At 46.8% G+C, this 57,671-nt stretch carries 52 protein-coding genes (2 of these 52 running past the window's edge); 1 reads left to right on the forward strand and 51 read right to left on the reverse strand.

Features of this window, described 5'->3' with window-relative positions; all coding sequences use genetic code 11:
- The 5 genes from HPY27_RS13110 to HPY27_RS13130 form a co-directional block, all read right to left on the reverse strand.
- Positions 1-1,306, reverse strand: the 5' portion of a protein-coding gene (locus HPY27_RS13110) for an O-antigen ligase family protein (protein ID WP_174225201.1). The gene continues 998 nt to the left of window position 1, outside the view; 1,306 of the gene's 2,304 nt are visible here — the first part of the coding sequence; the start codon lies at positions 1,304-1,306; its stop codon lies off the left edge, out of view.
- Between the two features lie 256 nt (positions 1,307-1,562).
- On the reverse strand, positions 1,563-2,249 hold the full coding sequence (locus tag HPY27_RS13115) for a tetratricopeptide repeat protein (protein WP_174225202.1): 687 nt from the start codon (positions 2,247-2,249) through the stop codon (positions 1,563-1,565).
- A 122-nt stretch (positions 2,250-2,371) separates the two neighbouring features.
- Entirely contained in the window at positions 2,372-4,630 is a 2,259-nt protein-coding gene (locus tag HPY27_RS30600) for a SwmB domain-containing protein (protein ID WP_174225203.1), read from the reverse strand.
- Between the two features lie 123 nt (positions 4,631-4,753).
- Positions 4,754-7,903 (reverse strand): S-layer homology domain-containing protein, encoded by a 3,150-nt coding sequence (locus HPY27_RS13125; protein WP_174225320.1) that lies wholly within the window; start codon positions 7,901-7,903, stop codon positions 4,754-4,756.
- Positions 7,904-8,349: 446 nt separating this feature from the next.
- Entirely contained in the window at positions 8,350-9,558 is a 1,209-nt protein-coding gene (locus HPY27_RS13130) for a TolC family protein (RefSeq protein WP_174225204.1), read from the reverse strand.
- Between the two features lie 272 nt (positions 9,559-9,830).
- Between HPY27_RS13130 and HPY27_RS13135 the strand changes: the two genes are divergently transcribed.
- Positions 9,831-10,490: a YigZ family protein gene (locus HPY27_RS13135; RefSeq protein WP_069850958.1), complete on the forward strand. Its 660-nt coding sequence runs from the start codon at positions 9,831-9,833 to the stop codon at positions 10,488-10,490.
- Between the two features lie 77 nt (positions 10,491-10,567).
- Here HPY27_RS13135 and HPY27_RS13140 read toward each other — a convergent pair whose 3' ends face one another.
- The 46 genes from HPY27_RS13140 to HPY27_RS13365 all read right to left on the reverse strand — a co-directional run.
- Complete coding sequence (locus HPY27_RS13140; RefSeq protein ID WP_174225205.1) at positions 10,568-15,082, reverse strand: S-layer homology domain-containing protein; 4,515 nt, start codon at positions 15,080-15,082, stop codon at positions 10,568-10,570.
- Positions 15,083-15,259: 177 nt separating this feature from the next.
- Positions 15,260-16,360: a glycosyltransferase family 4 protein gene (locus HPY27_RS13145; RefSeq protein WP_174225206.1), complete on the reverse strand. Its 1,101-nt coding sequence runs from the start codon at positions 16,358-16,360 to the stop codon at positions 15,260-15,262.
- A 27-nt stretch (positions 16,361-16,387) separates the two neighbouring features.
- Complete coding sequence (locus HPY27_RS13150) at positions 16,388-17,125, reverse strand: WecB/TagA/CpsF family glycosyltransferase (protein ID WP_017252329.1); 738 nt, start codon at positions 17,123-17,125, stop codon at positions 16,388-16,390.
- Positions 17,126-17,250: 125 nt separating this feature from the next.
- A complete protein-coding gene (gene fabZ, locus HPY27_RS13155) occupies positions 17,251-17,709 on the reverse strand; it encodes a 3-hydroxyacyl-ACP dehydratase FabZ (RefSeq protein WP_017252330.1) in 459 nt (152 codons plus the stop codon).
- Between the two features lie 163 nt (positions 17,710-17,872).
- Positions 17,873-18,394 (reverse strand): CDP-alcohol phosphatidyltransferase family protein, encoded by a 522-nt coding sequence (locus HPY27_RS13160; RefSeq protein WP_017252331.1) that lies wholly within the window; start codon positions 18,392-18,394, stop codon positions 17,873-17,875.
- A gap of 131 nt (positions 18,395-18,525) precedes the next feature.
- On the reverse strand, positions 18,526-18,780 hold the full coding sequence (locus HPY27_RS13165; RefSeq protein ID WP_017252332.1) for a DNA-directed RNA polymerase subunit beta: 255 nt from the start codon (positions 18,778-18,780) through the stop codon (positions 18,526-18,528).
- 34 nt (positions 18,781-18,814) lie between these two features.
- Positions 18,815-19,648, reverse strand: coding sequence for a flagellar hook-basal body protein (locus tag HPY27_RS13170; RefSeq protein WP_069850971.1), 834 nt, complete (start codon positions 19,646-19,648; stop codon positions 18,815-18,817).
- A 15-nt stretch (positions 19,649-19,663) separates the two neighbouring features.
- Positions 19,664-20,632 carry a flagellar hook-basal body protein gene (locus HPY27_RS13175; RefSeq protein ID WP_173623342.1) on the reverse strand — a complete coding sequence of 323 codons (969 nt, stop codon included), beginning with the start codon at positions 20,630-20,632 and terminating at the stop codon, positions 19,664-19,666.
- A 7-nt stretch (positions 20,633-20,639) separates the two neighbouring features.
- Complete coding sequence (mreB, locus tag HPY27_RS13180; RefSeq protein ID WP_017252335.1) at positions 20,640-21,656, reverse strand: rod shape-determining protein; 1,017 nt, start codon at positions 21,654-21,656, stop codon at positions 20,640-20,642.
- A gap of 81 nt (positions 21,657-21,737) precedes the next feature.
- On the reverse strand, positions 21,738-22,022 hold the full coding sequence (spoIIID, locus tag HPY27_RS13185; protein ID WP_003388385.1) for a sporulation transcriptional regulator SpoIIID: 285 nt from the start codon (positions 22,020-22,022) through the stop codon (positions 21,738-21,740).
- Between the two features lie 180 nt (positions 22,023-22,202).
- Positions 22,203-22,931 (reverse strand): M23 family metallopeptidase, encoded by a 729-nt coding sequence (locus HPY27_RS13190; protein WP_174225207.1) that lies wholly within the window; start codon positions 22,929-22,931, stop codon positions 22,203-22,205.
- An 87-nt stretch (positions 22,932-23,018) separates the two neighbouring features.
- Entirely contained in the window at positions 23,019-24,035 is a 1,017-nt protein-coding gene (gene spoIID / locus HPY27_RS13195) for a stage II sporulation protein D (protein WP_017252337.1), read from the reverse strand.
- 172 nt (positions 24,036-24,207) lie between these two features.
- Positions 24,208-25,533: a UDP-N-acetylglucosamine 1-carboxyvinyltransferase gene (gene murA, locus HPY27_RS13200; protein WP_017252338.1), complete on the reverse strand. Its 1,326-nt coding sequence runs from the start codon at positions 25,531-25,533 to the stop codon at positions 24,208-24,210.
- An 18-nt stretch (positions 25,534-25,551) separates the two neighbouring features.
- Positions 25,552-26,295, reverse strand: coding sequence for a YwmB family TATA-box binding protein (locus HPY27_RS13205; RefSeq protein ID WP_017252339.1), 744 nt, complete (start codon positions 26,293-26,295; stop codon positions 25,552-25,554).
- 97 nt (positions 26,296-26,392) lie between these two features.
- Positions 26,393-26,623 carry a DUF1146 family protein gene (locus tag HPY27_RS13210; RefSeq protein ID WP_017252340.1) on the reverse strand — a complete coding sequence of 77 codons (231 nt, stop codon included), beginning with the start codon at positions 26,621-26,623 and terminating at the stop codon, positions 26,393-26,395.
- A gap of 104 nt (positions 26,624-26,727) precedes the next feature.
- The gene (gene nuoN / locus HPY27_RS13215) at positions 26,728-28,260 is read right to left on the reverse strand and encodes an NADH-quinone oxidoreductase subunit NuoN (protein ID WP_174225208.1); all 1,533 of its coding nucleotides are present in this window, start codon (positions 28,258-28,260) and stop codon (positions 26,728-26,730) included.
- A gap of 3 nt (positions 28,261-28,263) precedes the next feature.
- Positions 28,264-29,796 (reverse strand): complex I subunit 4 family protein, encoded by a 1,533-nt coding sequence (locus HPY27_RS13220; protein WP_017252342.1) that lies wholly within the window; start codon positions 29,794-29,796, stop codon positions 28,264-28,266.
- Positions 29,789-31,702, reverse strand: a complete 1,914-nt coding sequence (gene nuoL, locus HPY27_RS13225; protein ID WP_173623338.1) for an NADH-quinone oxidoreductase subunit L — start codon at positions 31,700-31,702, stop codon at positions 29,789-29,791. The genes HPY27_RS13220 and nuoL overlap by 8 nt, the downstream gene beginning before the upstream one ends.
- Positions 31,703-31,729: 27 nt before the next feature.
- Positions 31,730-32,041, reverse strand: coding sequence for an NADH-quinone oxidoreductase subunit NuoK (nuoK, locus tag HPY27_RS13230; protein ID WP_007722089.1), 312 nt, complete (start codon positions 32,039-32,041; stop codon positions 31,730-31,732).
- Positions 32,038-32,547, reverse strand: a complete 510-nt coding sequence (locus HPY27_RS13235) for an NADH-quinone oxidoreductase subunit J (protein WP_017252344.1) — start codon at positions 32,545-32,547, stop codon at positions 32,038-32,040. Before HPY27_RS13235 ends, nuoK begins: the two co-directional genes overlap by 4 nt.
- A 1-nt stretch (position 32,548) precedes the next feature.
- Positions 32,549-32,962, reverse strand: a complete 414-nt coding sequence (gene nuoI / locus HPY27_RS13240) for an NADH-quinone oxidoreductase subunit NuoI (protein WP_007722093.1) — start codon at positions 32,960-32,962, stop codon at positions 32,549-32,551.
- 135 nt (positions 32,963-33,097) lie between these two features.
- On the reverse strand, positions 33,098-34,108 hold the full coding sequence (nuoH, locus tag HPY27_RS13245; RefSeq protein ID WP_017252345.1) for an NADH-quinone oxidoreductase subunit NuoH: 1,011 nt from the start codon (positions 34,106-34,108) through the stop codon (positions 33,098-33,100).
- Positions 34,105-35,253, reverse strand: a complete 1,149-nt coding sequence (locus HPY27_RS13250) for an NADH-quinone oxidoreductase subunit D (protein ID WP_017252346.1) — start codon at positions 35,251-35,253, stop codon at positions 34,105-34,107. The genes nuoH and HPY27_RS13250 overlap by 4 nt, the downstream gene beginning before the upstream one ends.
- A gap of 3 nt (positions 35,254-35,256) precedes the next feature.
- Positions 35,257-36,501, reverse strand: coding sequence for an NADH-quinone oxidoreductase subunit C (locus tag HPY27_RS13255; RefSeq protein WP_483296512.1), 1,245 nt, complete (start codon positions 36,499-36,501; stop codon positions 35,257-35,259).
- A gap of 188 nt (positions 36,502-36,689) precedes the next feature.
- A complete protein-coding gene (locus HPY27_RS13260) occupies positions 36,690-37,208 on the reverse strand; it encodes a NuoB/complex I 20 kDa subunit family protein (RefSeq protein ID WP_007725455.1) in 519 nt (172 codons plus the stop codon).
- Entirely contained in the window at positions 37,199-37,570 is a 372-nt protein-coding gene (locus HPY27_RS13265; protein ID WP_007725457.1) for an NADH-quinone oxidoreductase subunit A, read from the reverse strand. Before HPY27_RS13265 ends, HPY27_RS13260 begins: the two co-directional genes overlap by 10 nt.
- Positions 37,571-37,873: 303 nt before the next feature.
- The gene (locus tag HPY27_RS13270; RefSeq protein ID WP_174225210.1) at positions 37,874-38,614 is read right to left on the reverse strand and encodes a DUF6042 family protein; all 741 of its coding nucleotides are present in this window, start codon (positions 38,612-38,614) and stop codon (positions 37,874-37,876) included.
- A 221-nt stretch (positions 38,615-38,835) separates the two neighbouring features.
- Positions 38,836-39,234, reverse strand: a complete 399-nt coding sequence (locus HPY27_RS13275) for a F0F1 ATP synthase subunit epsilon (RefSeq protein WP_017252349.1) — start codon at positions 39,232-39,234, stop codon at positions 38,836-38,838.
- A 27-nt stretch (positions 39,235-39,261) separates the two neighbouring features.
- Entirely contained in the window at positions 39,262-40,671 is a 1,410-nt protein-coding gene (gene atpD, locus HPY27_RS13280) for a F0F1 ATP synthase subunit beta (protein WP_007725462.1), read from the reverse strand.
- Between the two features lie 48 nt (positions 40,672-40,719).
- The gene (gene atpG, locus HPY27_RS13285; protein WP_069850991.1) at positions 40,720-41,583 is read right to left on the reverse strand and encodes an ATP synthase F1 subunit gamma; all 864 of its coding nucleotides are present in this window, start codon (positions 41,581-41,583) and stop codon (positions 40,720-40,722) included.
- Between the two features lie 74 nt (positions 41,584-41,657).
- Positions 41,658-43,169, reverse strand: a complete 1,512-nt coding sequence (gene atpA / locus HPY27_RS13290; RefSeq protein WP_017252351.1) for a F0F1 ATP synthase subunit alpha — start codon at positions 43,167-43,169, stop codon at positions 41,658-41,660.
- A gap of 43 nt (positions 43,170-43,212) precedes the next feature.
- On the reverse strand, positions 43,213-43,740 hold the full coding sequence (locus HPY27_RS13295; protein WP_017252352.1) for a F0F1 ATP synthase subunit delta: 528 nt from the start codon (positions 43,738-43,740) through the stop codon (positions 43,213-43,215).
- Positions 43,737-44,240: a F0F1 ATP synthase subunit B gene (gene atpF, locus HPY27_RS13300; protein ID WP_017252353.1), complete on the reverse strand. Its 504-nt coding sequence runs from the start codon at positions 44,238-44,240 to the stop codon at positions 43,737-43,739. Before atpF ends, HPY27_RS13295 begins: the two co-directional genes overlap by 4 nt.
- Before the next feature lie 174 nt (positions 44,241-44,414).
- Positions 44,415-44,645 (reverse strand): F0F1 ATP synthase subunit C, encoded by a 231-nt coding sequence (gene atpE / locus HPY27_RS13305; RefSeq protein WP_017252354.1) that lies wholly within the window; start codon positions 44,643-44,645, stop codon positions 44,415-44,417.
- Positions 44,646-44,688: 43 nt separating this feature from the next.
- On the reverse strand, positions 44,689-45,483 hold the full coding sequence (gene atpB, locus HPY27_RS13310) for a F0F1 ATP synthase subunit A (RefSeq protein WP_017252355.1): 795 nt from the start codon (positions 45,481-45,483) through the stop codon (positions 44,689-44,691).
- Positions 45,484-45,596: 113 nt separating this feature from the next.
- A complete protein-coding gene (locus tag HPY27_RS13315; RefSeq protein ID WP_017252356.1) occupies positions 45,597-45,965 on the reverse strand; it encodes an ATP synthase subunit I in 369 nt (122 codons plus the stop codon).
- A 13-nt stretch (positions 45,966-45,978) separates the two neighbouring features.
- Positions 45,979-46,152 carry an AtpZ/AtpI family protein gene (locus HPY27_RS13320; RefSeq protein ID WP_017252357.1) on the reverse strand — a complete coding sequence of 58 codons (174 nt, stop codon included), beginning with the start codon at positions 46,150-46,152 and terminating at the stop codon, positions 45,979-45,981.
- 165 nt (positions 46,153-46,317) lie between these two features.
- The gene (locus HPY27_RS13325; RefSeq protein WP_017252358.1) at positions 46,318-47,508 is read right to left on the reverse strand and encodes an acetyl-CoA C-acetyltransferase; all 1,191 of its coding nucleotides are present in this window, start codon (positions 47,506-47,508) and stop codon (positions 46,318-46,320) included.
- Between the two features lie 147 nt (positions 47,509-47,655).
- Entirely contained in the window at positions 47,656-49,644 is a 1,989-nt protein-coding gene (locus HPY27_RS13330) for an AraC family transcriptional regulator (protein WP_174225211.1), read from the reverse strand.
- A gap of 99 nt (positions 49,645-49,743) precedes the next feature.
- Positions 49,744-50,562, reverse strand: a complete 819-nt coding sequence (bioC, locus tag HPY27_RS13335) for a malonyl-ACP O-methyltransferase BioC (protein WP_017252360.1) — start codon at positions 50,560-50,562, stop codon at positions 49,744-49,746.
- Positions 50,531-51,268, reverse strand: a complete 738-nt coding sequence (locus tag HPY27_RS13340; protein ID WP_174225212.1) for an alpha/beta fold hydrolase — start codon at positions 51,266-51,268, stop codon at positions 50,531-50,533. The genes bioC and HPY27_RS13340 overlap by 32 nt, the downstream gene beginning before the upstream one ends.
- Positions 51,265-52,464 (reverse strand): 8-amino-7-oxononanoate synthase, encoded by a 1,200-nt coding sequence (gene bioF, locus HPY27_RS13345; protein ID WP_174225213.1) that lies wholly within the window; start codon positions 52,462-52,464, stop codon positions 51,265-51,267. Before bioF ends, HPY27_RS13340 begins: the two co-directional genes overlap by 4 nt.
- Positions 52,465-52,479: 15 nt before the next feature.
- Complete coding sequence (gene bioB, locus HPY27_RS13350; RefSeq protein WP_174225214.1) at positions 52,480-53,475, reverse strand: biotin synthase BioB; 996 nt, start codon at positions 53,473-53,475, stop codon at positions 52,480-52,482.
- 20 nt (positions 53,476-53,495) lie between these two features.
- Positions 53,496-54,215: a dethiobiotin synthase gene (gene bioD / locus HPY27_RS13355; RefSeq protein ID WP_174225215.1), complete on the reverse strand. Its 720-nt coding sequence runs from the start codon at positions 54,213-54,215 to the stop codon at positions 53,496-53,498.
- 5 nt (positions 54,216-54,220) lie between these two features.
- Positions 54,221-55,603, reverse strand: a complete 1,383-nt coding sequence (gene bioA / locus HPY27_RS13360; RefSeq protein ID WP_174225216.1) for an adenosylmethionine--8-amino-7-oxononanoate transaminase — start codon at positions 55,601-55,603, stop codon at positions 54,221-54,223.
- A 128-nt stretch (positions 55,604-55,731) separates the two neighbouring features.
- Positions 55,732-57,671 carry the 3' portion of a phosphodiester glycosidase family protein gene (locus HPY27_RS13365; protein ID WP_174225217.1) on the reverse strand. Its footprint extends 1,225 nt past the window's final position, so only the last 1,940 of its 3,165 coding nucleotides appear in the window; its start codon lies off the right edge, out of view — the gene reads right to left on this strand; the stop codon is at positions 55,732-55,734.

A 57,671-nucleotide genomic window follows, 5' to 3' on the forward strand; every position in this document is an offset into this window, starting at 1 on the left:
TTAGTACCTGCTCTTCTTTTTCATTTTCTTTATAAATCCGTAGAGAAACTTGGTAAACCAAGAATGCAAATACCAAGAAAAAGATGATTAATCCTAACCAACCGGTACTTAACAAGACTTCCAAATAGCCGTTATGAATCTCATTATTAAAATACGGCAATTCTTGATGTCTAGGATAGAGAATCTTCCATCCCTCACCACCAACTCCTAATAGAGGTGCCTCACTACTGAGCTTGAATGCATCTTGATATACATTCGTTCTCCCTAACAAGCTGGCAGTTTCCCTATTAATATCCGATACCCGATCCTGTAAACTGCTTGGCAATTGCTGATATACCAGTCCACCGCTCTTTATATCTAATACCAATAATACTCCTATAATAATGATGGCACCTGGAAAAAGGAACCTTGCAAACTTTTTATCTCCAAAGCTAGTGAAAAACGATTTTCTATCCAATACTGCTCTGATTAATAAAATCAACATTAGCACCACAAAAGTAGAAACAAAGAAAGAAAGCATGCCCGGATTAACTGAGCCTTGCCCCACCTGCATAGTAATTTGTCGAAATACAATGAATGAAGCAGCACCTGAAAGGGCTGAGTATATTATGTATGTAATCTGTTCCTTGCCTTTCAGTAACAAAAGTCCGATAAACCATGCCAACGGAAAAACAAGTAGAGATCCACGAGAGTAAGAATGTAATAAGCCTACACCGTATGCGACCAAAGGTAAGCTATACAGTATAGTAGACCAGATAGGGAGGTTCTTCTTCGTCAAAACTACCAGTGCATAAAGCCAGAAAGCACATATAACCGTGGCGAAAGTATTGGCATATTGGAAAGTGCCAGTTAAACGTTCAGCAAGCATAAGGTCCTTGAATTCAACCCATCCCCACATACCAAAAATGGCAAAGAAGGAAATCCATATCCCAGACAATTGAAACACTATCGAAAATACTTGCTCTAGTTTCTTTGATTCGTCTGCTTGTTTTGTCCAAACTAACATGACAAACATGGAAGAATAGGCTAACCATCGAAAGATGTTGTCAAACGCTCCACTTGGTGTCGCTGCATTAGTCAATGATAATAGATACGTCAATGGTATTAAAAACACAACTAAATATGGCAGCATAGCCTGCTGTGGCTTCTTAATAAAAATCCTAACTGCATTCACTATAAAAAGCACTGCCAGAATTACTTCTATTAAATAAAAATCTGTATCAAAAAATAATCCCCGTAGATACGGAGTATAAATAAATAGTACACAAAGAACACATACGCTTATTAGACTTAATACACGTCCCATTACAACCTCCGAACTAAAAATGATCGAGTCAAAATAATTTCTATTCTTCTACCTGAAAGTAATCAACGAGTACTTTGTGAAAAGACATATTCATTTTATCACACCCATTTCCTAATTGACACGATTTGACACGACCATAAAATAAACAGATATCTAGCTATTTGGACCTAACTTTATTACCTAGTAAAAAAAAGAGGCAAAACTGCAAGTAGACCGGTACAAAAAGTCCTTGCAATTTAAACCTCGTTGAAATCAATTACTTTTTAGATTCAAGCTCTTTAACAACATTAGCTACTTCAACTTTGGTGTTTAATCCTTCAGGAGCAAGTTCCAGATACTTTTTCATATTTGTTACCGCTTCTTGTTTTTTGTTTAATTGCATATACCCAAATCCGATAAAACGGTACGCTTCAAAATACTTAGGGTCACTTGAAATCTCTGATAAGACTTTTATCGATTCTTCAAATTGATTTTGAACAAAGTAGATTTGTCCGAGTTTAAATTTAAGATCTGCAAAATCTGGCTTTACTTGAAGGCCTTTGTTAGCAGTAAGAAGCGCATTGTCAAAATCCTGATTATACATTTGAATTGCTACAATATTGTTATAGCCTTCAATCATGTCTGGTGACTTTGTAACTGCATTTTGATAATAACTCAGTGCTTTACTGAGATCATTTTGTTTCCGAGAGATATTACCCAGGTAGTACTCATAGACACCATTTGAAGCGTCAAGCTTTACACATTCCTCAAATGCTGACTTTGCTTCATCCATTTTTCCAGAGTTGTAAAGAGCTAATGCAGCATCAAATTTTTCCTTACCAGGATTTGAAGTTTCAGACTTATTTTCTTGAGCTATAGGTGCAGGTGCTTCGGTTTCCTTTGCACATCCAGAAATAACAACTAAAGACAATAGGAATACAGCCACTAAATATACGTACTTCATGAACGTTAGGTCCTCCATATTCTAGAAAATACTGAGATACCATTCTATATTAGCACATTCCTATAAATTAGTTGCTGAAAACAAAAAAAAAGAGCCTAGTAATAGGCTCTTTTTAATGCTCATTAGTTAGCAGTGATTGGTGTAGTGTTAACTTTGAGCGTGTTGCCTTGAACATCTTTAGTGTTCAGGTCAGACTTGTAAGTAGCAACAGTTACAGTTTGTGTAGTGTTGTACTCAGGCAGAGTCAAAGTGACTTTTTTGTTGTCACCAGACACAGGTCCAATGTATGTTGCGTCAACAACAGTTCCGTTTACTTTTACAACGAAGTCGTCCAAATGAGCAGCGTCATTTGCAACTACAACATCTTCACTGAAAGTCAGTACCAAGGAAGTAGAAGACTCTTTCTTAGCAGAAACGAGTGTTGGGTCTACGTTGTCAGTGAAGCCATTAACAACGATGTCTTTGCTAGCTGCGTTCAGCTTGCTGCCATCTGCAGCAACTACGCTATCAGCGATGGACAGCAACGCACCACCGGTAGAAGCAATTGTCTCGTCTTGCAGTTCGATTTTAACAATTTGCTTGTTAGTATCGAAGTAGATCGCATTAGCTTTGATCGCTTGACCGTTGAGTTTGTAGTTAGAAGCAACAGCTGCAGCTGCAGCCATGTCTTTACCAAAGTTGATGGTAATTACATTGTTAGCTACAGAAATAGCAGAAGTCAAATCGATCTCGCCTTGAGCAGAACCGGACTTAACAATGCTTACAGAAGCAGCAGCGTTAGGATTTTGACCAAGGTCTTTCACAGCCCCTGCTCCGAAATCGATTGTGTAAGTACCAGCGTCGATAACACCAGCTGCTGTTTCAACGGAATTAGCATCTACTTCAACGATAGTATTCTTACCGTTAGCATCAGCTACTACGTTAGCAGAAGTGATCGATTTTTTCACGCCATCTTTGTCTTTCAAGACAATCTTAGTAGCGTCTACAGTTGTGGTCAATTCTTCAGAGAATTGAACTTGGAACACTTCGTTAGCTGGTCCAGTCGCTGCTTTGTTAACTACTTTACTGAAGCGGTTAACGATTGTAGGAGCTGCACCATCTTTAGACAGAGTCACAGTGGAAGTGAACTCGTTACCAAACATGTTGTTGTTCAGCGCTTTAAAGCCGTTAACTGTTACAGTCAGATTAGTAGTGGTTTCAGTATCACCATATACTTTTACTTGACCGTTGTCAGCTACAGTTACATAGTACTCATCATCCGTACCAGCACCGTCTACAGGTGCGAGGGTAGAAATCAAAGCATAGCCGTTCTTCTTAACAGAAACAGCATTCGGTACAGATACTTCTTTATCGAATACTACTTTGAATCTGTACTCACCAGCAGCTTCTACTTTCGTTACAGTAGGAGCAGCTGCATCGACAGTAACTTCAAATGTTTTTGTCAGGTAAGATGCATTGTTAGGTGTAGGAGCTTGAATGTCCTTCACGTTAGCAAATGCAATAGTGTGTTGACCAGCAGTCAAGCCAGTAGCAGCACCTGTGAGCGTAATTTCTTTAACCGCAGGGTTAGTAGAAGGAACGTTCACGTTTTTGTTATCAATTGTGATCAATCCGATAGAACCTACATACTCATCGAAGGAAACAACTACGTCATTACCTTTAACTTGTACAGACTTAACAACTGGAGCAGCAGTATCTACGAAGGAGAATGTTTTCGTCTCATCCTTCTCCAAACCGCTCAGGTTTTTGTTCAGAACTGTCTTTTTAACAGTTACGGAAACATAGTCACCAGTTTTGAGTGGGTTTGTCAAAGCGATAACTGCTTTCGTTTTATCAGTGCTATCAACAGTTGTAGTAAAAGCAGTTACTACGGAGTTGTTGACTTTCACTTCATAGTTGGATTCGTCTTCAGCAGTTACTGTATCCAACTCGTCGTCGAAATCAACAACGATTTCTTTCGCGTTCAGAGCATCTACAGCATCAACTTTCAGTTCGCCCGCAGGACCTGGAACTGCATCTTTGCGAGGGTCGTAAGTTGCACCGTTAGAACCATCGAGGTTAGATTTCGTATAAACGCCTTCGAAATCAGTCTCTTTCAGGTCTCTCTTAACTTTGCTGAACTCACCGTTCATGATTTCGCGGAGGCTTGCACCTTTACCGTCGAAGTCAACGTAGATCAGTTTGTCGAAAGCAGTTACTTTCATGTCAGCTGCAAATTTTGTTTTACCTGCATCTGTCAGGTTGAACAGGTCACGCAATTCATAGTATCTGTCTACATCTCCACCCAAATAAACACCAGATTTTGGTGCTGCAAAAGCGGAAGAAGCCATGCTAGCAACTACTGTAGCAGAAAGGATGGAAAGAGCTACTTTTTTATTCACGTACTACCCCTCCGTAAGTTTGATAGGAAGTCTCTATTTTTTGTGAGTGAGTATGTAATGAACAGCGGAGAGAGGTGACTCCCTCCGCTGTTCGACTCACGTAAAAGACTTTAACTCACAAAATTATTTTTTGAAAGTTACGTTTGCTTTGTCAGTGTCGCCTTTTTCACTTGTTACAGTGATTACACCAGTAGTAGCATCTGTTTTGTCAGTAGAGAATTCGAATACGATTTCTCCGTTGCTTACTTTACCAGTGAAGGTTTCGCCGCCAACTTTGATAACTGCGTTATCAATCTCGGATTCTTTACCGGATTTGATTTCTACAGTTACAGAGTAAGAGTTTACTGGACCGATAGCGAACTGTTTACCAGTTGCGGAGTCAGCAATAGCATCCCATTTACCTGGGTTTGGAGTATCGCCTTTTTCTTGTTTCAAGAACGCTTCCGCTTCATCTTCCCAACCTTCTTTATCTACTTCATCTTCGTCGGAAATGATCAATACGTAGTCGTACTTGTTACCAGAAACGTCGGAGCTATCGATAGCAACGATGTAGTCGCCTTTGCTCACGCCGTCTACGCCTTCCAGATCATCGAAGATGTCCAGGAATGCAGTAGAAGATTTAGTGGAGATAGTGGATTTTTTGTCATCAGCATCTTTAACGGTGATGGTGTTGCCATCTACGTTAGATACCAGACCCACTTTGATTTTGTCGATGCTAGCATCTTTCCACTCGTCTTTGTCAGCGATCTTAGCGAGCATTTTCTCGTCGGAATCTTCGAGGTTGTTGTTAACTACTTCAACAACATCGTCCACAACTACTTCATCGTTAGTATCCAATTGGAATGCGATGAAGTCGCCGCGTTTGATACCACGATCGTCTTTCAGATCTTCGGAATCTTTGTCCAATGGGTAAGTTTTCAATTCGACTTTGTCACCGGTTTTAGTGAGAACTTGGATAGTGTCATCTCCACCGGATCTTCCGTAATCCCAAACCATACCGTATTGGGCATCGCCACCCAAACCGTCACCTTCAACTACGAAGATTGCTTCAACTTCATCTTTATTTTCGTCAACTGTGTAGTATACAGTCAGATCGTCTTCGTCTGCGATGTTTTTGAACTTCGTAGCTTTAGCGTTTTTCAGTTCAGGACGTTTGTTAGCGTCTTTGATCTCGCCAGTCATGTCGAAGATCGCAGTATCATCATTTACTTCGTAGTCGTCAACCATTTCATCGTCTTCGTCAGCAAGTTTGTTCCAGTCAGTTCCAGAAGAACGAATCAGATCTGTTTTCAGGATACGAACTTTTTCTGCTTTACCTTCTTTGTCAAGTTCAACTTCAAGCAGAACGTTGCTGTCGTCTTTCTTAGGTTGGAGAAGCTCTTCCAGTTCGCTCTCGTTACCGTTTTTGTCGAAGTTTTTGCCGTTTACATCATAGATGTCTTTAGCTTCCAACTCAACATTCACTTTTTTGCCTTTTTGAGTCAATACAGTGAATTGCCATTTGTCTTTACCATAGTCATTGTAAGCTGCACGAGTAACGATTGCTTTTTGTTTGCGATCGTCGATTGGATCCTTAGTAGTTACGTGACGAACACGACCAGAAGCATCCAGGTACAGTTTTACTGTTTCACCGTCAAGATCTTTGATCAGATCCCAGTTGGATCCATCAGTATCTTCAACGTCTTTGTTTCCGTTATCGGAGTAAGTAGCACCTTTGTAGATACGGTATGTTTTGTCTCCAACAGTCAGACGGTAGTCGTTGCTGTTACGCATAACAACTTTGTCTACTTTACCTTCTACAATCGTGTCAGTAGCGAAGATCAGGAACTTGTCTTCGTCACCTTCTGGATAGTAAACGCTGTAAACCATGTTTTCTTTCAGATCGCTGAATTTAGCTGGTTTACCATTGAGGAATACGAGGAAGTCTTTACCTTCATCTTTGTTTTCCAGCTCATTGAACTTGTCGTTGTCAATGTTCGTGATCTTTTTCTTTTCAACATCGACTTTGCTGATCACTTCAGAACCATACTTGCGACCTTCGTCAGTTTGGTTCATAGTTTGATCGTCGATTACGTGCATGTAAGCAATTTCGTTGTTGTCATCCAGAACAACTTTCACACCAAAAGTGAAGCCATCGCCATCTTTGATGATTTCTTTCAAACCGTCAACTGCATCAGTGTAACGTTTGAAGTTGTAAGTAACAACAGTGTCTTTGTTCAGACGGTAGGATTTCTCGCTAGCATCCAAAATCAGTTTCAGATCTTTCAGATCGGAGTTGCTCAGATCTTTAGCATCGGAGAACTTTTTGCCTTTCAGTTCCCATTCGCTCACACGGTCCATGATAACTTCTTCGTCTGTGGAACCTTCCATCCAAACGATTACGTCTTCACGGTCGTCTTTGATCCACACTTGTACGTGTTGACCAGCGAATTCGTTAGAGTTGATACCGTCAGCTACTTTGTAAGTAGTGTTGCCGATACCAGCATTTTTACCATTCAAAGTTACTTCGTTAGCTTTGATTTTGCCCAAACCGATAGCAGGTACGTTTGTTACCAGTGGCAAGTCATCGCCGTCACGGCCAGCTTCTTGAGCCCATTCCATGTCACGAACAGTAACTTTCAGGTACTTAGTCAAGAGGTTTTCGTTTGTTACCTCATAAGTAGCTTCAGTACCGTATCCTTTACGCTCCATCAGGTCTACACGAAGAGCGTTGTCGAGCATTTTGAAGATGTCGCCACGAACTGCTGCATTGTTAGGAGAAGTGATGCTTCTAGCAATGTTCAGCTCGGAAGCTTTGGAGATCATGCTGTTAGGCCATACACCTTTAACTGCTGGCTCATAACCCAGTGCACGAACGATCATAGTTACTGCTTCAGCATAAGTAACTTGGTTTTGTGGTTTGAAAGATTTGTCCGGGAAACCTTTTACGATCTCTTCGCCGGAAGCTACGTTTACGAAACCAGCAAACCAATCAGAAGATTTAACGTCAGTGTAAGTATTGCTGAATTGTGCCAATTTCGCACCTTGCTCCAGTCCGCGAGCGCGAACGATCAGAGTAGCGAACTCTGCACGAGTGATAGTTTTGTCTACACCGTATTCGCCGTTGCCATAACCTGCTACCAGGCCAAGAGCTTCCAGACGTTTTACGGTTTTTTCCATTTCAGCGTCCATTTTAGGAGCTGTAGTTGTTGCTGCTTCTTCTGCTGCGAAAGCCATTGGAGCAACAGTAAGTGCGAGTGCACTAGCCAATACACTGTTAACGACCTTTTTCATAACCTTGTGTTCTCCTCCTCTAGTATAAACAAATTGTTCTTGGGGAATATTTGATGTTAATCTATCTTTCTTTTTAAAGCCCGAATCCTGCAAGCGCGTGTCACCTCCTTTCGCAGGAAAGCCTCGCTTTTTGTGTTAAAAATCTCTAGTATATTCAGTATTGTGTAAAATGCAACAATCACTAGTGTAACACAACTGCTAGAATTCGTGAATCTTTTTTACACAATTCCCCGTTTTTCGTGTGACATCCTATTAAACGCCTGAGCGAATCAAAAGTTGCGGCGCCTTCGAAAAAAAATTAAAGTTTTTTCGTGGTTCGTTATTCACCTGTCCATTATGTACGAAGTGACATCCGCCACAATCCGTATTATAGGGGACATATGGCGGGCTGTCACGACTGAACCTTTTTCCAATTGGATTCGAAAGCTTACAAATCTTGTTTTCAGTTAGTTACCCAGAGCTGTTTCAAAAGCTACAACAGCCAGGTTGTATGACAATACAGCCTTTTGGTACTCGTTCTCGCTAGTAGACAACGCTTCTTCGGACTGGATAACCTCCAAAGTAGTTGCGAGCCCATTTTCAAAGCGCAGATTTTTCAGGCGATAGCTCTCCGCAGCAGAATCCTTTGCAGACTTACGGAACTCAATCCCTTCTCTTGCCGCATTCAGGTTGAGATATGCTTCTGTTACATCTTTGATAACAACACGCTTTTGCTCATCGATAGCAAGCTTGGCTTTTTCCACATTATTGCGCGCCTGTTGACCTTGAAGAGTAGATACAGCCAAATACTCATCGATCAGCTTCACGTTCAGTTCAGCCAGCTTGAGCTCTTCTTCTGCTCTCGTAATTTCTACCCGGTTGGAGAGTGCCTGCTCCTTGGCTTGCTCGTTCGTCAGCTTAATAGGGGCCGTTTGCTTATTCGATGTGACGAGCTTCCATTCTTTATTTAAATCTACTCCGAGGAAGTCATTTAGATCCATAAGGGCAATTTCCACAGCGTTTTCTGCAGACTTCAATTGTGCTTTTGCCGCTGCTACTCCCATCTCTGCTTCCAAAACATCTGTTTTTGCATTCGTTCCCACATCGAATGCAGCCTTTGCTACCTTCAGCTGTGCTTCTGAACGCGCCAAGCTTTGTTTCTTCAAGTTCAAATCATCTTGAGCAAAAATCAGCTTGTAATAGACATCTTGTGCCCCTAGCTTTGTTTTTGCTTCAGCTGATTTTACGTACAGTGCATTGAGCTTTTTGTTCACTTTCCCATTCTCGTTTGTCACATATTTGCGTTGTGCATCTTCCAGCGTTTCAATCGTACTGCTTGGCATTTCAGAGTTACTTACATAAGTAAGTGACTGATTAATGTCTGCATTTTTTGCATCCAGACGTGTCTCATTAAGCTTAGCATTTGACTTCAGAGCCTGTTCAACGGCTTTTTCCAAAGTCAGCTCCTCACTTGCAGCAGCCTCAGTAGTAGACTGGCTCCCTGTACCGGTTTGTGTTGTTGTTTTATCATTTGATGCTTGTACAGTCGTAGGTGCCTTTGTTTGATCGGAGCCTGTATTCGCAGATGCCGTCAAGCTTCCTGCGCCTAGTGCTGTTGTTAATACTGCCGCCAAACTGATGGACATCCATTTCTTTTTCGAATATGGAAAATTCACTGAATTCCACTCCTTTATTTTATATTGAGCATAAAATTATTAACCACATTAAATATGTGGTTTGTCCCAAGATCACTATATCACAGAGTTATACTTCTCACACGCAAAATTATGCCATACCAGCATTTTCATAAGGGAATCATAGATAGCTCCTCCCTTTCCTTTTTTATTCCAGAAGCACCACATAGAGTACTACGATTATGTGTCAAAAACATTTCAGTGTTCGCCAACATTTCTTTTGCATGCTATCCTTTTCTTGAGGTGATTGTACGATGCTTACGCAATACAAAACTATCGCTGGCTACGGTGAGGACTATATCGTTATTGAACGCTCCCGTTTTATCGGATATGCCAAGCGGGTTACAACCGAAGAAGAAGCGACAGCGTTTATCGCGATGATAAAAAAGAAGCACTGGGATGCTACCCATAACTGTTCCGCTTTTGTCATTGGCGAAAACGATCAAATTCAGCGATCAAGTGATGACGGGGAGCCCAGCGGTACAGCTGGCAAACCGATTCTCGAGTGTATCAAGAAAAACGGTGTTAAGGATACGGTCGTCGTCGTCACTCGCTATTTCGGCGGAATCAAGCTTGGGGCTGGTGGACTCGTTCGGGCTTACACAGCAGGAACGGTTACTGCACTTAAGGCTGCGAAGATCGTGGTGCATACCCTGCATCAAACGATTTCTGTCAGCGTCGACTACACGTGGTGGGGCAAGGTAGAGAACGAACTACGTCTAGGCGAACATCGCGTGAGTGGTACGGATTTCACAGACAAGGTTACCGCGCATGTATTGATTCCTGAGGGCGAACAGGATGAGTTCGTCGCGCGAATGGTCGATTTGACGAATGGACAAGCTCAGATCGTGCTCGGAGAAAAGGAATATGTGGAGGTTCCGGTGGACGCGGTTGGAGATGTGGAAGAAGAGTAATTTCTCAACGAAAAAAGCTGAAGAGGCGGATGACCTCTTCAGCTTTTCTTCTATTATATATAGCGAAATATATTCACTTACTGCTTAGGCAGTTTTTTGAGTTGGACCATCACACGTACTGTGATAACAGCCATCTCTGCACGAGTCAAATTATGAGTAGGCTTGAAGCTGTAGGTTGGCTTTTTCACGGATGGGTCATTGACTTCACCGTTCATCAGCTTACCTTTGCTGACAGCCAGCACAGATGGAGCTGCATAGTAACTCACATCTTTCGCATCTGTAAACATTTTATTCAATGCCACTTTGGATGCATCGAGCGTAGCCAATTTCATGTTGAGCGCACGCGCAATCATGATTGTTGCTTCTTCACGCGTCAGTGAATCATCTGGGCGGAAGTAGCCTGGCTGTTTTCCACGAATAATCCCAGCGCGAGCAGCCGTCTCGATGTACTTGTACTCATAATCCCACGAATTCCGATTAGGACGGACATCCGTGAAGGTAGGCTCTAAAGGATCACGTTCATTGCTATCCTTATATGGACCTGCGTTAATTGGCAGTGCCAACGCTTTTACCAGCATCGTTGCAAATTCGCCGCGTGTCATGTCACGGTTTGCACCAAAACTGCTTCCACTGTATGCTGGCATAATGCCTTTTGCATACAATGTCTCAATCGCATCACGGGCAAAATCATGGGAAACGACATCATCGTATGATTCTCTTGTTTTCATGACCATGTAATATCCAAAACCATGAAACGGTACCTGTATGCTCTTCTTACCAGTATCCACTACGCCACTAATGTTTTTCCATTCGTCACCATTGTGATAGAAAACAGTTAGAATGTTATTCGCTGCGTTTACGATGGAAGGATCGTATTTGATGGAAAGAGTACCGCGAAGGCTTGGGACAAGATTATCTTGCCAACGGCTCTTGAAGTCTTCCGCATCGCCTTCATCATGGTATGGATCACGTCCACCCGGTGCTTCGGTATCACCTGCATCAACATAATACAGCGGACTTGCATAGTTAAAGTTGGCTTCCAATACCAGTCGTTCTTCCAAATTATCCTCGTCGATGCTTACTTGTCCTGTTGTACGGTCTGCCATACCGAAATAAAGCGGTACATCGACAAAAATATCTCCGTTTGGATTCTTCACTTCTTGACCTGCACGACTGTCATCTGGTGACAGCAACACGGTACCTTTCGGGAACTTCAGTTCGAACTTCTTATCAAATACACTGAAAGTGGTTTTCTTTCCTAACACATCACGATATTCTGCACCATTTACAGACGAGCCCGCATTGTAAATTTTGATTTCGTCCTTATAGGTACTATCCCCTACCACGACAGAGAATTTCACTGTGTTTAGACCTTTTTTAAGTGCAACTGTAGAAGTAAACACATAGTAAGTCTCTGGGATAGTTTTCCCTTGGTCATCATCGTAATAGAAGTCAGGGTTAGTTGTATTCGTTACTTTTGCTTCTGTTTTACCGAACAAAACTTTGTCCGCATTTTCTGCAAACACTTTTACAACTGCACTATTGCTATTCACGATGATGTATGGGTCATTTTCTTTTGCTTTTACTGGAGAAAGAACTTCCCAGCTGGAATATTTCTGATCGATGTTGATGTCATAGCGAATGACAGTACCATTGTCATCTTCTGCTACGATCGTATAGACCGTTGACCCACCCTTTTTCAGAGTCATAGGGAAAAGAGCCAGTTTCTGTTCCTGTTCTTTGGCATCGGTCACAGCATCTTGTACTTCTTCAACCAGATCACCGTATTTCTTCGTAGTCAACTTCCCTTCAAATCGGGAACGAGACTTTGAATCAATATTTTGCTCATCGAACAGGTCTTCCAAATCGTTATTCACAGCTGCTTCCAGACGTGTTTTTACATATTCCTGATTCGTCGTATCTTGATCCCAATCTCCACTCTTGTAGCGGAAATCATTGATTCGCTTACCGTTCTTCTCGATATACACATGTGTTGCATCATTTACGGTAAAGCTCAAGCTGTTCAAGAAGTTGGCACCTGTTTTATAGGTTTCATCTCCAGATTTTTTCGTCAGCTCTTCTGTTTTGCCATTGGAAATAATCTCTAGCTTCACATCCTCAATAGATGGCGTCTTGGATGTGTTGTAGGAAACGTTATAGGTGAATACTGTTTGTGGATCGTCTTTCAAGGTGACTTTCAGGACGTTGTTGCCTTTTTTGTAATTGAGTAGTTCGCCTTTCGCGATAAGGAATGTACCCTTGTTTGTATCTATATTGGTAATGTTGATTTTTGTGCCGTTTAACGTTGCCTCAATGTTATCTGACTTCAATACATAATTGTACACTTTCCCGTCAAGGTTCCGGATATCGTTCTCGCTCTTCACTTGATATCCGTCTTCAAAGCTACGAACCTGTCCAGTCGCATCTACATAAGTGATTTGCGCATATGGAGTAATACGAGTATCCAGTGTATAGGTTGCAGATGTCGTCGCTGTTCCATTATTATATCCAATCACCAATTTACCTTGACCCTGCGGCAACTTTCTCAGAGTAAGTGTAAATCCATCAGCCACAGCCTGGATCACATAGTCAGTCCCTCGAATCAGTGCTTGTCCATTATAAGTTATGGTGATAGTGGTATCCGGGCTAGTGATATTTTGGGTTACTACCTTCAACTCCAATGGTGAAGTTACAATTGTATTTGCAGCCGTTGGAGACAAGACCTGTGAGTTTGCCAAATTAATCACTTGGGCAATATTCGGCTTCGTACTGTCCAAATACTTGAATTCGTACTCGAAATTCGCAACATTAATAAAACCAGATGGAGACGTTACAGTATTATCTGATGCCTTTGACAGGTATTGATAGCTCAACGATACTTTGTACGTTTTGCCGTCCTGGAAACTTCCTGCAGGCACCGTCGCCATTTTTACCGCATATTCCGTAAATCCGCTTTGCGGGTTGCCAATCGGCGTGAAGGTTACCCCATCGGCACTCTTGTATTCTTTTTTCGTACCGCCTTCAGAAATCGTTACCTTGAATTCCTGGAACTGCTGCTCACCAGTAATATTTACAAATTTCAACAATGCCGAGCCATTCAGCTCCATCGTTGGGGAAACAGATGTACCTGTTACCGTCGCTTGCTGGTTAGGCTGAAGCGGTACTCCACCCAACGTTACTTTGTAAAACTGATCAGAGCTTCCGGCTGATGTAGTGGTTACCAACAGCTTACGTACAAATGTCCCTACCTCTTTATTTTGGTTAAAGACTCTGATTTCCAAGGTATTTTCGCCAAGCTGTGATGGTACACTCAACCCAAAGGAACCCGTACGGTTCACCTGTGTTTTGACCACGTCACCTGTCCGCAGGTTTTTCACTTCAACGGTATCTGCATTGAGTGCTTTTCCGTCCATATTCAAATTCAGACGGTTGAGCGATGGAACCGTAACATAAGTCGGACTCGAAGTGACATTCGGATCGTTCAATGGTGTATCATTCACTCTCAAATCACTAACGAGTGGTGTGTTGTTGTATTGAACATAGAACTGGTAGTGTTCCTTCGTTACATTTCCTACTCTTTCGTAGAAAGCGATCTGATTCAGACCAGGCTTCAAGCTGATATTGCTAAATGTAAAAGTGCTACCATTAATCGACGGCGCAGTATTTTTCAAGTCTTGAATGGAATCACCGTTGTTTGTAATCAGCTTCAATCGCAAGCTGTTACCTGTTACACCACTGCCATACGTACCAACCAGGGTGATTGTGGAGTCGCCATAAATCACCGGGTTATAGGCTGTCGTTCCACCCGAAAAGTTCGTAATGGAAATTGGGCTATTAAGCGAGTTGTACTCGTAATAAATAACGTCACGCTCACCTGTATTTGGAGCATACAGTTGAACTGCATTCAGGCCAGGAGATAAATCGATATCTGGCAAGGTACCTCCAGGACCCGTTACAGTACGAACAGTCACACCATTTACTTGGACTTCAACAGCTTGTGTTTTATCAACTGCAGTTGAGACATTATATTTATATTTCAGTGTAGATATTGTTCGGTTTGTGACCTTGATCGGATCACTTTGATGCTCGCCTTGTTGTAAGCTATTTTCGAATAGTAGTAGGCCTGCTCCGGGAATAGCAGGGCTTGGTGTGTATTGAAAGTAGATCTCTGTTGTATCATTTGTTGTATCAACTGTTACTTTTGGCCTTACCGTAACTCTTGTTACTGCTCCACTGCTGTTTAATTGAAAATCTGGCAGTGTAATTTTTTCGTTTACGAACAACTGATTATTAGCAAGCGGAACTCCATCAATAAATACATCCACGCCTTGAGCATTTTTGGAGGTATCTTTGTATGCAAGCTCCACTCCATATATCAATTTCGATTTGGTCTTGAGTGGGGTACTGTACGCATAACCGTTACCGCTACCAGTCGCAAGATAGTCAGTTGGCGTCTTGATACCAGCCCCAGTATTCCAGTTGGAACCAAGTGCCGCAAAAGCAGGTACGGCAGGCAAAACACCTGTAACAATCAGCATCATCGTCAGGCACATCGCCAGCCAGCGACGGAATTGTTGATAGGACTTGTTCATTTTTTCACCTCTCCATATTATTCTGAATTGCTTATATGTCCCGCTCCAAAAAAGATCGGGCAGTATACTTCTCCCCTATCTTTATCGGACAATTCCCTTCTGTACTTAAGTGTTTCCCCCTAAATTTTGGTGAAAAAAAGCCCCAGCATCAAAATGATGCCAGGGCTTTTCGTATTTTTAATTCGTCCGACGCTGTTGTTCGGCTTGCTTAATTTTGATCCGTCTATACGTATTAATCAACGGACGATGGCGACGGCTAACGAGTCCAACGATCTCCGTTCCGAGATGAATAACGATTAGCAGTGCGACCATGACAATAATCGTGGTCCACTTCGTCGTCTTCGTCAACAGAATAGCCATCGTCCCGAAGAAAATGCTGATCGAGTAAATCGTGAGTACAGTCGAACGATGGGATAGACCCATGTTGAGCAAACAGTGATGCAAATGCCCTTTGTCTGGGCTCGAAATCGGCTTTTTGTTCACGATTCTGCGCACGATGGCGAAGAACGTATCCCAAAGCGGTACACCCAGCACAACGATGGGGATGATAAAGGAAACGAACAACGCTTCTTTAAAGCCCATGATCGACAGAGCAGCCAGGTTGAAGCCCAAGAAAAGCGAACCGGTGTCGCCCATGAACAGACGGGCCGGATGAAAGTTAAAGTAGAGAAAACCCAGGATCGCTCCGAGGAGCACGAAACTGTAGGTCGCTACCTTGTAATCGTCCATCAACAAGGCCATAACGCCCATTGTCCCTGCAGCAATTGCTGATACACCGGCCGACAGCCCATCGAGACCGTCAATCAAGTTCACCGCGTTCGTTACACCGACAATCCAAAACATCGTGATCGGAATCGCGAGCCAGAAGAGCCAGCCACTGCTGAAATCAATGCTTCCGCTATACGGCAGATTCACGACGCCGATCTTCAAGCCAAAAGGAATGACGACAATCGCTGTTGCGACTAGCTGTCCGAGCAGCTTCCACTTCGGTGAGAGCTGGTATTTGTCATCGAGCATACCGACGACCATCACGATCGTGCTTCCGATGAAGATTCCCAACATTTCCGATAGGCTTGTATACGGGACAAATAGGAAGAACGCAACCAGATAACCGATATAAATAGCCAAGCCACCCATACGTGGCATGATTCTCGTGTGTACCTTGCGCTGGTTCGGGGCATCCACTGCGCCTACTTTTACAGCCAGGTTTTTTACATACGGTGTTGCAATAAACGATATGATCAGCGAAGTCAGAAATCCGAGGATTAGTGTAGACATCGACTGTTCTCCTCTCTACGGATGCATCTAGGAACGGCTACTCCATTTTTCTTTCAGTACGGTTAGAACAAACCGAGGAATAGCCAGTTGACGCTTCCAGCGGGAAGGCTCGGAAGCAAGTCGATAAAACCATTCCAAATGCAGTTTTTGCCAGATCTCGGGAGCGCGCTTCACTTTCCCGGAAATGACGTCAAAGCTTCCGCCTACCCCCATCATCAGGGAGGCATTTAACTGATCGCGATACTTCGCCATCCATTCATCTTGTCTGGGCGCACCCAGTGCGACAAACAGGAGCTGCGGTTTCGCTTCGGCAATTTCTTGTACAATTTGAGTTTCTTCCTCTGGACGAAAATAACCATCTCGACATCCGACGATTCGGGCGTTCGGATAACGAGCACTCAGTTTGTCTTTTGCCAAATGAATGACATCCGGCTTGGCGCCGAGTAAATACACGCCCCACTGATGTTGATCGGCTTTGGCCATGAGCGCTTCCAGCAGTTCCACACCCGTAACGCGCTCATAAATCGGCTGATTCGTCCATTTAGCAGCGTACACGATCCCAATTCCATCTGGAACGACATAGGCTTGTTCTACAATAGAACGGAAAGCGCGATTCTCTCTCGCTACCATGACGATTTCCGGATTGGCAGTCACCACGTGGGTCTTTTGACCGTTTTGTATACGCTCTGTTATATGATCGATAGTCTCACGGAAGCCGCGAGTCGTAAATGGCACATCTAATATCGTTGCGACCTGTTTGGTCATTTCTTCACCTTCAAGTGCTTGTTATTAAATCAATGTTTAAAAAGACGACTTTTTAAACTACCTTATTCATGCATAGAGATGCCCATTAGCCATTCTACCCGAAAAGAAAGGCACATTCAAGATGATCATGAATGTGCCTTATTTCCTGCCGTTAGGGCAAACATCAATCCACCCTCTGCTACTACTTTCCCATTTACCAATGCTTTTCCATGCCCTTTGCCGACGGTACCACGCACACGAGTAAGCTCAACCTCAAGTACCAGCGTATCTCCCGGCTTCACCTGATCTTTGAAACGGAATTCATCAATACCTGCAAACAGTCCGATTTTTCCTTGATGTTCCTCCATGCTGAGCATCGCTACTGCCCCAACCTGTGCCAACGCTTCCACAATAAGGACACCAGGCATGACTGGATAACCAGGAAAATGGCCTTGGAAAAACGGTTCATTAACCGTGACATTTTTAATTCCAACTGCTCTTTTTCCTAACTCCAGCTCTTCGATTTTATCTATCAGCAAAAACGGGTAACGATGCGGGATGATTTCCTGAATTTGCATAATATCCAAAGGCGCTTTGATTTCCATTATGTATCGCTCCATTTCCATACTTAACTAGACTTGTCTATGCATGAATACCCTTTGACCAAGAAAACAATATACATAACTCCCGCCCCAGTTGAACTGACAAGCGGGGTTAAGATAAAAGGGGCACTTCCTCCCAAAAAGCGGGAAGTGCTCTTTTTCACCCTTACACGCGGTTCAATAGTCGAGCCTTTGCCAGATAAATCGCGCTCGCAATAAATGAGAACGCTATAACAGACCAAAGTATCGCTTCACTGTACTCATAGCGATACATTACCAGCGGAATGACAACATACAAAAGGACAGTTGTCAGCTTGCCGTAGGCGTTTGCCGGGACGGTTTTTTTCCCGCGGAAGTGGTAAACAGCTCCTGTTACTATCATTGCCAGATCGCGCACAAAGAAAAACAGGGCAGCCCATATACTGATTCGATCTGTCAAAAATAATGAGGCGATGACCGCCAGCATCATTAATTTATCTGCCAGAGGATCTAACATCATTCCGATGGTGGTCACAAGCTTATGCTTCCGCGCGATGTACCCATCCGCAATATCGGTCACTCCCGCCAAAATCAAAATGCCTAAAGCGATTTCAACATGATACGGAAACACCGAAAAAAAGACATACAGGTACAAAGGGATGAGCACGATGCGAAAGATCGTAAGCAAATTAGGAAGATTCACGGACATCCCTCCGTATTCAAATCGTCACTTCCTTTTTCAACCACTCGCCCTATTATACTCTGTGGACAAACACCACAACAAGTCCTCGAAAAAATAGGAGCCCCAACCATAGGGTTCGGGCTTGTCCAGCTTCGTTTTTACGTATCTTCAAACATTAAATCCCACATATGTTTGTAGGTTCCCAGATCGAATACGTCAGACATTGGCTGCTTTCCAACCCCACCGTATCCGATCATCAGACCGATGACCAGTGAGAAAAACAGCAGGAGTGGGACCAGCACCATCTTGGCAACTCTCAGCCGCCAATTTTTGCCGCTCCGTTCCCGCTCTTTTCCTTTTGACTTAACCTCTTCGGTCTGACGCGGGAAACGTTTGCTCTTCCCTTGTTCCATGCTCCTCTCCTCCGTCATGCTGAAATTATATGGGTTATCTGCTTCTCAGTTGGTTAGCAATGCCCATCATTTGATCACTGATGCCGACTGCACGTGAGTTCAATTGATACGCACGCTGAATGTTCACCAGTTGGGACATTTCCTCTGTCATGCTTACATTCGAGCCTTCCAATGCTCCTTGTCGAAGTGTAGCATCACCTGTAATAAGGGCATTCGTGTATTTGGTAGTTGGATTTGCACCGGAATCTAACTCAGCATCAAACAGATTCTGACCGACTTGCTGCAGCTGATCAGGATTGTCTACTTTCCAAAGACCGATATTGCCGTAAGACACTCCATTTGCAGTAAGTGCTCCCTCGGCAGTAATTTGAATATTGGTGACTGGCTCTGGCAATACAATATTTACGCCGTTTTCGTCTGTTAAAATGTGACCAGAGGTAGTGTGTAATACATAACCTTGTTCATCATCATCGAATGAGACCTTGAAAGAGCCATCGCGTGTCAATCGATTTTCCTCTTGAATGACATTGCCAGTAGCGTCCTTGATCTTGTGAGTGACAAGAAAATACCCGTTTCCCTCAACCAACACATCTGTTGGCACATCAGTAACTTTCACACTACCTTGACCGAGATCCAGCTTGGTCATGCCAAGACGGGCACCGCTTCCGATCCGAATCCCCACCGATGTATTCCGATTTTGATTGTCTGCTGCCGGCTGTTCATTCATCGAATCGGAGAGAAGCTCGGAAAACGATGCGACCCGGCGTTTGTACCCGATTGTATCAATATTCGCCAGATTGTTGGCTGTATTGTCCAACGCTTGCTGGATACCGCGCATAGCTGATGTGGAAATATTAAGCGACTGCATCTTTCCTACCTCCTATTATCCGTTAACACGACCGATTTCATTAGCAGCCTTATCCAACGTACCATCAATCGTTGTAATGACCCGTTGGTTCGCTTCATAAGCGCGAAGAACACTCATCATGTTCGTCATGGTTTGACCAGGGTCTACATTGGAGCGCTCACGCCAACCTTGCTGCATACCGTATCGACCTGAAATCGTAGGTGTAGCATACGTACCTGCAGCAAGAGCTGCTTGATCGTTCGCTTCAGCAACATCAATCGCTTCGACGTCCATGTCGCCTTCCCAACGGAATACATTGGTTCCCTCACGAACCAGCATCAAGGGATTGGTTACTACAGCCAGTCCCAAACGAGGATGCGCTGCCAAAGATTGATATTCATTCGTGTTCGGGTCTTTGTACAACAATTCGCCAGCTTCGTTGATCTTCAAATCTTGTCCAGCATTAATTCCACTAACTGGGTCATTAACTCGAATCGCCTGATTTTGATTGTCCAAAACATAGTACCCATCAGCCGTTACCAAGTAGCCTTCCCCATTCACGCTCCAGTTACCGTTTCGCGTGTAGCGAATATCCTCTTCTTGAGCTGGCTGCGTCAAATCCTCAATCCGCGCCACACTGTAAAACAACCGTCGCTCATTCCCATCCGGATCTGGCTGAATATTGTCCATCAACGCAAGATCATACGGATTGCGTGTCTCTTCAATATCCCCCTGCGCAAAATTCGGTAGCGCCTCCGACATGTATACCCCTGTGTGCAAACGCCCGATAATGGCAGGCTGTCCAGGCATAGTAGGGATGCCCGGAACATCCAGTCCTTCCTTATCATTCATGCGGGAGAGCAATTGCTCCGGAAATGCACGCATGACACCCACGTCCTGTTTGAACCCGGGTGTATTGATATTTGCTAAATTGTTCGCCAGCGATTCTTGCCTGTTCTGCAAAGCCAGCATGCCAGATGCAGACGTATACAAGCCTCTGATCACTTAAATCTTACCCCCTGAATAATCGCTTATTCGAGTGAGCCGGCATCTTGTCCAAATAGTCCAGCATCATTCCTGTTCCTTTTGCAACGCACATCATTGGCTCCTCCGCTACCAGCACAGGAACCTTCAGCTCCTCTGCCAGAATCTCGTCAATACCGTGCAATAATGCGCCGCCACCGGTCAGGAAAACACCCTTATCAATTATATCGGCAGAAAGCTCCGGAGGTGTTCGTTCTAAAACAGATTTTGAGGCTTGTACAATCGCACTCACCGACTCAGCCAGGGCTTCCTGGACTTCAGTGGAGCGGATGGTAATCGTTTGCGGCAAGCCGCTTACCATATCTCGACCCCGAATGTCCATTTCGTCCTGGCGTCCGCCGGATACGGTTCCAATCTGAACCTTGATATCTTCAGCCGTACGCTCACCAATCAGCAATTTGTATTTATTTTTTATGTAACGCATAATAGCCACATCGAATGTATCGCCTGCTATTTTAATGGAGGAAGACGTGACAATATCGCCCATCGACAATACCGCTACATCGGTCGTTCCCCCACCGATATCCACTACCATATTACCGGACGGCTGAAAAATGTCCATACCTGCCCCAACTGCGGCAACTTTCGGTTCTTCTTCGATAAATACTTCTCTTGCTCCACCGCTGCGCTCAGCTGCTTCGCGAATTGCTTTTTGCTCAACAGACGTGATGTTGGTCGGGCAGCAAATCAAAATACGCGGACGGGCAAACATGCTCTTTCCACCAATTTTGTTCAAGAAGTGCTTCAGCATAGCCTCTGTGATTTCAAAATCCGCGATAACCCCTTCTCGCAAAGGTCGGATCGCTACGATATTTCCTGGGGTACGGCCTACCATGCGATAAGCTTCATTTCCCACGGCCAAAACTTTTCTGGTTTTACTATCTATTGCCACGACAGATGGTTCGTCTAGGACAATTCCCTTGCCTTTTACAAAAACCAAGACATTGGCCGTGCCCAAGTCGATTCCGATATCTTTGCCAAACATGAAAGGTCCTCCCTGATTACCAGTTACATTTCTACCTAATATCATAGGCTCTTCTACGTGAGAGGACAAGGAAATTCTTTCTTACACACTCTCCTCCTGTTCTACTCGTACTTTTTTACTACGCCGTTTGTACTTTATTTTGGTCGCTTCGCCTCCCCGAAGATGTCTGATGGCTTTGTGATATTCCAAAATTTCCTTTACCTGGTTCGCCAACTCTGGATTTATCTCAGGCAGCCGCTCAGTCAAGTCCTTGTGCACAGTACTTTTCGAAACACCGAACTCTTTAGCGATCATCCGAACCGTATTTCTTGTCTCTACAATATATCGGCCGATTTTGATGGTCCGCTCTTTGATGTAGTCGTGCACATTACTCGCCTCCTTGTATCTACATTGTCTGATACAATATATGGGTGCGTAGGGACACATATTCTACGTTTCCAAGCCTGACAAGCCAGCACGGCCGCATCTTTTTTCAACAGTTTGTACCACACGCAAAAAAACACCCGCAATTGTTGTATTTTGCAGGTGTTTTTCTAAATTCATTGGTTATTGATTTTTTACTTCCGTGTCAGCCTGAATCAAGTATTGCTCTGGATTGACAGGCTTGTTATCGATGCGAACTTCAAAGTGAAGATGTGCGCCAGCGTCTTTTTCAAAGGTGTTGCGCCCAGCAGACCCGATTACTTGACCTTGTGTCACTTCATCGCCTGGTTTGACTGTTACACTTTCCAGACTTTGATATACCGTAATCATTTTGTCTGCGTGCTCAATCTCAATCTCGTTGCCGACAAGTGGATCGTTCACCACTTTTACTACTTTACCCGCAAGAGCTGCGATGACATCAAAGCTCTTACCGTCCGTAGATACGAGGTCAATACCTGTGTGTGGGTAGAAGGTATTGTCGAAGCTCACCAATGCTTTTTGCTGATTGTCCTTGGACGCTTTCTCATCGTAGTAGTTCATGCCCACATTGTACTGCACGCCTTTTCCTACTGGCCAAGCGAGTGGTTGTACGCCACTTGTAGCAGGTACCGCTTCTTCGTTTTGCGGTGTAGTCGTCTCAGGAGCTGCAGGAGTTGTCACTGCCACGCCATCTCCGCTATTCGTCATTTTGGATACCGTGTCCATGACATTGCCCTGATACCACATCACAAAAGCGAGAATGATTGCTGCGGTGCCGATGTAGATTGCAGGAAACGCCCATTTCTTGCCCAAAACTTTTTTCCAAGAACTTGCCTTCTTGAATGGAATTGGTTGATTTTTTTGATCTTCCATTTTATTCATCACCTCATCCCTCAGTATCGCCAGAATTTTGACGTATAAACCTGAGAGAGTAGGGAAAAGTAAAAATTTGCTTTTCTTTTAAGCTGGGATCACTCTTGAATACACTTGCAGACTAATTCCTTGATAGAAGTGCTTGACGATTTGCTCCGCGCTTTTCCCGCTTTTGGCCATTCCATTTGCTCCCCACTGGCTCATGCCGACACCATGACCGTACCCTTTGGTCGTAATGAAAACCTGATTGCCGCGCAAGTCCAACGTAAAGGAAGAAGAATTCAAATTGAGCTTTTCACGAAACTCTCTACCTGTAAACTCCTTGCCGCCAATGCTGATGGTTCCTACGCGATTTCCGGTTGTACGCGATTCGATCCGATACCAGGAACCATTGGTAGAAGCCTCCTGCGTGAGCTTGACGCCCAAATTCTTTTCTAGCTCCACAGTAGACATGACGACCGTTTCCTCATAGCGAGGAGATTGAATATCCCAAGGACTCGCAACGCTCTTCAAATAAGGAATGGGCTTTTCCCAATATTCATCCGAGTTTTCTGTAAAACCATTACTTGTGGAAAAAAACGTCGCGTCAATGGGCTCGTTCTGGTAGGTCAGGATAATCCCTGCTGTCGCCATAACTGCCTGCTGAATACGTTTGTTTTTCCATTCGTACTGATCTCCCCAACGCTCACGCCGCTGGTGCTCATCCATATAAACTTGATGCTGCACCGTATCCAAGACCTGACCACCTGATGGCACATCATCAAATTTGCCCTCTTTTACTCGTCGCACGATATAGGTCCTGGCCGCCAACGCCTGAGCTTTTAAAGCCTCCAGCTCGAACTCAGCTGGCATTTCCGCCGCTACGACTCCGGTAATATACGTTTCTAGCGGCAATGTTTCCACAGCTTTTTTTTCTGTACGGTACACCTTTACTGGCATAGAAGAAGCCGATTCCTTCATCGCCGGTATGGCAGGCTCCGTGACGGCCACAGTCGGCTGACTGACAGGGCCTATTTCTGGTGAAAACCAAAAGACCAGAGCAGCAGGCATCAGGACGAGCAAGATCGGCAAAGCGATAAACCACATGAGTAGATAGCGTTTCATGCAAGAGATCCTCCCCGTTACATACTAGACACGAAAAGTCTGAATAACCTACTAAAGTCTATGTTTGGTAACAGAGCGGTAGAACGAGAGAATGAGAGAGTCGAGAGAACAAAAAAAAGACCCCCTGCATACGCAGAGAATCTTTCGTTTTGCCATATGGTTGACGCATTTATCAAGCAAAATTAGGAGAGAAGCTTACTTTGATGGTTTCAGAAACTGCTTTTTCACGAGCCTTTTCTTCTGGAACCATACGTTCTACATCTGCGCCCAAAGCCAGCAGCTTTTCGGTAAAGTTCACATAGCCACGGTCAATATGGTGCAGGGCAGAAACCTCAGTCTCACCCTCCGATACGAGCCCAGCCAGTACAAGTGCTGCACCCGCACGCAGGTCAGTTGCTGCTACCTTGCTGCCTGTCAGCTTAGAACCACCTTCGACGATGGCACTGCGGCCTTCGATCTTGATGTTCGCATTCATGCGACGGAACTCTTCCACGTGCATGAAGCGGTTCTCAAATACTGTTTCGGTCACGATGCTCGTTCCTTCCGAAACAAGCAAAAGCGCCATCATTTGCGACTGCATATCTGTCGGGAAGCCAGGGTATGGCAGCGTTTTGAGGTCAACTGCTTTCAGTGCGCCTGTGCGGCGTACACGAATGCCGTTTTCTTGCTCCTCAATGTCCACGCCCATTTCACGAAGCTTGGCGGTCACGGATTTGAGATGATCGCAAATCGCACCTTCCACAAAGACATCCCCGCCAGTAATTGCTGCAGCAACCATGAAAGTTCCTGCTTCAATGCGGTCAGGAATGACACAATGTGTGCAGCCCTTCAGCTTTTCCACGCCTTCGATGCGGATCGAGCCTGTACCCGCTCCGCGGATTTTTGCTCCCATTCTGTTCAGGAAGTTCGCCAAATCAACGATCTCCGGCTCTTCTGCCGCATTTTCGATCAATGTGGTTCCCTCTGCCAAAGCAGCGGCCATCATAATATTTTCTGTTGCACCGACGCTAGCAATATCCAGGTAGATTTTCGCACCCTTCAATCGTCCTTCTACCGTCGCTTCAATAAACCCTTGTCCGATTTCGATCTTGGCTCCCATAGCCTCAAACCCTTTAAGGTGCTGGTCGATCGGGCGCGTACCAATGGCACATCCACCCGGGAGAGCGACACGAGCTTGTCCTTTTCTGGCTAAAAGCGGCCCCATCACGAGGAAAGATGCGCGCATTTTGCGGACCAGTTCATAGGACGCTTCTACACTCGTAAGCTTGGAAGCATCGATTGTCAGCACTTCATGATCATATGTAAGGGAGATTCCCATCGATTTCAAAAGGTCGCATATCGTCATGACATCGTCGAGAGCTGGTACGTCAGAGATGACACAAGTCCCTTCTTCTGCCAGGATAGATGCTGCAATAATAGGGAGTACGGCATTTTTGGCGCCAGATACTTTTACATTTCCAGACAATGCCTTACCACCACGGACAATAATTTTATCCAATGTGTACCCCTCCGCGTGCTAATATTCCACAGTGATGATTGGTGTACCTACAGTAATCCATGTTCCAGAATGGCTGTCACGATGCGTAGCCACCTGTAGATTCATCTTTTGACCGTTTAACGCGATGAATGATTCCCACATAGGGGTATACCCTGAAATGCTGACAACCGTCTCATCTTGCAAACGTTCTAATTCTGTCGCCTGGAGAGTACCAAAAATCGACAATATTTTACCCTCCTGTTGGTCAACACCCATCTTAACATTGTACAATCCGCGAATACAAGTGCTAATTTGCGGAATAAAGTCGGCGCTTTGCAGGGCATTCGTGAAGGTTTCCTGTACTTGTCCAATATATAGTAGGGAATCACGGTTTCCAGATAACTGAAGTACTAGATATACAGAAAATGCTCCATTTTTAGGAACTGCTGTCACCTCGTAGCTCAGATCCACGCCGTTTTGTGTGTATGTAGTCCTATATGCAAGTATGTTGTGCTTACGCGATTGTTCGCTTGGGGAAAACGGAATCTCAAGTTGTTGTGCCCATTTCGTCGCCAACTCTTTTACTTGTTCAGAACGCAGGCCTTCTCCCATCGCCGTACGCATACGTACCTGAACCGATACACCCGTTGCGCCCGTATCTTCTAGTACTTTCATCATTTCTGTCACAACCGGCTTTTCTTCCTTTGCTTGTGCAGGCATCCAATACACGGCCCCCATCACGAGCAATAGAGCCAGCACGCACCAACCAGACCATTTCCCCATTGATATCCTCTCCCTATGCTTACATGTATCTCTTTGTACTTCTCATTTTGTACATGTAGCTGGGTGGATATACCAGCGAATCGTCGTCTTTGGGTATTTAGTTGAACAAATTCCCGAATGTCAGGGACCAGCCCAAGTAATCAAGGAAAAAGCGGGATAGTTCATATCCAATCACAATGGAAAGAAAAATTTGCAACAGCTTCGCCTGAACGCCATTTGGTTTTTTCAAAATCTTATCAAAGCGAAAGGATTGCAACGCCCACCAAGCGAGCCCAATAAACGCAATCGATAAAACGATACTCAACAAGCCATATACTTCTTGTGGCATGCTCGTTACCTCCTCATTGCCTATCCGAGAATCATAGAAAAAGGGACGGCCCGATTACGAGCCATCCCTTCTATTGTACCTGAAGTGCTATTCAGTTACGAGTATCACTGAGAGCTGGGAGAGAGCATGTTCCCAAAATCAAAGGACGGATTGAAATGAATTTGGATATAGTCGGTGACCAGACCCGGGAAAGCACCGAAGAATACGGTAGCGATTGCCATGATGAGAATAAACGTCCAAATGCCTTTTGGCACGACCATTGGTGCTTCGGTTGTCCCAGGACGCATGTACATCTGACGAATAATCCCAAAGTAGTAGTAGTAGGAAATGACGCTGGTGATGATCATAATCGCCGCCAGCCAGTAGTTTTCTACCACTAATGTACCCATGAACAGATAGAACTTCCCGAAGAAGCCAACCGTAATCGGGATACCTGCCAAGGACAAGAGGAAGATGCTCATCGCAACCGCCATAACTGGTGAGCGATGATACAATCCGGCGAATCCTTTCAAATCCTCTGTCTCTTGCTCACGAGATACAACCATAATCACAGCGAAAGCACCAAAGCTAACCAGCAAGTAACCGAACAGATAGAAGATCACTTCGCTGAAAAAGAGAGAAGTCGGTGGTACAAACGGCACGAGCAAATAGCCCGCTTGTGCAATGCCTGAATAAGCCATCATACGCTTGACGTTTGTCTGCCTGAGCGACATCGTATTCCCGATAATCATCGAGGCCGCTGCCATTATCCCTAGATAGAGGCTTCCCTCTTCGAAAAAGAACCGTCCTGATCCCGTTCCATTGGAAACGTTGAAAAACGAGATCATCATTACTCGAAAAATCAGCGCGAACCCTGCTGCTTTTGACACAACTGCCAGGAAAGCAGTGACCGGGGTAGGAGCACCTTGATAGACATCTGGCGCCCACATGTGGTTAGGCGCTGCAGATATTTTGAATGCAAGACCTACTGCGAGAAACGCAAACGCCGTATAGACGAGGAACTGATAGCCCGCCATTCCCGCTTCTGCCAATCGGAATGAGATTTCATAAATATGTGTAGTTCCCGTGAGACCGTACACGTACGACATCCCAAACAGGAGCACAGCCGTGGCAATACTTCCCGAAACGACGTATTTGAACGCCGACTCGTTGGAAAGCCGCGATTTTTTTCGCAATCCGACCAGTACATAGGACGAGAGAGACAATAGCTCCAGTCCCACAAACAAGGTAATCAAGTCAGCCGACGAAGCCATGACCATAGCCCCGAGAAGCCCGGTCAGCAGCAAATAGTAATACTCGCCTCTGTGCTGGATTTCCCCTGATTTCAGATAGGACAGCGAGATGAGAATGGCAAAAGCTGTACCTGCCAGGAAAATCAGCTTGAACGCATTGCCGTAATCGTCGATTCGGATCATGTCGATCATGTAGCTGTATGGCTTATCGAGAGCATTCATATTGATGATCACAAAGATCGCCGCTATGACCGTTGCCAGGAAGGATAGCCAACCAATGACCTGCTTGCCTAGGCGTTTGCCCGCAAAAAGATCCAGCAGTGATAAAAAGGTAGCAAAGCCCAGAATGATAAACTCGGGCAGAAGGTAGCTCCAGTCATATGAGAAAATATCTTTAACCTCCATGGATTACCCTCCTATTCCCGTTACGATAGGTACGATCGTTTTCAGCGCCTGCTGCATCGGATTCCCCAGAACTGCTGGATAAACCCCAATGAGAATAATACATCCCAATAGGACTACCATCGGAATGACTTCCATCGGCTGTGCATCAGCAAGTCCTGTACATCTACCTGGAGTAGGGCCAAAAGTCGTTTTCAAGATCGCTCTGAGTAAATAAACTGCGGTGAGGACAATCCCAATCGCTCCCACTGCTGCCATTACTGGCAAACGACCAAACAGACCGAGGAAGGCAAAGAACTCACTAATGAATCCGGACATGCCCGGAAGTCCGAGTGAAGCCATCCCGCCTGCCAACAACACACCGCTGACAAACGGCATGGACTTGGCTAAACCGCCCAAATCGTCGAGCATCGATGTCTGCGTCCGATCCCAAATGACACCGATCAAGAAGAAGAGCAGTGCTGAGATAAAGCCGTGGGATACCACCTGGAACATCGCTCCCTGAAACCCGATCGTGTTCATCGATGCGAAACCGAGCAAGACGATACCCATATGGCTGATACTGGAGTAAGCCAGCACCATTTTTAAATCCTTTTGTACGAAGGCCAGCACAGCTCCATACAAAATGTTGATAATCCCCAAAACTGCCATCCACGTAGAGAAATCATAGGCCTGCTCTGGGAAGAAGCCGATTCCCATCCGCAAAAGACCGTATGCCCCCATCTTCAGCAAAATACCGGAGTGAATCATGACGATAGAAGGTGGAGCCTGTACGTGTACGCGTAGCATCCACGTGTGGAACGGAAATACGGGCAGCTTGATCGCAAAAGCGATAAATAGCGCTAGGAAGATGCCAAAACGCATTTCCGGCGTAAGGATTTCGGTTATCGGATGCCCTGGTGTCGTCAGGATCGCCGTGATTTCATCCATATTGAGCGTCCGCATGATGACAAAGATCACGATGAAAGCTAGCAGCATAATCCCTGAACCGATTCCGTTATACAAAAGGAATTTATTCGCTGCTTGTTCGCGCTCCCCATATCCCCAAATCCCGATGAGGAAGTACATCGGTACGAGTGTCAGCTCGAAGAAAATGAAGAACAGAAACAGATTGTCTGCAGCAAAGACTCCCAACATGCCGATCAACAACAGGTGAAACAGGATAAAATACTCCTTCTGCCTCTTCTTGATCTGCCACGAAGCAATTGCTGCGAGGGTACCGATAATCGCCGTCAGCAAAATCAATGGCATCGAAATACCATCCACACCGAGTTCATAGTTGATCTCAAAAGCAAAGACGGTGCCTGCCTGAGCCATTCCAATCGGAATCGAAATCCAATTGTGCTTTTCTACGAACTGCAGATTAGCTGTCTCGTAATCAAACATGCCGAACATCCAACCTGCCAAGATAAGTGCCGGCAACGTTCCAAAAATCCCGACCTGCTTGATCACACCTGCATGTCGACTGGGGATAAAGGCCATGACGAGAATCGCCAGCAGCGGAGAGAACACCAGTGATGACAAAAGGATATTACCCAAAGAGTCCACCTCCCCTAGCCGTCAAACTGATGGCGATGATCAAGAGTAACAGACCGAATATGACCATTGCCCCATAGGACTGAATCTGCCCACTTTGTACTCTTGCGTGCAAAGATCCGATTCCTTGGGTGATTTTTGCTGTCAATCCAACCAAACCATCCACAATATACTTATCAAATACATCCAGGACAAATCCAAGCCAGCCTAATGGACGAACAATGACGTTGTGATACAGCTCATCGATGTAGTACTTCTTGTATGAGAGCTGATAGAGCCACGGCATTGTTTTTGGAATAGTGTCCGAGGAGATTGATTTCTTGCCGTACATCAGGTACGCCAGCACGACTCCAAAAATGGAGATCAACAGTGCCACAATCTGTAACCAAGATGGTGCATGCTCACTGCCTTCCCCAAAAATGCTCGTGATTGCCATCCCTGTGTTCGTTGATAACAACCAATCGGAGAGTAATGGCGCGTACGGTGTATTCACAAAGCCCGCAACAACCGCAAGTAATGCCAAGACCAAGAGCGGACCTGTCATGACACTTGGAGATTCGTGCGCTTCGTGCTTGCCACGTGCCTTCCCTGCGAATGTTAGGAAGAACAGACGGAACATATAGAATGCGGTAAAGAATGCCGCTAGCAGCGCGATGAACAGTAAATCGTAGCGTTGCGCTCCGTAAACAGCTCCCAGAATCGCTTCTTTTGACCAGAAACCAGCGAACGGAAAGATCCCCGCAATCGCCAAGCAACCGATCAAGAAAGTCAAAGCGGTAATCGGCATCTTTTTCCACAAGCCACCCATTTCGAATACATCCTGCGTATGTACGGCATGGATGACACTACCTGCTCCAAGGAAGAGCAGTGCTTTGAAAAAGGCGTGCGTCATCAAATGAAAGGAACCTGCTACATAACCAGCAGCACCAGCTACACCCAATGCCAGCATCATGTACCCGAGCTGACTGACTGTGGAATAAGCCAAGACACGCTTGATATCCCGTTGGGTCAGGCCGATGGAAGCTGCAAATATGGCAGTGAATCCTCCTACATACGCCACAACTGTCAAAGCCGTATCCGATGCGATAAACAGCGGATAGGTAGCAGCGACCAAATAAACACCAGCCGCGACCATCGTTGCCGCGTGAATTAATGCAGACACAGGTGTTGGACCTTCCATGGCATCAGGCAACCACGTATGAAGTGGAAATTGACCTGATTTTCCCATGGCCCCAACGAAAATGAGGATCGCCGTGAGTGTAATCATCCATGGTTCCAGTCGTCCGAGTGCGATACTCTCAAAAATCGCCCCGTACTCGAAACTTCCGGTCCACCAGAACAACAGACATATCCCGATGAATAGAGCAAGATCCCCGATGCGGGTAACGATAAAAGCCTTTTTGGCAGCCGCTTTTGCTTCTGTCTTGAAGTAGTAGTAGCCAACGAGCAGGAAGGAGCATACCCCGACCAGCTCCCAGAAAATATATACTTGCAACAAATTTGGCGAGATTACTAATCCCAGCATGGAGAACGTGAACAGCGCCAGGTATTGATAGAACACTGGAAATCGTTCATCCCCATGCATGTAGCCTTTGGAATAAATTTGGACCAACAGACTGACTAATGTCACAATGACGAGCATCATGGCATTCAGCGGATTCACTTCGAATCCCATGTTGATCACGATATCGCCAATATGCAGCCAATCTATCACATAATGGTAATCGGTTCCCCCACCCTGGAATCTCTCCCAGAAGATGAGCACTGCGATTCCAAAAGAAACAGCCGTCAGGGTAATGCCCACTATGGCCGCTCCTTCTTTCAATTGGCGACCAAATGAGACGATCACGATGAAAGCAAGAAGCGGAAACAGAGGGATCAGCCAGGCATATTGCATTAGAGTATCCATCTTTGTCCTCCTTTTCAGGTTTCCCTCTTATCGTTTCATTTGGTCCATTTCATCAACATTCACGGTCTCCTTGTTGCGATACAGCGCAATCAGAATCGCTAGCCCTACGGCAACCTCGGCAGCTGCAACCGTCATCGTGAACAAGGTAAAGATTTGTCCCGTCACGGATGGATACAGTCCGAATTTGGAAAAGGCGACCAGGTTAATATTTACAGCATTCAGCATCAGCTCAATTGATAACAAGACGACGACTGCATTTCGCTTCGTCAATGCACCGTACAAACCTACACAAAAGAGAATCAGAGCGACCATTAAGTAGGAGGAAATGCTTACTGTCATTCGTTATCCCCCTCCTTTTTCGCCATGACGATCGCACCGACCAATGCGACCAACAATAGAACAGACAACAGCTCAAATGGTATGACGAATTTGGTGAATACTTCGATACCGATTTCTTTTGCATTGTTTACTGGAGCCTCTGCAGGTGGCGGTGGCGCAGGCCACGGTGTATTTTGCACACCCCAGAATAATAGTCCGAACAGAACGATTACAAAGAGCAGGATAAAACGGTTTTTCCATGTCCGACCTGTTCCCTCATCGTTCGCATCGTGCTTGGTCAGCATGATTCCAAAGAGCATCAAAATGGAGATTGCCCCTGAATAAACTAGAATTTGTGCGACCCCGACGAACTCCGCTCCCAGCAAAACAAACAGACCTGCAATGCTGATAAACGTAACGCCCAATGAGATGACCATGTGGACGACGCGCGTAAAGCTGATCATAAACACCGCGCCACCGATCGTCAGAAGGGACAGGATAAAAAAGGCTACGAATTCACCTGTCATACTAATTCTCCTCCCTGACGTTCGTATTGTTGTCGTCCAGCCATTTCAAGTTCTTGTACAATTCGTCCCGGCTATAGGCAGCCAGTTCGAAGTTGTTTGTCATCACAATCGCTTCAGTGGGACAAACCTCTGTACACAGATCGCATAAAATGCACAGCTCAAAATTGATATCATACGTATCGATAATCTTTCCTTTTTTCTCCGGATCAGGATGGGGCTTCCCTGTCAGTTGAATACACTCCGTCGGACAAATGCGTGCGCATTGGTTACAGACGATGCATTTTTCAGGAGAAAAGTGCTGAATACCGCGAAAGCGAGGCGGCATTGGAAAGGGCACATCCGGATAGAAGTGGGTTACTTTTTTCTCCGTGAGCTTTTTAAATGTATACCCCAGGCCTTTGGCCAGTCCTAGCATGTGTGTCACCCCTCAGGATTTGAGAACTTGGCTGCACCACGTTTTTGACGAAAGCTAGCTTTTGGCGAAGCAAGCCTATGGCGAAGCCTGCGCTATGAAAACAGTGGAACGTAGTTGTTTTCGATCAAGTCGCTACTAGAACATGCCATTTTGGTAAGAAACCACTACAGCTGTGAGCAGGATGTTGAACAATGCCACGGGCAACAGCACTTTCCAGGCAAACGACATCAGTTGATCGACACGTAAGCGCGGCATCGTGGCGCGAATCCAAAACTGGAGGAAGACGTAAATTGAAAATTTAAGGATAAACCAAACGATTCCCGGAATGAAGTCCAGCGATGGATGAATCGGCAACCATCCACCAAAAAAGAGAATCGTGATCAAGGCACCCATCCCGAACATGTACACATACTCCGCCAGCATGAACATCGCAAAACGGAAACCGGAGTACTCGACGTGGTAACCGCCAACGAGCTCCGACTCTGCTTCTGGCAAGTCAAACGGCGTACGATTCAGCTCAGCCTGAGCAGCAATGATAAAAACAGCAAATCCGATAAACTGCGGAACAATATTCCAGACATCCCGCTGCGCCTCGACAATATCCTTGAGATTCATGCTGCCCGTCAATAGGACGATACCCACCACGGACATGACCAGCGGTACTTCATAGCTGATCATCTGCGCAGCGGAGCGGAGACCCCCGATCAGCGAGTACTTGTTATTCGAGGCCCAGCCAGCCGTGATCACGCCTAATACGGTGATCCCAGACAAGGCGATATAGTACAAGAGCCCTATTCCCAAATCAGCGAACTGAATGCTGTCCGAAAAAGGCATGACCGCCAACACGGCGAAAGCAGGGGCATAGGCCAATATTGGTGCTAGAGTGAACAACGCTTTGTCAGCGTGCTGCGGACGAATATCTTCCTTTAATAGCAGCTTGGCAACATCCGCAACCGTCTGGAGAAGTCCCAATGGTCCTACTCGATTCGGCCCGATGCGCAGCTGCATCCACCCAATCACTTTACGCTCAAAGTAAATGGCGTACGTAACGAATCCCAGCACGACTGCAAGCAGTAAAACTGCCGCTACGATAAACCAAAGCGTAGTCCCCCATGAGGGTGCTTGCTGCAAGAGAGTATTCATCAACAGTCAACCTCCCCGAGCACGATGTCGATACTGCCCAGGATGGCAACCATGTTCGAGAGGTTTTCCCCCTGCAACAGCTTAGGCAGAATTTGCAGATTGGTAAACGAAGGTCGTCTGAACTTCAATCTCCACGGCTTATCCTTGCCTTGACTGGCAATGTAACAGCCAATCTCCCCCCGCGGTGACTCGATGCGCACATAGGTCTCCCCAGCAGGCGGACGAATCACACGTGGTACTTTGCCCATGACTTCGCCTTCACTCGGAAATTGCTCCAATGCCTGCTCAAGAATTCGCAAGGATTGTTCAATTTCAGCCATGCGCAGATGATAGCGCGCCATGCAATCTCCCTCAGTCGCTGTCGGCACATCAAATTCAAAACGATCGTAAATGCAATACGGTTCGTCCTTGCGCAGGTCCCATTTGACACCTGTCGAGCGGAGCATGACACCTGATAGCGAGTAATCCAATGCCGTTTTTGTATCGAACTTTCCTATCCCTATGAGGCGGTTGATAAAAATCTCATTCCCTGTCACCAGTTGGTGGTAGTTATTCAATTCTTTCTTCATGTACTGGACAAATTCTTTGGCTTTGTCGATCCAGCCTGGAGGTGCATCCCATTTCACTCCGCCTACGCGCATGTAGTTAAAGGTCATCCGCGCCCCGCATAGCTCATTAAACAAATCCAGGATCGTCTCTCGATCACGGAATGCATAAAGGAAGGGCCCCATCGCACCAATGTCCAAAAGAAACGTTCCCCACCAAACCAAATGGCTAGCCACCCGGTTCAGTTCCATCGCGATCAATCGCAAAAACTGAGCGCGCTCTGGAATCTCCAACCCCATCATCGTTTCTACTGCGTGGCAGAGAACGTAGTTGTTGGTCATGGCGGACACGTAGTCCATACGGTCTGTATAAGGAATAATTTGTGTATAGGTCAAGTTTTCTGCCAGCTTCTCTGTACCTCGATGCAAGTAGCCCATCACCGGAATCGCTTCTTTAATGGTTTCCCCATCGATTTTTACTACCAAGCGAAATACTCCGTGTGTACTCGGATGCTGTGGACCTACGTTTAATAACATCTCTTCCGTACGAAGTCCTGTTTCAGAAGAGGTATCAACATGAGTCGTGAGGATGTTATGGTTCATCTGCTAAACCTCCTCGTCGTATTGCACATAATCTTTGCGCAGCGGATACCCAACCCAATCATCCGGCAACAGGATTCGACGTAAATCCTTATGTCCCGGGAAATGAATACCCAAAAGGTCAAAAGTCTCTCTTTCATTCCAATTTGCGCCATGCCAGAGGTCCATTACAGAAGGAACTTTTGACTCTTCTCTGCTCGTTTTGACCTTTACTGCCAAGCTTTGGCGATTTTTGTAGGAATAAAAGTGGTAGTATACCTCCAGGCGATCCTCATAATCGACACCGTGAAGATCGGACAGGTACTCAAAGCTCAATTGCTCGTCATCTCTTAAATATTGGGCAACTTGATGCCAACGTTCGTTTTGAATGGTGAGAGTTGGAACTTCCTTTCCCAGCTCGTTAATATACGAAGCCTCGATGACTTCCTGTCCAAATGCTTCGGAAATTCTCGAAACGTATTTATCAAGATAGGGCTGGTTTTTGGAAGGTGCTTTCGGCGCTTCCTCTGCCGGGGCCTCATCACCAGTCGCTTGCGCTGTTTTTGCCTTCGCTGCTGCGGCGGCTGCTGCTTTGGCTTTTGCGGCAGCGGCTGCCTTTGCCTTGGCGTCGTCATCACCGGATTCATCGCCGCCTGCTTCACGTGCGGCTTTTGCCTTTGCAGCGGCCGCTGCGGCAGCCTTGGCTTTTGCGGCTGCTGCTGCCTTCGCCTTGGCATCCGCCTCTGGAGCTGAATCAGCTGTATCGGCTCCATTTTCCGCGGCTTCCTTTGCTTCCTTCGCTGCTTTTGCCTTGGCTAGCGCTTCTGCGGCAGCTGCTTTCTTGGCTGCGGCTTTTTCTTCAGGCGTCATTTCAGACACTGGCTTTGCTGGTGGCGAAGCAGCTTCTGCCTGTTCCTTCGCTGCTTTTGCCTTGGCTAGTGCTTCTGCGGCAGCTGCCTTCTTAGCTGCGGCTTTTTCTTCAGGCGTCATTTCAGACACTGGCTTTGCTGGTGGCGAAGCTGCTTCTGCCTGTTCCTTCGCTGCTTTTGCCTTGGCTAGTGCTTCTGCGGCAGCTGCCTTCTTGGCTGCGGCTTTTTCTTCAGGCGTCATTTCAGACACTGGCTTTGCTGGTGTAACAACTGCTTCTGATTGTTGCTCGGCAACTGGAGTTTCCGCTTCCGCAGCTTCTTTTGCTTCCTTCGCCGCTTTTGCCTTGGCAATCGCTTCTGCCGCTGCTGCTTTCTTGGCTGCGGCCTTTTCTTCAGGCGTCATTTCAGACACAGCTTTTGCATCCGGAGCAGAGACTTCCTCTTGTGGCTCTTGAGATGGCTCCACTTGGCTCGCCTCTTGGGAAGCCTGGGCTTCCTGTTCTCTTAATTTTCGCAAAGCTTCTGCCTTGGCACGGGCTTCAGCCGCTGCCGCTGCCTTTTCCTCCGGCGTCGGCTTGCGTTTCTCATCGCTCATAGATTGGTCACCTGCTTCCCAGTCTTCGCTTCGTAACGGATTTTTTCTTGAAGCTTATTAATTCCGTAGATCAAAGCGGCAGGGTTAGGCGGACAACCTGGAATATATACGTCGACAGGCACAATCTGGTCTACACCTTTTACCACGCTGTACGAGCGCACATACGGACCTCCCGCTGTCGCACAGGAGCCCATGGCAATCACCCACTTTGGTTCAGGCATTTGATCATACAGCCTGCGCAGCAGTGGGGCCATCTTTTTCGTGACGGTTCCGGCTACGATCATGACATCAGATTGTCTTGGGGATGCTCGAAAAATAACGCCAAACCGGTCGAGGTCATAACGAGCCCCACCCGTTCCCATCATTTCGATCGCGCAACAGGCCAAGCCAAAGGTTAATGGCCACAACGAGTTGCTGCGAACCCATCCCTTCACCGTTTCCAATGTCGTGAACATGACGTTGCGATTCAATTCCTCTTGCAATTCAGGCGCAATGCTCGTCAGATCTAGTTCCATTCCAGCACCTTCTTTCTCCACGCGTAAATCAATCCTACGATGAGCAAGGATATAAAGATGACCATCTCGACTAAGGCAAAGAGCCCCAGTTCTTTGTAAGCGACGGCCCACGGATACAGAAAGAGTGTTTCTACATCAAAGATGACAAACATGAGGGCAAAGATGTAATACTTCACGTTGAAACGCACCCAACTGTCACCAACAGGAATGTTACCGCTTTCATAAGTAGTTTGCTTCTCCCGTGTCGGTTTCTTTGGACGAAGTAATGGACCAACAAAACTGACTGTAGCCACGGGCAACAGCACACCAAGAATCAAAAAGATCGCGACAATCACATAATTGTTGGTATAGATGTCACTCACCCACGTTCCCTCCGCTCTTGAGAAAGGTATGAATCGTCTTGCGCTGTCCTCCAGAAGAAGTCGTGACTCCCTCAAAAGGGTACTGCTCGCAGCATCAAAGGTGTAGGTATGAACGCTGTCGCTAAATGATACTGCTAGAAAAAAATACCTTTATCATTATAGCAAATTGCCAATAGGGTGTCTAACGAAAGCCTTCCTTTTGTGCCATATAAAGGGAAAAAACTCGGAGATTTCTCCCCGAGTTTTTCCAGCATAGTATGATGACCAAACGAATATGTCCGTCTGATCCTCTTATTCTCTTAATTATTGAACGTTGTTTGAAAATTGCTGTCCGAGGAAGTCCTCGTAAATGCGCTCCCATACAATCGCAAAGTTCATCTTATCGTCTTCTGGGATCTCCAGCATATTTTCAATCGCTTCTTCCATATATGGAGTCAGCTTGATCAGAACCTCTGCCAGCATCTGATCATTGGTGTTCAGCAATTGCTTCATTTCTGCTTTGGACATGCTGAACGTATTTTCTTCTTGTTCGTGCAGCTTCATCACGAGGCGGCTAAACATCGGATGTACCAATGCTTCCAGTTTAACATGAGCCAATGCAAGAGATTCTGCTTCGCTCAGCTTGAACAACTCAGATGCGTCTGGGAATGGATAAACCGGTACATCCCAAGCATCTCCATTATCGATTACCAGACCCCACTTCACGAAAAGCTCAATCGCTTCGTCAAGAGATGTCGGATATGCATAATCGGAACGGCTAACGAACGCTTTGAATCTGTTCAAGAGGTTTACATAGCCTTTAAAATCCTCTTCAGACTTAAAGCCTTCTTTAACAGGCTCGGTGAATGTGCCTTTCAATGCTTCGAACTCGTCCAGAGCTTTTTTCATTTCTTCTTTTGACTCATGCTTCGTTACTACATAGCACATTGCCTGGAAGAGAACTTTCATTTCATGAGATAGCACGCTTGTCCAGCCATTAGCCGCAAAGCTGCTAGGAATCACTACGCCATCTTGATTGTGGCGGATATCGCGAACGGTTTGCATCAATTACACTCTCCTTTAATCCCAATAGCCAATGCCGCTTTTTCCCGCTGTTTTTCATGCTAACGTAGCTCGTCGGCAGGGCATTAGGTCTATTATACACAGAAACATTAGGCAATTACCAACTGGAAATATCATGCCCGATTACCATGGCTCATCATTCATCACCTGATAACCGAAAAATCCCCGCAGCCACATGGGCGCGGGGATATCAAGCTTACGCTTTACTTCGCTACGTCGAGACGTGCCATCGCACGTTGCAGCGCGCGTTCTGCACGCTTGACGTCGAGCTCGGCATATTTCTCAGCCAAACGCTTTTCAGCACGCTCTTTCGCTGCCTTCGCGCGTTCAACATCGATGTCTCCCGGCAATTCAGCCGTTTCAGCAAGGATGGTTACTTTATCGCCGCGCACTTCCATGAAGCCGCCGCTTACAGCCATCTTTACTTCTTTATCGCCTTCTGTCTTAATCCGAACTGGCGCTGTTTTCAGCGGGGTTACCAACGGCACGTGGTTCGGCATAATACCGATTTCCCCTTGCAAGCCGCGAGCAATCACCATTTCAGCCTGACCGCTGTAGACAACTCGTTCAGGAGTTACGACTTCAACTGTCATCTTACTCACTTACTCGTCTCCCCTTTCCAGGGTGTCTTACGCCATTTTCTTCGCTTTTTCTACCGCTTCTTCAATTGTACCTACGTACAGGAACGCGCCCTCTGGCAGGTGGTCATGCTTACCTTCGAGGATTTCCTTGAAGCTGCGAACGGTTTCTTTCAATGGCACGTATTGGCCTGGGTTACCAGTGAACTGCTCGGCAACGTGGAAGGACTGGGACAAGAAACGTTGAATGCGGCGAGCGCGTCCAACTACTTGCTTGTCGTCGTCGCTCAACTCGTCCATACCGAGAATCGCGATGATATCTTGCAGTTCTTTGTAACGTTGCAGGATTTTTTGAACGCTACGAGCCACATCATAGTGTTCTTGTCCTACTACATCAGGAGCCAGAGCACGGGAAGTGGATGCGAGTGGATCTACCGCAGGGAAGATACCCAACTCAGCGATGGAACGCTCCAAGTTCGTTGTAGCGTCCAAGTGAGCAAACGTAGTAGCAGGAGCCGGGTCAGTGTAGTCATCCGCTGGTACGTAGATCGCTTGAATGGACGTTACGGAACCTTTTTTCGTGGAAGTAATACGCTCTTGCAGCTGACCCATTTCGGTAGCCAGTGTTGGCTGGTAACCTACCGCAGATGGCATACGGCCCAAGAGAGCAGAAACTTCGGAACCCGCTTGAGTAAAGCGGAAGATGTTATCAACAAAGAGAAGAACGTCGCGGCCTTCTTCATCACGGAAGTATTCCGCCATAGTCAGACCAGTCAACGCTACACGAAGACGTGCACCAGGCGGTTCGTTCATCTGACCGAATACCATCGCGGTTTTCGGCAGAACGCCTGCGTCTTTCATCTCGTGGTACAGGTCGTTACCTTCACGGGTACGCTCACCTACACCAGCGAATACGGAAATACCACCGTGCTCTTGCGCGATGTTGTTGATCAGCTCTTGAATAGTAACGGTTTTACCTACACCCGCACCACCAAACAGACCGATCTTACCACCCTTGATGTACGGAGCCAAGAGGTCAATAACTTTGATACCTGTTTCCAGGATCTCAACAGTCGTTGCTTGGTCTACGAACTCAGGAGCTTTACGGTGAATTGGGTCACGACGATCTACTTGACCGAGTTCTTGCAGGTCGATCGGCTCACCCAATACGTTGAATACGCGTCCGAGGGTAATTGCACCCACTGGAACGGAGATAGCTGCACCAGTATCAACTGCTTCCATACCACGAACCAAACCGTCAGTGGAAGACATTGCAACGGTACGAACCAAGTTATCGCCCAAATGAGTAGCAACCTCAACAGTCAAGTTGATGTCGCGCTCACCAGCGCTTTGTGCTTTATGTTGAATCTTGATCGCATTGTAAATGGCAGGCAGGTGTCCGCGGTCGAACTCGACGTCAACAACCGGACCCATTACCTGAACCACGCGTCCATTCGCCATCTTACTTCTTCCCTCCTGTAAAGCTAAATTGGGAGCTATTCGCTGCCACTAAGCCTGTGCGTTTGCACCTGCAACGATCTCGGAAATCTCTTGTGTAATGGCTGCCTGACGAGCACGGTTGTAGCTCAACGTTAAACGGTTGATCATATCCGTAGCATTGTCTGTCGCACTGCCCATTGCAGTCATACGGGAACCTTCTTCAGAAGCTTTTGCTTCGAGGAGTGCACTGTAAACCAGTGTTTCCGCATATTTCGGCAACAGATCAGCCAATACTTCTTCCGAGGACGGCTCATACTCGTAATTCAATTCGCGCGCATTGTTGCTCTCGGGAGCTTCCAATGGCAGCAATTGTTTTACGGTAGGTATTTGCGAAATTGCACTTTGGAACTTGTTGTAGCACAGGTACAGTTCGTCAATCTGCTCGTTCTCGAACATTTGGACTGCTGCACCGGCAATTTTCTTGATATCAGCAAAGGCTGGGCTGGCTGGCAGACCTGTCACTTCCTCCAAAAGAGGGTAGTTCCGTTTGCTGAAGAAGTCACGACCTTTGCGGCCAATCACAAAAATACCATACTCATCCTTGGACTTGTGCTTCTCGTTAATGGTATTTACCACTCTACGGAGAATGTTGGCATTGTAACCCCCAGCAAGTCCACGGTCGGAAGTGATGACAATATAACCAGTCTTTTTCACCGGACGATTTTGCAACATTGGATGTTTGGAACCAGAGTTCCCACTCGCGATGCTTGCGATCACTTCTTGGATCTTGTCAGCATACGGGCGTGCCGCCTCAGCTTTATCCTGGTTACGGCGAAGCTTTGCAGCCGCCACCATTTTCATCGCTTTCGTGATTTGGCGCATATCCTTTTTACTTTTGATACTGCGTCGAATCTCACGTATTCCTTTAGCCACTCGTTTTCACCACCTTGAGGACGCATGCACGGGCAAATGGCCCGGCATGCATCTGATGTCTATCAGGTTAACGATTAGCGAGTTACCGAAAAGCCTTTTTTGAACTCTTCGATCGCTGCGTTGAATTCTTTTTCATCTGGAAGGTCTTTCGTTGTGCGGATGTGCTCCAACAGTTGCGGTTTGTTGGAATCCAAGAAAGACAACATCTCTTTCTCAAAGCGGCGCACATCTGCTACTGGAATGTCATCCAGGAAACCTCTTGTAGCGCTATAGATAGAAGCAACTTGCTTCTCAACAGACATTGGATCGAACTGACCTTGTTTCATGATTTCCATCAAGCGCTCACCACGGGTCAGACGAGCTTGGGTCGCTTTGTCCAGATCGGAACCGAACTGAGCAAACGCAGCCAACTCACGGTATTGAGCCAACTCAAGCTTGAGTGGACCTGCTACCTTTTTCATCGCCTTGATTTGCGCGGAACCACCTACACGGGATACAGAAAGACCAGTGTTAACCGCTGGACGTTGACCTGCGTTGAACAAGTCTGTCTCGAGGAAGATCTGACCGTCCGTGATGGAGATCACGTTGGTTGGAATGTATGCGGAAATGTCACCCGCTTGGGTTTCGATGAATGGCAGAGCCGTAATGGAACCAGCGCCCAGATCATCAGACAGTTTCGCAGCGCGCTCCAGCAAGCGGGAGTGCAAGTAGAATACGTCACCAGGATATGCTTCACGGCCTGGAGGACGGCGGAGCAAGAGGGACATTTCGCGGTATGCAGCAGCCTGTTTGGACAGGTCATCGTATACGCACAGAACGTGTCCGCCTTTGTACATGAAGTACTCAGCCATTGTTACACCAGTATAAGGAGACAGGTACAACATTGGAGCTGGGTCAGACGCAGTAGCAGAAACGATGATGGTGTAATCTAGAGCACCTGCTTTACGCAGTGTTTCTACGATGTTTGCAACGGTGGATTGCTTTTGACCGATTGCAACGTAGATACAAATCATGTCTTTACCTTTTTGGTTGATGATCGTGTCGAGCGCCACTGCTGTTTTACCAGTTTGGCGGTCACCAATGATCAACTCACGCTGTCCACGACCAACTGGGATCATCGCGTCAATCGCTTTGATACCTGTTTGGAGTGGCTCGTGTACGGATTTACGCGCCATAACGCCAGGAGCTGGGCTCTCGATTGGGCGGAAACCGTCATTTGCGATAGGGCCTTGACCATCGATAGGTTGACCCAGTGGGTTTACAACGCGGCCGAGCAGCGCTTCCCCTACTGGAACTTCCATAACGCGGCCGGTACGTTTTACAGTATCGCCTTCCTTAATGTCGCGGAAAGGTCCCATAATAACGACACCCACGTTATCTTCTTCCAAGTTGAGTACCATACCCATTACGCCATTTTGGAACTCGAGGAGCTCACCTTGCATGGCCTTTTCCAAACCGTGAACACGAGCAATACCGTCACCTACTTGGATGACTGTGCCTACATCCACAACTTCGATTTCAGATGTAAAGTTAGCGATCCGCTCTTTAATGAGGGAGCTAATCTCTTCTGGTCTGATTGCACTCACTTAATTCACCCCATTCATCCAACTTCTTAAAAGCCATCGAACTTTACGCCTTTTGCGCAAAGGTTTCCAACTTCGTTTTCAGGCTGCCATCGTACAGACGGTCGCCAATCTTGATAATAATGCCGCCGAGAATCGCTGGATCTACAACTGCTGTCATACGCAGCTTTTTGTTCAGCGTTTGACCGAACTTCTCAGCCAGCTCATTTTGCTCTTCAGTAGAAAGCGGCTTAGCACTAGTCACAATCGCATCTGCGAATCCACGAGCTTCGTTCGCCAATTGTACAAAAGAACGGTAGATATCAACCAGATCAACTTCACGTCCGTTTTCAATCAGGACGTTTAGAAAATTAAAGGTTTCTTCCCCAACATGGCTTTTGAACAATTCGTCAGCGAGCTGGCTTTTTGCATCTGCTGCGATGTGCGGGTGCAACATGATCTTTTTCAGATCTTCATTGCTTTCTACCGCTTCTACGATTGCACCCAGGTCTGCTTCTACCTGATCAATCTTGCTACGCTCACTCGCTACTTCAAAGAGAGCGCGAGCATAACGTTTCCCTACTGCGCTACTCATAGGCGATCTCCCACTTGTGCGAGAAATTTGTCAACAGTAGACTTTTGAGCTGCTTCGTCCAGTTCTTTCTCAATGATCTTGGAAGCCAAGAGCACGGAAAGACCAGTCATTTGCTCACGCAGTTCGAGTTTTGCTTTTTCTACTTCACGAGCCAGTTCAGCACTAGCATCTGCTTTCATGCGCTCAGAAGCTGCTTGTGCTTCAGCAACGATTTTGCTTGCTTCATCAGAGGCTTGCTTCGCAGCACGGTCGATGATCGCTTTAGATTCAGCGCGAGCTTCATCCAAAAGACGGCGTTGTTCAGCCAAAAGCTTTTCGGATTCCTTGTGGTTGCGTTCCGCAGTAGCAAGCTCGTTCTCAACATGAGCACGGCGCTTTTCCAATACGCCCGCAATCGGTCCTGTTGCATATTTGGAAACAACGATCAACAGCAAAACGAAAATAATCACCTGGAGTAATAATGTGCCCCATTCCAGGGATACGGCTCCAAACTCAACCATTTTTAGTTCACTCCTTCCTGACAAACGAAAGATTCTGCAATAAGTTCTTTACGTACTTACCAGAATTATTACTAGAAGACTTCCATGCCAAGCTTTGGCCGAAGCCTGATTTTTCCCTACTAAAAGATAGGCGAAGGTGACCCTCCGCCTATTTAATACTGTTCAACTGTTCGCTTAGCCCAGACGACCCATCAAGATGAAGCCTACAGCTACAGCGATAATTGGAATCGCCTCTACGAGACCCATACCGAGGAACATGATACCCATCAGGTTACCACGAGCTTCAGGTTGACGAGCAACACCTTCAATTGTTTTAGAGATTACGTTACTTGCACCAAAAGCACCACCAAGTGCTGCCAAACCGAAAATAAGACCCATAGCAATAGCTACACCCATAACTTCCATGTTAAAAATACCTCCCTAAATTGTTGTTAACCAAAACTAGATTTTAGTGTTCATCATTCACAAGTTGTGAAATGTAAACCATAGAAAGAGTCAAGAAAATGAACGCCTGAATTGCACCTACGAAGACGGAGTAGCCGAGCCAAATAAATAATGGTGCTGCGGCCAAAACACCCCCACTCAACAGGAAGGCAATCATAATCTCTTTTGCAAAGAGGTTACCGAACAAACGCAAAGGAAGCGTCAACGGTTTAATGATAAACTCCTCAAGAATGTGAATCGGGTTGAGGAATACGTGCTTAAACCAACCACCTGGACTTTTCTTGATACCAAGGTAGTGGGAGTAAAGCAAGACTACCAATGCCAAACCAAATGTTACGCTTGGTGTAGCAGTCGGCGACTTCCACCAGATAACGTGAGCCCCTTTGTCAGCTAGCTCGTGCTCAACCGTTTCGCGCTTTTTCGCTTCGGCTTCTGGCGTAGGAGCAATCGTCAGCATCTTCATAACACTTTCGCTGATTTCACCTTTGTGCACTGTGGTGACGTTGGCGATAACACCTAGCTGGTTCCCAATGAAGATGTAGAGAAACAACGTAATACCAAGCGTCATCATCATCATGACTTTCTTGTGATCCATGTATCCTGCAGTAACATTCTTGACAAAGTCAAAAATCCACTCAACTGCATTTTGCTTAGCACCAGGTACTCCGGTTTCCAGCTTTCGCGTCATTACAAACAGGAAGATAAACACAAGCAGTGCGGTAAGAACCATCATGAGAATCGTAGCGATGTCAAATACCATGCCGCCTAAACTAAACCGTAACGTATAATGATGACCCATCTTTTCACCCCTTTCCATCGATAGATAGAGGTTGTCCGAAACTCTGTCTACACATTGCTATCGAACGCTCTCTGTTAAAATCACTTCATTAAAAGGAAATGCTGGTAACAAATCTATTTTGAATTGCGGAATACGAGTAGATAGCTGATCCCTTGGATCAAAAACAACCCAAGTAGAACTCCTGATAATGTGAACATATGAGGGAAAAGAAAGGTAGTATAGGCAGCTAGCCCGGCAATCATGAACCGAAGCATCGTGCCCGTTCCTTTTGGTCTGATATTAGGGTCATCTGCCATTTGTCCAACAACCCAGACCTTGCTTGCGAGAACGCTGGTATTAATGATTCCTGTCACTGTTCCAAGCACTAAACTCTGCAAAAAAACCTTGTGTTCAGGCAATACAATCATCAGTATCACAAACAATGCCATACACCATAAAGAATAGCGAAAAGTCTTTCGCATCGCTAAAGCAAACGCTTCCATCGTTCGTCACCCCCTACAAATACGGGCGAATGAGTCGATAGACAGTGTATACACCAATAGCAATCCCTGTAATCAAGCCGATAAGCAAGAACCAAGGATCAGTCGCTAGTAGGCGATCCGCGTATCTGCCGATCATAAAACCGGCAACCACACAAATGGCAAAGTCAAGACCAAGTACGCTGACCAAACCAAGTGCTCGCCATGGATTGTCAAGTTTCGCCAGTTTATCCTTCTCCTTTCACATAAGGAGAGGGCACACAATTTCCAAATGCCCTCATCCATATTAACGAAGATTTATTCCCTTTGTCAACGCAAGCGTTTCGGTGTACACAAAGCGTTCACAATTTAAAAATTAAATTTTCTCGACAATTGTGGAGACGCCCTGTCCCCCACCAATGCAAAGAGTCGCTAAGCCATATTTTGCCCCTTCGCGCTTTTGCAATTCATGGACGAGCGTGACCAAAATTCTCGCGCCACTCGCACCGATTGGATGTCCCAAAGCGATGGCTCCACCGTTGACATTTAGCTTCTCACGATCAAAGTCCAGTGCTTTGCCAACAGACAGTGATTGGACGGCAAAAGCTTCGTTTGCTTCGATCAAATCGATGTCAGCAATCGACAGTCCCGCTTTTTCCAGTACGCGTTTGGTCGCAGGAACCGGACCGTACCCCATGATGCTCGGATCAACACCTGCACTCGCATTGGCTACGATACGAGCAAGTGGCTTCACTCCCAGCTCTTCTGCTTTCTCGCGCGTCATAATCAAGAGAGCTGCTGCTCCATCGTTGATGCCGGATGCATTCCCTGCTGTCACGGTTCCATCCTTTTTAAATGCAGGCTTCAGCTTGCCTAGAGCTTCGGCTGTCACGCCAGCACGCGGGAATTCGTCCACGGCAAACAACACTGGGTCACCCTTTCGCTGCGGGATCGGAACCGGCACAATCTCTTCTTGAAAACGACCACTAACGAGCGCTTGCTGAGCCTTTTCTTGGCTCCACGCTGAAAACTCATCCTGCTCTTCGCGTCCGATTTCGTATTTGGTGCAAAGATTCTCCGCCGTAATGCCCATGTGATAGTCGTTGAAAGCACACCACAGCCCATCGCGAATCATGGAGTCTACTACTTTCTGATCTCCCATGCGGTAGCCTGAGCGCGCTCCTTCCATTAAGTATGGTGCCTGGCTCATATTTTCCATCCCACCAGCCAAGACAACTTCTGCCTCACCAGCAAGGATTGACTGAACGGCCAAATGAACGGCTTTTAGACCTGAACCACAAACCTTGTTGATTGTCAGGGAGGGAACTTCATGAGCAAGGCCCGCGTGAATAGAAGCCTGGCGCGCCGGGTTTTGACCCAAGCCTGCTGACAGTACATTCCCCATTATCACTTCATCGACTGCATCCTTGGAAACACCTGCACGATCTAGCGCTGCTTCCAGTACAATCCCGCCCAGCTTTGTCGCGCTGACACCTGCAAGCGTTCCTTGAAAGCTACCTATAGCAGTGCGCACAGCACTCGCAATGACGATTTCTCTTTGACTCATCTTCCACACACCCCTCGAATACACAGGATAGGCAACCTTCTTAAGATTCCATCTTTTCATGATAATTCCTGCCAGGAAATCGCTTTCTTTTCCAATTCATGAAAAACCGTCACAGCTCTTAGAGAAGAGTGTGACGGTCTGAATGATTTATAGAAGTGCTTCTGCCATTTCATCGACGATATTGTTGATGGCAATCGGGCCGTAATAGGCGATCCACACGGTTGTGTTTACCTCGTACACCTTATTTTCCTTAGCTGCTTTTAGCCCTTTCCAAATGGAGCTGTTTTTGTATTCGTCCGTTAATGCTTGATTCGCTTTGTCCGTTACGACAAATAGGTGATCGGCATTTACCTCTGGCAACACCTCCAGAGAAATCATCGTAGCTGTATCTGATTTATCCATCGCTGGCTTGGGAGGAGTCAGTCCCAAATCGGAATACAAGATAGCAGCCGTACGGTGTTCAACTGTGTGCAGTCGAATGGCATTGTCACGAGGACGAATAAGTGCGACGGACTCACCCTTGAGCTTGGTTGCGAATTCTGCTTTCAATTTGTTCGTTTTCTCTTGGTAGTCTTTTACGATTTGCTCAGCTTGTTGTTCTTTTTCGAGAATTTTTCCAAAGGTAATCAGCGTCTCTCTCCAGTCTTCATTACGGTCAAACATGATGGTTGGAGCGATTTTTTTCAAATTATCATAGATTTTATCTTGAAACTCCGTGCATATGATCAAGTCAGGCTCCATAGCAACTACCGCTTCTGAATTGGGCTCGTCTTTTGTTCCGAGTACGTGAACATCTTTTAGCTTGTCCATGAGATACTCTGGAAACTTCGAACCGTCCCCCGTTGTAATGACACTACCTGCAGGCAGCTCGCCCAAGGCAATCATCTGATCTGCGTATTGCGTATCCAGCACAGCGATTCTGACTGGTTTAAAATCAAGCGTCAGCTCGCCTTTCATGTGCTTGATTGTACGCGTATCGCTTTTCTTCACTTCTTGATTCGCGCTAGATTGCGTGGTATTCGACTGTGTCGCCACCTGATTCGAAGCGCCTGCTGCTGCGTTCCCCGAATTGCTAGTATTCGTACCGCCGCCTGAGCAGGCTCCCAGCAGCAAGGTAAGGCTCAGCATCAGGTTCAGCGCCAGCATCGCTTTTGTACTCTTATACATCGGTACGGCTCCTCCATCTCTTGATCGCAGGTGATTTTGATTTTCATTTTCAATGTGATCATTATATTTCCACAGCTTTTGACCAGCAATGGAATATCGCGACAAGAGTAATGGACTTTGGCGACGAATTTCCGATGTCAACGGATTTTCCTTATACAGAGAAGGGGAGAAGCCTGTATATTTTTTAAAGATACGACTGAAATAATAGCTGTCTGTATAACCTACTGATTCCGCTACCTCTTTTAGTCCCAAATTCGTTTGACGCAGTAGTTCCTGCGCTTTTTGAATGCGCACCTGGATCAGATAGTCGATAGGGCCGACCGCTAGCTGGGCTTTAAAGGTGCGTTGCAAAGATCGGGAGCTGCAGTTTAAGAGCGCAGAAAGATCATCGAGTGTGAACGTCTCTGCGTAATGCTCCTCGATATACCTGACGGCCTGAACGACCAAATTCGGTACCGTTACCCCTATTCCTTGCAACTGCATTTGTGCCATTAGCTCACATACGAGTTGATAAAGCAGGGCCTTGGCTCGCAGCTTGTCCAGGTTGCCGTTCTGATTCCATACTTGCTGCATACGTGATATCGCGACAAATACATTTGCCTGATGTATGGGGGTTAATCCGTATTGGATGTGAAAAGGTTGTGCTTTCTTCAGTAAACGTAACAACTCCTGCCGACAAGGCAATGGTAAATGAGCTTTGTACAAAATCAGATAGTATTCCAGCTCATCCTTTATTTCCTCGATGTCCACGTAAGTACCTTTGCCAGCATGGACCATATAGCAATTCTTGATAGCATGTACATTCCCGTCAAGACGAATCAGACCACTGCCTCTCACCGAAAATAGAAAGGCACTAGCCGGCAATTGATAGGATCGCAGCTGCTCTCCGGCTCGCATGACGATATGCCGTACATCATGTAATCGTACACTTGCCTGATTCCATAGAAAAATATGATCATCCACGTTCATTGTCCCACACTCAACTCCTTGATAGCCCTCCCATCGTTCTTCTTTTCATTCTATTTGATAACCATTCTCATTTCTATAGCAAAAATCATAGAGAGCACACTACCTCGATGAAACCGCGCGAACGTAAATCACTTCGTAGGTGACAGGGATGCCCGTTTCTCTTTTATACGTCTGCTCATAGTAACAAATCATTTCTGCAAGGAGTTTTCTGCGTCCCAGACCGCTCCCTTGCTCCATACTTGCACTAGCGCCCACCGCTTTCACGGCATGCAAGAAATCCCGTACACCTGGGTAAGTTAGCCGCTCATATTTCCTCATCACCTCTATATCCGTAAACCCTGCTTGCTCCAATAGCTCGTGCCAATCACGTGCAGAGTGAAACTCCAAGCCATGGCGCACTCCCTTTTCCCCCAAAATCGCATGAGCATTCGCAAACGAATCATGCAGCTCCCAAAACGTATCGGGTCCAAATGTTGAAAAAACCAAAGGTGCTCCGGGCTTCAGGATTCTTCCCAATCCTTTTAGCGTATGCGCTGGCTTGGCAAACCACTGAAAGCACGCTCCTGAAACTATCAAATCCTTTGACTTCGCCTGTTGTTCCCAAACCCATTCTTCCGCATCGGCTTGAGAAAATGAACAAGTCAGGCCATGCTGTTCCAGATTGTTCTTCGCCTGCTCCAACATGCCCGATGCAATCTCTACCACTTCGTAATGGGCAGCAGAAAAATGGCTGCGAATGACGCGGGTTAATCCCCCTGTCCCACAGCCAATCTCTAGAATGTTTCGTACCTCGTTCTCGTTCGTTATTTCTGTAACTATTTGACTCAAATGATCGGCCATCTTCTTTTGTACGAGTGCGTATTTTTCGTATGAGACAGCCTTCTCACTAAATCGGCTGCTGATTGCTCTCTTCTGCAAGCTGCTCCACCATCCTCTTTAGCGAATCTCCTACAACCTCCGGAACAAATACATGCGGAGCATGACCACAGTCAGGAATTTGCACGAAATGGGCACCTGCAAGGCTACTCGCCAGTTCTTCTCCGGCTGCGAGCGAACAGATAGCATCCTCCCTACCATGAATAACGAGAGTGGGAGTAGTCAGCGAAGACAGGAACGGGCGGCAATCCTCTCCTTCTAAATAGGTCAAGCCCGCGATCAACGCTGCCGTACTCCACTTCTGGCTGTCCACCCCCACGTGCAAGCCTATTTGCTTACGCTCTCCTGGTGTTAGCATCTGTTCAACAAATGCGTCCATCACCCGCTCCCGTGCTATGGAAAGCTGTCTTTTCATCCTTTGCAAAACAACAGGAAGCCATCCTTTGCGAAGGTCATGCTGTTCACAGGTAAAGCGTGCTGTGGTGCCGATCAAAACAAGTCCTGAGACCGGGTACTGAGCAGCAAGACGTATGCCGAGCATCCCTCCCATGGACCACCCCACTACAATCAGCTCCTGGTCCAAAAGAGAACGGGCTTCCTCTTCTACTCTCTCGTAAAATTGCAAGGAATCAGTGACGTCCGAATAAGTAGGCGTGATGTGCTGATAGGAAGGAAATTGGGAGCGAACTGCATCCCAGCTGCAATCTGGCATTCCCCACCCGGTTAGCCACAGCATCACTTTTCTCACGATATCGTCCCTCCTTTATGAAGCTCGTTCCTGATTTCGCTCACTTGCTCGCAAGCCCACTCTAGCTCTTCGCGCGTATGGGCAGCCATCACTGTAAAACGGATACGGGCGGTTCCCTCTGGCACGGTAGGCGGTCGAATCGCCACTGCTGCAATCCCCCGTTGCCGAAGCCTTTTGCTGAATTGCAAAGTCCACTCATTCTCTCCTAACGTGAGCGGGATGATTGGCGTATCTTCTTCGTCTACGGTAAACCCGCGTGAGCGAAGCAACTGGCGAAACACGAGCGCATTCTGCCTCACCGCTTTTCTTCGCCAAGACTCTGTTTGTACCAAAGACAACGCCGCCAGATTCGAGCCGATCACAGCAGGGGGCAGGGCTGTCGAATACACCAGTGAGCGCGCTTTTGTCATCAAGTAACGAATGATAATCTCATCTGCGCATACGTATGCCCCATAAACACCAAATGCCTTGCTAAAGGTTCCCATCAAAACATCGACTTGTCCGGCAATGCCCAGCTCGTGGCACAAGCCCTGCCCTTCTTCACCACGCACTCCCCCTGCATGGGCTTCGTCAACCATCAGCATGGCATCGTAACGATCTCGCAGTTGTACCAATTCAAGTAGGGGAGCTTTATCACCGTCCATAGAGAATATGCTGTCCGTGACAATCCACTTCCGTCTTGCATCCTGGTGCTTTTTTAGCAAAAATTCCAGATGGTCCATATCGTTATGTCTGTACCGAAAATGCTCCGCCCGACTGAGCACGATCCCATCGACGATGCTGGCGTGATTCAACCGATCACTAAAAACAGCGTCGCCTCTTCCGGCTAGCGCTGCAATTACCCCTGTATTTGCCTGATAGCCGTTTGCAAAGACAAGCGCCCCTTCTCTCTCCTTCCACAGCGCCAATTGTTGTTCCAGCACGTTATATAATGCGTAGTTGCCATGGACGAGACGAGAGGCAGTTCCTCCTGCCCCCCACTCCTCTGCTGCCTTCTTGCCAGCTTCCACGATTCGTTGATCATGGGCCAAGCCCAAATAGTTGTTCGATGACAGGTTTAATAACGGTTTCCCTTCGACCTGAATCCACGTGCCTGCGCGATCACTGGCTGACTCCACGGTGTTCCATTCTCTAGTCAGCGATTGTTTGCGCAACGAATCATATTCTTCTTCCAGCCATGTGTAGCGTTTATTCATAACTGACCTACTGTCCTACAGCGCACACAGCTCGATTTCAAACCCGAGGTCTTCAATCATCTGATGGTCTGTCGTGATTTCCTGCCCGGGCGTCGTCAAATAGTCCCCCACGAACAATGAGTTAGCCGCATACAAGGAGAGCGGCTGCAACGTGCGCAAATTCACTTCGCGACCACCCGCAACGCGAATTTCTTTATCTGGGCAAATAAATCGGAACAAGGCGAGAACCCGAAGAGCCTTCATTGCCGGAGTGCGTCCTTTATCCTCCAACGGGGTTCCGGGAATCGCATTTAAAAAATTGATCGGGATGGAATCTGCGTCGAGATTGCGCAGGGCAAATGCCATTTCGACGATCTCTTCATCGCTCTCCCCCATGCCGATGATCACGCCTGCGCAGGGCGACATCCCTGCTCTTTTCACGGTATCGACTGTCTGTACACGCTGATCGTATGTGTGCGTTGTCGTAATCGCTTCGTAATGATTGCGACTCGTGTTGAGATTATGGTTGTAGCGGTGAACACCTGAATCTTTTAGGCGCGTTGCTTGTTCGTCGCTTAATATCCCAAGGCACGCACAAATTTTCAGCGGCATCGTCTCGCGGATTTCTTTGACTGCCTCGATGACCTGGCCCAGCTCTCTTTCTGTGGGACCACGTCCTGAGGCGACAATACAGTATGTACCTGCTTTTCGATTCATGGCTTCTCGCGCACCTGCGAGCAATGTCTCCTTGTCCAGCATCGTGTACTTGGATACGGGAGCATTCGAAACAATCGACTGCGAGCAGTAACCGCAATCCTCCGGACATAGGCCGCTCTTGGCGTTGATGATCATGTTCAGTTTGACCTTTTTTCCGAAAAAGTGCTTTCTGACGCGAAAAGCTTCGTTCATGACCAGTAGCAGCTCATCATCAGACGCTTGCAATACCTTCATTGCCTCGTCCTGTGTAAACTCTTCTTTCTTGATTGCTTTGCTTGCGTAATCCTTCCAATCCAGACAGGTGCTTTTCTCCATTTTCTCGTCTCCTCTTTCTATTATTTAAGGCTCCACTGGCACAACTGGCCGATGTCTACACATTCTTGGATCAGCTGCGTCAAATGCTGGCGCTCTAACGGTTGGTCTATCCATGGAAGCACGCCCCATACGGGAACTCCCCCGTAGCTCTCAATCATGCTCGCGTTTGTTTTGACACTCTCATCGGTGACACCAGCAGAGTTGTTTTGATTCAGGATGACACCTACAACCTCGATCCCGAGTTCCCGTGCATACCAAACGGACAAGAGCGTATGGTTAATCGTGCCGAGCCCAGCCCGCGCCACGATGAGCATAGGTAGATTCAGTCGAGCAGCAAGATCCGCCATCGTTTCGGTTGGAGTCAATGGCACAATCAGACCACCAGCTCCTTCGACAAGGATTGCCGGATAACGTTCCATCAGGGGTCTCCCGCAAGCGATTACTTCCTCCATGGTCAAGGTTTTCCCCTCTGCTTCCGCAGCCAGAGACGGGGTAAGCGGCGCCTCAAAACAGAGCGGAGCTATCTCCTCACACGAGTCAGGCACTCCACTCCACGCTCTCAAGTGCATAGCGTCACTGCCCTCATCATGTGCTCGTGCTCCTGACTGGACTGGCTTCCAAACCCCTATGTCCACTCCTGTCTCACGCAACACGGATGCGATTCCGGCAGTCACAACCGTTTTGCCTACCCCTGTATCTGTTCCTGTGATGAATAATCCGGAAAAGGGTCGATCAGTCACATCAATCACTCCTCCGTTTCACCTGTCGTTACATCCTGAATCGATTCCGTCAAAATCCGAACCATGTCAGCCAATTCTTCCGTTGTAGATACAAGCGGTGGGATAAAAACGATGACGTTGCCCAATGGTCGTGTCAGGAGCCCTTTTTCTCTCGCTATCTGACAGACACGCACCCCGATTCGCTCATTCCAATGATAGGGCTCCTTGGTCTCTTTATCCCGAACCAGCTCGATTCCCGCCATCAAGCCTTTTTGCCGGATATCGCCTACATGGGGCAGGTCGCGAAGTGGCACTAGCAATTGATCCAGATTGATTGCTTTTTGTGCTACCTGTTGAACGACTCCGCGCTCCTCCATCAGCCGCAGGTTGGCGAGAGCAACTGCACAGCCAAGTGGATTTCCCGTGAACGAATGTCCGTGAAAGAAGGTTTTCTGTTCCTCATAGTCGGCGAAAAAGGCATCATAAATTTGCTCGGTTACTAAGGTAGCCGCTACTGGCAAATACCCTCCCGTGAGCCCTTTTGCGACCGCCATAATATCTGGCACGACTCCATCATGCTCACAAGCGAACATTTTGCCCGTGCGTCCAAATCCTGTCGCTACTTCGTCTGCGATCAGCAATACATCATAGGCGCGCAACAGCTCCGCGATTTTTTTCAAGCAACCGTCCGGCATGATAATCATGCCGCTTGCTCCCTGCACGACAGGCTCCACGATCATCGCTGCAATCTCATGTGCTCTTTCCTTCAACAAACTTTCCAGACTGCTCAATGTGGCCTGAACGGCTGCTTCTTCGCCACCCTGTCGGTATGGATAAGGGTATGGAATGACATGTGGAGAAAAGAGCAGTGGTTTGTAGACCTGATGATAGAGCGGAATGGCTCCCACACTGGTAGCTCCAATCGTATCCCCGTGATAGGCATTGTTCATTGTGATAAACGAATACTTGCCAGTCTGCCCGCGATTTTGCCAGTATTGGAACGCCATTTTCAATGAGATTTCGACTGCCGTTGCCCCGTTGTCAGAGTAAAAGACTTTGCTCAGTCCTTTTGGAGCGAGGTTGATCAGCTTTTCCGCTAATAGAATGGATGGGACATTTGCCATGCCGAGCAAAGTAGAGTGAGCAATCTGATCGAGCTGTTCCGTGATCGCCTGATTCAGCTCGGGAACGTTGTGACCGTGGACATTCAACCACACGGAGGAAAAACCGTCGTAGTAAGCCTTGCCGTTCACATCGAACAGCTTGATCCCTTCTCCTCTCGCAATAATCAGTGGCTCCTGTGCGACGTAGTCTTTCATTTGGGTGAAGGGATGCCAAACGTATTGCTTGTTTTTGGCAGAAAGCTCTGCATAATTATTTAACAACCAAACCACAACCTTGGTTAACATATATTTGTTAACCGTTATTTTAAAATGGCTAACCTATTTTAGCAAAGCTTTTTTCTTCGACATGGAAAAAAGAAAAAAGGCCAAGCTCCTCTTTTTTAGAGAAGCTTGACCTTTTTCTATTGTCATTCTTACTTGGCTTGATGCAGGATGCGATACAGCGCAACGACACACACTGCTCTCGTCGTCGGTTTATTCGGCTGATAATTTCCTCCAACTGGATCAATCAGACCGAGTCCGACCATGTTGTTGATGGATGTAGATGCCCAGGATGGCCATGTCCCTTTATCGGAGACCTTTTTCGTCGCTCCCTTTTTATTCACGAGACGATCGAGAATGACTGCGGCCTCTGCGCGAGTCACCGGCTGATCTGGACGGAAAGTATTATCGTTATAGCCCTTCACCAGGCCTTTGGAAACAGCAACCTGTACGGCACCTTGCGCATAGGAAGGCACCTTATCCTTGAATTTCAGCTTTGGTGAGGATGGGAGCTCCCATTCAAAAGTGCGCGCGAGCAAGGTGACGAACTGTGCTCTTGTCAAAGAAACCTCTGGGCCAAACGTCGTCTCCGTCAAACCCTTCACGTAGCCCTTTTCCGCCATGTAGGTGATTTCTGCCTTGGCTGGATGCTTCGCGATATCACTAAATCCAGCGCTGTCCGTGCCTGCATTGTCCAGGTAGTACGGAATGTATTTACCGTAGCTATTGACTTCATATACCCACTGACCTTGAGCATTCAGGGTTCCCAGCAGCGGATCCAAAGTATTGTTTACTTCGTTTACGTACAAGAGCCCAACGCCTTTTCCAGCGAGCCATTGCTTCGGTGCCAAGGTCAACTGAATCGACGAAGTTGAAATTGCGTCCTCTTGTCCTGCTTTTAGTTCGCCCGGCTTAATCGTAAACGAATAATCAGCAGGCACATATCCTGGCATCGGCTGAGTCACGATCGACTCCACATCAATCAGCGCACTATCCAGGTAAGGCGCAGTATTTGCTAAGGAATAATGGAGATCCAGCTCCGCCCCGAGAGACATGCTGCCTGGCAGTTCAGGAACAACGGCTACATCGCTCGGTTGACCTGTCTGGTTGCCCAAGAGGAGCGAGAATTCGTCGAAGTACAGTGTTCCTTTGTCGTGTGTAATGCCATCATTGGCTTGGTCAACGACATACACACTCTTGAGCTGCAATGGATACGCAACATTGCTCGGGAAGTAGCCTTTAACCTGCTTCCACCCTGTCCAATTGATCTCTTTTGCCAGATCGACGTAGACTGCCTTGCCGTTTGCATCGACTACTTCTGCACGGAGCCAATGTCCGCTGTTGTCACCATTGACCCACAAGCCCAATCCGAGCGGTTTGCCAGGAATGGTCACAGGCTTTACCCCCAGAACGCCATACGAAATCCGCATGTTGTTCGCTGGTGCTCCAGAGAAGTTGTACACCAGCTTCGCTGCCTTTTTCGTGCGGAATGTCTGATCGGAAACGAGCCCGAACGATCCAGCGGAACTGATGCTGGATGGATTTGCCGCATGGTACATACCAACCTGATTATCGAAGGTGAGCCATGGCTGCTCAAATTGTCCGACAGCAAATGGTACGCTTGTCGACACGCCATCATACGTAATGGTCAGGGTTCCGTTGCCCGGCTCATTGCCTGCTACCAGTTGCAGATTGTCGTTAATCGTCGCTACAGAGGAATCGACACTCGCTTTTACGCTAAGTGGCGTCGCTTGTACGGTAGAACCCTTCTTCGTTTTGATTTTGACATCGAGATTAAGGGATTGTCCCGGTGCAATCGTGATCGGATTCGGGGAAACGACGATTTGCTGCACATCGTTGCCGGAAATGACTTGAATGTCTTTATTTTGCGTCACATTGCCCAATCGCGCAGTCAATGTGATCTTGCCGGAGCGAGCTGGTGTGAATTGCTTGCCATTTACATTTCCCGCTTCGGACTGACTGGCATCCCAGCTCACATCGCCTGCATTGATCGCGTACGGTTGGTAATGAACGTCATATCCCTTGGATGCGCTGAGCGAGATCGTTTGTCCGATAAGCACATCTGCTGGTA

It is taken from the genome of Brevibacillus sp. HB1.1 (assembly GCF_013332445.1).
In the GTDB taxonomy this organism is placed as follows: domain Bacteria; phylum Bacillota; class Bacilli; order Brevibacillales; family Brevibacillaceae; genus Brevibacillus; species Brevibacillus porteri.

What these genes read in the sequence shown, in the direction of transcription:
- HPY27_RS13115 (WP_174225202.1), bottom strand. Translation starts at nt 2,249, where the DNA reads ATGAAGTACGTATATTTAGTGGCTGTATTCCTATTGTCTTTAGTTGTT.
- HPY27_RS13125 (WP_174225320.1), bottom strand. Translation starts at nt 7,903, where the DNA reads ATGAAAAAGGTCGTTAACAGTGTATTGGCTAGTGCACTCGCACTTACT.
- HPY27_RS13135 (WP_069850958.1), top strand. Translation starts at nt 9,831, where the DNA reads ATGCTTACGCAATACAAAACTATCGCTGGCTACGGTGAGGACTATATC.
- HPY27_RS13140 (WP_174225205.1), bottom strand. Translation starts at nt 15,082, where the DNA reads ATGAACAAGTCCTATCAACAATTCCGTCGCTGGCTGGCGATGTGCCTG.
- HPY27_RS13145 (WP_174225206.1), bottom strand. Translation starts at nt 16,360, where the DNA reads ATGTCTACACTAATCCTCGGATTTCTGACTTCGCTGATCATATCGTTT.
- HPY27_RS13150 (WP_017252329.1), bottom strand. Translation starts at nt 17,125, where the DNA reads ATGACCAAACAGGTCGCAACGATATTAGATGTGCCATTTACGACTCGC.
- fabZ (WP_017252330.1), bottom strand. Translation starts at nt 17,709, where the DNA reads ATGGAAATCAAAGCGCCTTTGGATATTATGCAAATTCAGGAAATCATC.
- HPY27_RS13160 (WP_017252331.1), bottom strand. Translation starts at nt 18,394, where the DNA reads ATGTCCGTGAATCTTCCTAATTTGCTTACGATCTTTCGCATCGTGCTC.
- HPY27_RS13165 (WP_017252332.1), bottom strand. Translation starts at nt 18,780, where the DNA reads ATGGAACAAGGGAAGAGCAAACGTTTCCCGCGTCAGACCGAAGAGGTT.
- HPY27_RS13170 (WP_069850971.1), bottom strand. Translation starts at nt 19,648, where the DNA reads ATGCAGTCGCTTAATATTTCCACATCAGCTATGCGCGGTATCCAGCAA.
- mreB (WP_017252335.1), bottom strand. Translation starts at nt 21,656, where the DNA reads ATGTTTGGCAAAGATATCGGAATCGACTTGGGCACGGCCAATGTCTTG.
- HPY27_RS13190 (WP_174225207.1), bottom strand. Translation starts at nt 22,931, where the DNA reads ATGGAAGATCAAAAAAATCAACCAATTCCATTCAAGAAGGCAAGTTCT.
- spoIID (WP_017252337.1), bottom strand. Translation starts at nt 24,035, where the DNA reads ATGAAACGCTATCTACTCATGTGGTTTATCGCTTTGCCGATCTTGCTC.
- HPY27_RS13205 (WP_017252339.1), bottom strand. Translation starts at nt 26,295, where the DNA reads ATGGGGAAATGGTCTGGTTGGTGCGTGCTGGCTCTATTGCTCGTGATG.
- HPY27_RS13210 (WP_017252340.1), bottom strand. Translation starts at nt 26,623, where the DNA reads ATGCCACAAGAAGTATATGGCTTGTTGAGTATCGTTTTATCGATTGCG.
- nuoN (WP_174225208.1), bottom strand. Translation starts at nt 28,260, where the DNA reads ATGGAGGTTAAAGATATTTTCTCATATGACTGGAGCTACCTTCTGCCC.
- nuoL (WP_173623338.1), bottom strand. Translation starts at nt 31,702, where the DNA reads ATGGATACTCTAATGCAATATGCCTGGCTGATCCCTCTGTTTCCGCTT.
- nuoK (WP_007722089.1), bottom strand. Translation starts at nt 32,041, where the DNA reads ATGACAGTAAGCATTTCCTCCTACTTAATGGTCGCTCTGATTCTCTTT.
- HPY27_RS13235 (WP_017252344.1), bottom strand. Translation starts at nt 32,547, where the DNA reads ATGACAGGTGAATTCGTAGCCTTTTTTATCCTGTCCCTTCTGACGATC.
- nuoI (WP_007722093.1), bottom strand. Translation starts at nt 32,962, where the DNA reads ATGCTAGGACTGGCCAAAGGCCTGGGGTATACATTTAAAAAGCTCACG.
- HPY27_RS13250 (WP_017252346.1), bottom strand. Translation starts at nt 35,253, where the DNA reads ATGAACCATAACATCCTCACGACTCATGTTGATACCTCTTCTGAAACA.
- HPY27_RS13255 (WP_483296512.1), bottom strand. Translation starts at nt 36,501, where the DNA reads ATGACGCCTGAAGAAAAGGCCGCAGCCAAGAAAGCAGCAGCGGCAGAA.
- HPY27_RS13260 (WP_007725455.1), bottom strand. Translation starts at nt 37,208, where the DNA reads ATGGAACTAGATCTGACGAGCATTGCGCCTGAATTGCAAGAGGAATTG.
- HPY27_RS13270 (WP_174225210.1), bottom strand. Translation starts at nt 38,614, where the DNA reads ATGCAAACCGTTCGCGATATCCGCCACAATCAAGATGGCGTAGTGATT.
- atpD (WP_007725462.1), bottom strand. Translation starts at nt 40,671, where the DNA reads ATGGCGAATGGACGCGTGGTTCAGGTAATGGGTCCGGTTGTTGACGTC.
- HPY27_RS13295 (WP_017252352.1), bottom strand. Translation starts at nt 43,740, where the DNA reads ATGAGTAGCGCAGTAGGGAAACGTTATGCTCGCGCTCTCTTTGAAGTA.
- atpF (WP_017252353.1), bottom strand. Translation starts at nt 44,240, where the DNA reads ATGGTTGAGTTTGGAGCCGTATCCCTGGAATGGGGCACATTATTACTC.
- atpE (WP_017252354.1), bottom strand. Translation starts at nt 44,645, where the DNA reads ATGGAAGTTATGGGTGTAGCTATTGCTATGGGTCTTATTTTCGGTTTG.
- atpB (WP_017252355.1), bottom strand. Translation starts at nt 45,483, where the DNA reads ATGGGTCATCATTATACGTTACGGTTTAGTTTAGGCGGCATGGTATTT.
- HPY27_RS13315 (WP_017252356.1), bottom strand. Translation starts at nt 45,965, where the DNA reads ATGGAAGCGTTTGCTTTAGCGATGCGAAAGACTTTTCGCTATTCTTTA.
- HPY27_RS13325 (WP_017252358.1), bottom strand. Translation starts at nt 47,508, where the DNA reads ATGAGTCAAAGAGAAATCGTCATTGCGAGTGCTGTGCGCACTGCTATA.
- HPY27_RS13330 (WP_174225211.1), bottom strand. Translation starts at nt 49,644, where the DNA reads ATGAACGTGGATGATCATATTTTTCTATGGAATCAGGCAAGTGTACGA.
- bioF (WP_174225213.1), bottom strand. Translation starts at nt 52,464, where the DNA reads ATGAATAAACGCTACACATGGCTGGAAGAAGAATATGATTCGTTGCGC.
- bioB (WP_174225214.1), bottom strand. Translation starts at nt 53,475, where the DNA reads ATGGAGAAAAGCACCTGTCTGGATTGGAAGGATTACGCAAGCAAAGCA.
- bioA (WP_174225216.1), bottom strand. Translation starts at nt 55,603, where the DNA reads ATGTTAACCAAGGTTGTGGTTTGGTTGTTAAATAATTATGCAGAGCTT.